Raw genomic sequence first — 57671 nt, forward strand, 5'->3', positions numbered from 1 at the left:
TTTAGGGCTTTAAAATTTAAAGGAAAAAGAATGAAAAATATAATAAAAAGCATAGGGGATTTAAGAGTTTCGGTTGTATTGTTTTTGCTTTTCGCGCTTTTTTGTGCTTTGGCAACTTTTATTGAAAGTGCTTATGGAACTCCTACGGCTTGGGCAATGGTTTATGATACTTTTTGGTTTGAATATATACAACTTTTACTTGGTATTAATTTACTATGCGGGATGTTTCGTTATAAAATGTTTGGGCTTAAAAAATTGCCTTTAATGATTTTTCATATTTCTTTTTTATTTATTTTAGTGGGTTCTGCAATGACAAGATATGCTGGTTTTGAAGGTATTTTACCTATTAGAGAGCATACTCAAAATTCACTTATAGAAAGTTCTAAGACTTCTTTGCGTATTGCTGCTATAAAAGATGGAGAACGCTATAGTGCGGTTAATGATCGTTATATAGGAAATTTGCCTTTTGCTAATTCTTTTAAACTAAAACTTAATTTAGGTGATGATCAAGCTGTATTAAAATATAAAGATTTAATTTTAAATGCTCATTATACTTATAAAGAAAATAATAATTCTGATCCTTTATTGGTTTTGATGCTTTCTCAAAAAGGATCTCAAGGTGTTGATGTTAAATTTGAAAAAGGTGAAGTTAAGAATATAGAAGGGGTTAACTTTGCTTTTATGAATGATAATGTTAAAGCACCTTTTGTAAAAATTGATGAAAATTTAACTTTAAGTTCAAGTGAAAACTTACATTTTTTAAGTATGTTAGATGGACAAAATTTAGACCTTAAAATTGGAGAAAAGGCAAATGCTAAGGAAAGAAGGCTTTATGAAATTAATGATATTAGTTTTGTAGTTAAAGCTGCTTCTTTGCATGCGCAAGAAGCTTTAGAAGGCTCCAATAGACCTCAAGATGAAAGTTTTTGGTTATGGTTTAAATCTGCTTGGTTAGAAGTGGGTAGAACTATGTTGATTTCTACTTTTGGCGAGCCTCAAAATTGGAAAAATTCTTTATTATTACATTTTAAAGATTTTGCTTTAAGCAATGAGAATAAAAACTTAGAATTAACTGGCTCTAATGCTTTAAAATTAGAATTAAGCTATAAAAATGAAAGTAAAGAATTTTATATTTTTGAATATAATAAACCTATTATGATAGAACTTGCAGGTCAAAAATTCTTTATTTCTTGGGCACTTTCTTATGAACAATTGCCTTTTGATATTTATTTAAGAGATTTTGTATTAGATCGTTATCCAGGTTCTATGTCTCCAGCTTCTTATGCAAGTGAAATTACTGTAAAAAATAATAATGAAAATTTTGATTATAGAATTTTTATGAATAATGTTTTAGATTATGATGGCTATAGATTTTATCAAAGTTCTTATGATCAAGATGAAAAAGGGACTGTTTTATCTGTAAATAAAGATCCAGGCAAAATACCAACTTATATAGGTTATTTTTTGCTTTGTCTTGGAATGTTTATGAATTTTTTAAATCCTCATTCTAGATTTAGAACTTTGGCAAGATTAATCAATAAAGACACTTTAAAACATACAAGTGTGATTATTTTTATTTTATTGCTATCTTTTGGTTCTGAAAAGACTTTTGCTCAAGATTTAAATTCAACCTTACCTGTGGTAAATACTAATCATGCTAAAGCTCTTGCTACTTTAATAGTTCAAAAATCAGCAGATGGAAGAATGGTGCCTTTTGATACGCTATCAAGAGAAATTTTAGAAAAAATTCATCAAAGCGATAGCTATAAGGGTCAAAATTCTAACGCTGTTATGCTTTCCATGCTTGTTGATGTAAATAAATGGCAAATGGAACCTTTTATTTTAATGCCACAAAATCAAGCAGTTCGTGATGCTATTGCAAATATTTTAGAAATTCCTAGCGCTAAATATATTTCTTATAAAGATTTCTTTGATGAGAATAATCGCTATAAACTTCAAAAATATGTTGAAAATGCAAATCGTAAAAACCCAAATGCAAGAGGAGTTTTTGATAAGGAAATTATAAAACTAGATGAAAGAGCTAATGTTGTAAATTTAGTTTTTAGTGGTGAATTATTTAAATTTATTCCTGTTCAAAATAATCCAAATAATGTTTGGCTTGCACCTTTTTCTGCTGTAACTACTCTTAAGGGGGATGAAGGGCATATTGTTTGGGCTTTAATACAGAATTATTTTAGTGCCGTGGAAAATGCTTTTAAAGATGGCAATTGGACTAGAGCTGATGAAGGCTTGAAATTTATCAAAGAATATCAAGAAAAAATAGGATATAAAGTCATGCCTAGTAAAACCAAGGTTGAAATGGAAATTTTTTCTAATAAGGCTGAAATTTTCGTTAAACTCGCTCCTGTATATTTAATTGCGGGTTTTTTACTTTTGATTCTTGTTTTTTCTAAAATGGTCATACCGAATTTAAAAATCTCTTTTATATTTAAAGTGGTATATGTTTTAAATGTTTTAGCTTTTGTAATTCATACATTAGGTCTTGGACTTCGTGCTTATTTATCAGGTCATGCTCCATGGAGTAATGGCTATGAAAGTATGGTGTATATAGCTTGGGCATTGTCTTTGTCGGGTATATTTTTCTCTAGAAAAAGTCCTATAGCCTTGTCATTAACTTCTATTTTATCCGGTGTTGTATTAATGGTTGCACATTTAAGCGAAATGAATCCGCAAATTACAAATCTTGTTCCTGTGCTCAATTCTTATTGGCTTAGTATTCATGTATCTGTTATTACTGCTAGTTATGGATTTTTAGGACTTTGTGCCTTACTTGGTATCTTTACACTGTTCTTAATGTGTTTTCTTAAGAAAGATGGAAAATATAATCTTAATATTTTGAGAAATATTACAGAGGCTACAAGAATTAATGAAATGGCAATGATTTTTGGACTTTGTTTGCTTACTGTAGGAAATTTTTTAGGTGCAATTTGGGCAAATGAAAGTTGGGGGAGATATTGGAGTTGGGATTCTAAGGAAACTTGGGCTTTGGTTAGCATTTTGGTTTATGCAGCAATTTTGCATCTTAGAATGATTCCAAAATATTGTAATCAATTTGTGTTTGCTTTATGGAGTATGTTTGCTTATTGGGTTATTATTATGACTTATTTTGGAGTAAATTACTTTTTAACAGGACTTCATTCTTACGCTGCAGGCGAAGCGGCTCAAATTCCTAATTATGTTTATTGGGGATTTGCGTTGATGGTGGTTTTAGCTCTTTTTGCAAGAAGGAATCGAAATTTTGTGGGCAAACTTTAAATGAGCCATATTTTTTTGGTTATTTTTTGTGCTGCTTTAGCGCTTTTATTGTTTTTAGGCATAATTGCTTATCTTATTACAAGTGATGGCAAAAAAACAGTTAAAAAGCAAAAAACTAGCCAAAAGCAGCATGTAGCTGAAAAGACTAAAAAATTTGATACAGACTTAGATAAAATGATAATTGCTGCTTCCGATGTTAAGCTAACAGATGTTGAATTAAAAGAACTTGCCAAACTTTATGTGCAGACACATAAACTTGGTTCAAAAACTTCTAAAGAATTAGATGAAGCAACAAAAAAGAAACTAGAATTTGTTTCTGCTTTGGCTGCAAATATTAATGCAAGTGCACAAACAGTCAGTTACTTAAATAAAGAACTTAAGAAAATTTCTGGATCTTACAAAAAAGAAATTGATGCTTACGAGCATATGGGATTAGCTAAAAGAAAAATTAAAGAAGATAAATAATATGGTGCGCTCAAGAGGATTCGAACCTCTGGCCTTTTGAACCGCAATCAAATGCTCTATCCAGCTGAGCTATGAGCGCAAAAATAAGTTAAAATTATATATAAATATTCTTAAAATAAGCAAAATTTTGCTTATTTTGTTTGTTTTTTGGCTTTTTTACCTTCATCTAAATCAAATTCTTTAGTCTTTTTTGAATGATAAAATATAAAACCCACAATCAAAATACAGCAAATCAAAGAAAAAATATAAAGTGTACCATAAGGGCTATCTTTAAAAAAAAGATTATTAGTATTCATTCCAAAAAATCCTACGATCAAATTTAAAGGTAAGAAAATAGAAGAAAGTATACTTAAAAGATAAATACTTTTATTCATTTTTTCATTTTTAATTGCACTTGTTAATGTATAAAGAGTATCAACTCTTGTTAGATGTTCTTTGGTGTTTTTGCTTAAGATGCTGATGGATAAATTTAAAATTTTTAAATGTTTTTTGTATTGTGCTTGTTCACTAAGCAAAAGATTGAAAGCTTCGCTTAGAAGATTAATTTGCTTTAGATTTTTGTTGATTTTTTGTCTTAACACAAAGGATTTTTTGTAAAAATTTTTAACAAAACCACCTTTTAAGATAATACCTTCTTTGTGTTCTAAAAGGTTTTGAAAATGAGTATTTTGTACTTTAAAATCTTCTAAAATGGATTTAATAAAATTTGAAAATTCTTCTATGCTAGAAAGCTTAAATTTTTCATCTTGAAGTTTATAAATTTTTCCATCATTAAAAAGCCAAGTTTCCAAATTTAATCCCACGTAAACAAAAATTTTTTGTCCATAAATTTCACTATAGAAAGTTTCTAAATTCTTTGCTTGCAGGATTTTTTTTAGATTTTCATGTAGTTCTAGCATTTTATTTGCCTCTTAAGTGATAAAAATTTCTTTTAAATTGCGTAAAAGAATTATTCAAAATTGCTTCACGCATCTTTCTTGCAAGTTCAAGATAATAATGTAGATTGTGCAAACTTGCCAAGCGAAAAAAAGTAAGTTCTTTAGCTTTAAAAAGATGGTTCAAATAACCCCTTGAAAAATTACGACAAGTATAACATGAGCAAATAGGATCTATAGCTTCATGATCGTTGATAAATTCTGCTTTTTTAATATTAAATTTTCCAAAACTTGTGAAAAATGTTCCATTTCTTGCATTTCTAGTTGGCATCACGCAGTCAAACATATCTACTCCTCGCTCAACATTTTCTACTAAATCTTCAGGCGTTCCTACACCCATTAAATATCTTGGACGATTTTCATCTAGATAAGGGTTTAAGTTTTGTACTGTTTCATACATCAAGGCGTTTTCTTCGCCCACGCTAAGCCCACCTATAGCTAAACCATCAAATGGCATTTCGTTTAAACTTAAAGCACAACGCTTTCTTTCTTCATAATCTGTACCACCTTGGATAATACCAAAAATATTTTGCCCTATGCCTATACCTTTATTTTGCATATTTTTATGATAAGCAATGGCTTCTTTTGCCCAAAGTATAGTGCGATCAACAGAAATTTTAATCCTTTCTTTGGTTGCGGGTAAGGCTACTAAATCATCTAAAATCATCATAATATCAGAGTTAAAATCATATTGAGTATCTAAAACACTTTTTGGAGTAAAAAGATGACGACTCCCATCAATGTGACTTTTAAATTCTATACCTTCGTTAAAATGTTTGGAATTTTTACTTAAAGAAAAAGCCTGAAAACCACCACTATCGGTTAAAAAACTTCTATCAAATTTCGTAAAACCATGCAAACCTCCAAAATCTTTTACCACTTTAGAAGTTGGACGCAAGTACATGTGATAGGTATTTGCTAAAATAATTTTTGCATCAAGCTCGTTTTTCATATCATTAGCATCAAGACTTTTAACCGCTCCCACTGTGCCAACAGGCATAAAAACAGGGGTTAAAAAAGTGCTGTGTGCGGTAGTGATTTCACAAACCCTTGCCATTCCATCTTTATGCTTTAATTTAAATTCCATTTGTTATAATTTCCTTTTTGGAGTTTAAAATGAATAATATTTTAATTATAATAGACGGTATTTTAGCAAAGCATTTCTTAGAAAGGCTTTGTTTTGAAAAAGGCTTAGGTTACTTTTTTACAGTAGTGTGTCAAAATAGTGAAAAAAATAACTTAAATATTTCTAGTGAGTATATTGACTTGCATTATTTTGATCCTACAAGCACAGCGCGTCTTGAAAATATTATGAGTAAAGATTTTAAACAGGCTTTTATTTATATGCAAGATGAATTTGAAACTAAAAAAAGTTATGAGGCTTTGCGTTCTTTAAATCCAAATTTAGAAATAGAAATAATGGATTTTTGGGGGTTAAGTGTTAATGATACTCATGCAAATTTAGCTGATGCTAGAATGACTTTAAGCCGTAGATTTATGGATTTTTTACCAGATATTGCTTTAACAGCTCAGTATATAGGGCTTGGGGTTGGAGAGATTATGGAAGTAAAAATTCCAGCAGGGTCTATTTTTGCTTATAGGCACATAAGTTCAATACAACAAAAAAGGTGGCGCATAGTCCTTATTTATAGAAATTCTAAGATTTATTTTGTAAAACCATCTTTTGTTTTAGAGCCAAATGATAGCATTTTGATCGTTGGAGATCCTGTTGTTTTACAAAGTATTTTTCATAATATAAGAGGCAAAGCAGGGCAATTTCCTATGCCTTTTGGAAGTAATGTTTTTGCTTTAATTGATATGAAAAATATGAATCAAAATATGCAAGAAAGAGTGCTTGATACTACTTTAAAATTAACTCAAAAAAGCAATGCAAAAAGATTTTTTATACATGTTATCAATCCTAAATTAGGGGTAATGTATGAAAAATTAAAAAAACTTTCTGAGGATAAAGAAGGTGTGTTTTTTGATTATTTCAACACGGATTTTAAACAAATTTCCACATGGTTGCAAAATAATGATATAGGATTAGTTGTAACCGATATAAAAAATTTTGAGAAAGAAAAACAAGCTTTTTTTGATTTAAAAATTCCTATTATGAAGGTGGGTGAAGCTTCTTTTGATGAGCTTAAAGAAGCGATTATTTTAAGTGCCGATGAGAGTGAACTTGAAAACAATGCAAATGTCATTACTGATTTAAGTAAACAGCTTGATTTTGGAGTTATTTTATATTATTATAATCCAAATTCTCAAAATACTACAGATATGGAGGAGTATTTTAGAAGTTTATCTAAGCTTTATGATAAAAATATACAAATTATTAATAAAAATGATGAAAACCCTCTTTTAAATTTGCAATATCGCGAAGATTTGTTACAATTTGTGAGTTTTCAAAAAGAATTACTAAATAGAGATTTTGGCAGAAATTTAAGTACAAATTTAAATAGGCATTATTATAAAATGAGACAAAATTACCAACTTTTTATACCAGTAGAATAAATAATTAATTAAATGTGATAGAATAAACGCAAAAAGAGTAGTTCAATGCAAGTAGAAGTTAAGTTAAAAGAAAATGCTTATAAGGTTTATATTGATGAACTTGAAGAATTAGAATTTGATACTAAGGTTTTTATACTTTCAAATCCTAAGATTTCAGGTCTTCATTTGAAAACATTACTTTCTAAAATTAAGGCAAAAGAAATTTTTATTGCTACTGTAAAAGATGGTGAAGAATATAAAAATTTAAGCACCATAGAAGAAATTTTAAACCAAATGTTTAATTCTAAATTGGATAGAAAAAGCGTGCTTATAAGTTTTGGTGGTGGCGTGATTAGTGATATGGGCGGATTTGCTGCTAGTATTTATCAAAGAGGTATTGATTTTATAAATATTCCTACTACACTTTTAGCTTGCGTTGATGCAGCAGTAGGTGGAAAAACAGGTGTTAATAATAATTTTGGTAAAAATCTTATTGGCACTTTTTATCAACCTAAAGCTGTATATTGTGAGAGTTCTTTTTTAAAGACTTTGAGTTCTAGGGAACTTGCTGCAGGTATGGCTGAATTTATTAAAATGGCGACAATGTTTGATGATAGTATACTTGATTTTATAGAAAAAATTGATGAAAAAAGTTTCTTAAATGCTACTTGCGAGAATGAAATTTTTACTCAAATTATAGCAAGAAGCATAGAACTTAAATCAAGGGTTGTTGAACAAGATGAAAAAGAATCAGGGCTTAGAATGCTTTTAAATTATGGACATACTTTTGCTCATGTTATAGAAAATTTTACAGATTATAAGTTTTATTTACACGGAGAAGCAGTAGCTATAGGTATGGTTATGGCAAATCAATTAGCTTTAAATTTAGGGTTTTTGGATAAAATGCAAAGTCAAAGAATAAAAGATATTTTACTTAAATTCAGTTTGCCAATATCATATAAAATCAATAATGTAGATGAATTTTATGAAGCTTTTTTCATGGATAAAAAAAGCTCTAATAAAAAAATCAATTTTGTTCTTGCTAGTCCTTTGGGTAAGGGTTTGATAAAAAGCGATATTTCTAAAGAAGATATAATTGCAACTTTAAGAGAATTTCAATGAAAAAAATTATTATTTTAACCTTTTTTGTTGTTTTTGCTTTTGGAGATGTAAATCGGACTATTATTAATAATATAAATGAGAAAATTAATACTTTAAATACTGTAATCAGTGCTAGTATTTGGAATATACGTTATGAAAATTTTATAAAATATCAAGATATAAATGATGAATTAATCATTTTAAATCTTAATTTAAAAAAGACTTCCGATATTCACCAACAAGAAGAACTTAAACGCAAGATAGCAAATTTAGAAGAGCAATTGAGCTTGCTTAAAGAATATAAAGATTTAAATTTTGCACAAAGTCTTAGTGCTCCTGATAATATAGAAACTTTATCTAAACTTACTAATCCTTTGGCTATTATAGGAGCTTTTTCTCATATTAAGAAATTAAAAGGAGAAAAGGAAGAGTATATATTTAAATTTAATGATTTTAAAAATTTAGTAGATAAAATTAGAGAAAAAAACTCAGAACTTAAGGAATTAGTTGAGCTTAAACCAAGTGTTGAGAATATAGAAGCTTTAAAAGCTTCGGATAAAAAATTAGAAGAATTTGAGCAAGCTTTAAATTTTGCTAGTGTTTCTTATTCTGTTTATGAGAAAAAAATTGATGAAGAGCTTTCTCGAGTAAGTGCTGAGATTAAAGTTCAAAGCTTAAGGGCTGTAAATATACTTGTTGCTATTGTTGTTGTTATAGCTATAGCTTTTATGTTGAAATTTATTGCTAAAAAATACATTAAAGATAGTGAAAGATATTATACCGCTACGAAGATTATTAATTTTATTAATATAAATATTATTTTTCTTATTTTGCTGTTTGCTTATATAGAAAATATTACTTATCTTGTAACTATACTTGGTTTTGCTTCTGCAGGCTTAGCTATTGCTATGAAAGATATGTTTATGTCTATGCTTGGATGGTGTGTGATTATTTTTGGTGGAAGTTTTAGAGTAGGGGATCGTGTAAAAGTTTTTCAAAATGATACTACCTATATTGGAGATATTATAGATATTTCTTTTTTACGCATTACTCTTTATGAAGAGCTTACGCTTGAAACTTATAGCAAAAATCGTCGTAGTGGGCGTATTATATTTATTCCTAATAACTATGTTTTTACAAATTTGCTTGCTAATTATACTCATCATGGTATGAAAACCGTGCTTGATGGCATTGATATAAGTGTTACTTTTGATAGTAATCTTGATAAGGCGCAAGAAATTGTGGAAAATATTGTTACACGCCATGCCAAAGGTTATACTGAGCTTGCTAGAAAAAATATAGCTCGTTTACAACATGAATATAGTATTAAAAATCCTAAAGTGGAGCCAAGGTTTTTTATGTTTTTTGAACATTGGGGAATGCGAATTTCTGCATGGTATATGACCAATGCTTATGCGGCTTTGGTATTAAGAAGTACGATTAGTAAAGAGATTATAAAAGAATTTAATAAGCATAAAGATATAAAAATCGCTTATCCATCACAAAATTTATATTTAGGAAATTTAAATCAAAATCATTTTGAACAACATCATGAAAATATGCATTTTCATGCAAGGAATAAAGATTGAAAGAAAAAGTTTTTTTTAAAACCTTTGGGTGTCGCACAAATATTTATGATACAGAGCTTTTAAAAAGTTATGTAAAAGATTATGAGATTATAAATGATGAGAATAAAGCACAAATTATCGTTGTAAATTCTTGCACGGTTACAAATGGAGCTGATAGCGGGATAAAGTCTTATGTAAATACCATGCAAAAAAAAGGCATTAAAGTTATACTTACAGGTTGTGGTGCTGTAAGCAAAGGTAAGGAGCTTTTAGATAAAAAGCAAGTTTTTGGAGTGCTTGGAGCGTCAAATAAAGATAAAATCAATGAATTTTTAGGAGCAAAGACAAGTTTTTATGAACTTGGAAATTTAAATTTTATTGATAAAGATATAGTTTGTGAGTATGAAAATCATACCAAAGCTTTTGTGAAAATTCAAGAAGGTTGTGATTTTGCTTGTTCTTATTGTATTATCCCTAGCGTGAGGGGAAAATCAAGAAGTGTGGATGAAAAAGCTCTTTTAAAACAGGTTGAAATTTTGGGAGCTAATGGTTATAATGAAATTGTTTTGACAGGGACTAATATAGGTTCATATGGGCTTAAAAATGGCACAAGTTTAGGCAAGCTTTTGCAGAAAATGGGACAAATTTCAGGTATAAAACGCATAAGATTAGGTAGTTTAGAACCCGCACAAATTGATGAGAGTTTTTTAGAAATTTTAGATGAAACTTGGCTTGAAAGGCATTTACATATTGCATTGCAGCATACAAGTGAAAAAATGCTTCGTATAATGCGAAGAAGATCGCATACGGATAATGATTTAAAGCTTTTTAATACTATAGCAAGTAAAGGATATGCTTTAGGGACGGATTTTATAGTAGCTCATCCAGGTGAGAGTGAAGAACTATGGCAAGAAGCTTTGAAAAAATTTAAAGAATTTCCACTCACTCATATTCATGCTTTTATTTTTAGTCCTAGAAACAACACGCATTCTGCTACCATGAAAGATGTGATAAATGGAACTTTAGCTAAAGAAAGGCTAAACACTTTAAAATCCATAGTAGAAAAAAATAATTATGAATTTAGGAAAAAAAATCAAGCTTCACTTGAAGTTTTGGTAGAAAATCAAAAAGATGGTTTTTTTGAGGGTTATGATCAGTTTTTTAACAAGATTAAAATTAAAAGTGATAAAGATATAGCTAAAGAATGGATCGTTATATCTCAATATGAAGTGCAAGAAAAGTCTAACTTTGCAATTTTAAAAGGCTAGATAATGAAAAATAAAAAGATAATTTTAGCATCTTTTATGGTTTTATGTATGCTTTTGGGAATTTTATATTTTAAAAATGAACCTAAATATATAGATGAAAATCTTTATCAAAGTCTATTAAGCCAAAATTTAATCCAAAAAGCTGTGATTGATAAAGACGAAATTTGGCTTAAGGCAGAAGGTGAAAATTACGTAATTATAAAAGATGGCATAGATATAAAAACACTTTTAGCAAAAGTTCCTATAGAGGTTAAAAAAGATAACACGCTTTGGGTGTTTTTTATTTTACTTGTTTTTATTATCGCACTTTTTATAAGTCTTGGTTATTTTGCCCGTAAAAAAGAATTGGCTAAATATCCTATATCAAATAAGAATCACATTCAAGCTCAAAATTCAAATATTAATTTAGAAAGTTCTCATATAAAACCTGTGATTTCAGATATTACTTTTAATGATGTAGCAGGTGTTGATGAAGTTAAAATGGAACTAAGCGAACTTGTAGATTTTTTACAAAATCCTAAAAAATATAAAGAATTTGGTGTAAAAATGCCAAAAGGTGTTTTAATGGTAGGCCCACCTGGTGTAGGAAAAACATTGATAGCAAAAGCAGTTGCAGGAGAAGCAGGGGTGCCATTTTTTTATCAAAGTGGTTCAAGTTTTGTTGAAATTTATGTAGGTATGGGTGCAAAAAGAGTTAGAGAGCTTTTTTCAAAAGCTAAAATGATGGCTCCTAGTATAGTTTTTATCGATGAAATAGATGCTGTAGGTAAAGCAAGGGGAGAAATGTCAAATGTTGAAAGAGATAGTACTTTAAATCAACTTTTAACCCAAATGGATGGTTTTGAGGACAATAGCGGGGTTATAGTTATAGCTGCAACAAATAAAATCGAACTTATGGATTCTGCTTTATTGCGTTCAGGGCGTTTTGATAGGAGAATTTTTTTATCTTTACCTGATTTTAAGGATAGACTTAAAATTTTAGAAATTTATATGAAGGATAAAAATAATAATATCAATTTAAATAAAATCGCTAAAGCAAGCGTAGGTTTTAGTGGAGCAGGACTTGAAACTTTGGTCAATGAAGCGGCAATTAATGCTTTAAGAAGAAATAGTGCTTTAGTTGAGGAAAGTGATTTTTATGCTGTATTAAATAAAGTTCTTTTAGGCAAGAAAAAGATTTTAAGTTTTAATGATGAAGAGAAAAAAATTCAAGCCACTTATCAAGCTGCAAAAGCTTTGAGTGCATATTATTTTGACATAGGATTTGATAAAATAACTCTCATTGAAGATTGTTTTAAAGAATATGAGCATAATATAAGATCAAAATCAGAGCTTATCAATCGTATAAAAGTTTATTTGGCTGGTTCTAGAGCTATGAAATTAATTTACAATGAAAGTTATACCAACTCGCAAGATGATTTTTTAAAGATTAAAGAATTGCTTGATTATATGTTGAGTTTTGATATGTTAGAAGAGTCAAATTTAAATGAACAAAAAAAAGAAATGGATGAATTTTTAAATTCTATGAAGGATAAAATTTTAAAATTATCAGAGCTTTTGCTTGAAAAAGAAAAGATAGAACATGATGATGTTAAAAATATAATGCAGATTTGATTATATTTTAATCATCAATTTCTTTGTGCAAGATAGTTCCATTAAAATCTATAAGAATTTTTACATCGTTATCAAATTTAATCTTGTAATGGTTGATTTTTCTTTCGATTTCTCTAGCTTTTGTATTTGGAAATTCGTTTTTAATGATATTAGCTAAATTTTGAGGTAAAAAATCTAGTTCAAAAGGAAAGGCTTTATTTTCAATTTCTTTCCAAGCTCCATCTATGTCAAATTCAAGTTCTGTCCCATCGCTAAGATAGACTTCATAGGAATTTTTGTCTTTTTGAACGATCCCTATAGGTGCTTTGAAATTATGTTGTAAAAATTCTTTAGAAACACTTGGCAAATTATCAGCAGAAATTATTATATCAGCGTTTAAAGATAAACTTAAAATAGTAATAATACTTAAAAATTTAATTTTCAATATTTTTCCTAATTATTTTTTTAGTAAAATTGTAAAGAATTTATGTGAATTTTATGTGAATTTTAAGACAATATTATAAAAAATAAAGGTTTAATACTTTGCTTACAATTTTTTTAATTTTTTTAAATGTTTTATGTTATTTTTTGATTTCTTATGATTATTACAATATCCTTGGTTTGAATATTTTATTTTTTAATGGAGCTTATTGGCAACTTTTAAGTTCAATGTTTTTACATGGAAATTTAACTCATCTTATATTAAATATGATAGTTTTATTTCAATTTGGGCGTATATTAGAAACTTATTTGGGTGCTTTGCGTTTTATTTTTATTTATTTTATTGGCGGGTTGTTATGTTCACTTTTAAGTGTTTTTTATGTTAAATATTTTGGAGAAAATATAAATGTCATAGGTGCTAGTGGTGCAATTTGTGTTTTAATAGGCTTTTATGCTGTTCTTGATAAAAATAGCACAAAAGGACTTATAGTGGCAATTTTACTTATGAGTTTTGTGCCATTGCTTATGGGGGTAAATGTTGCTTGGTATGGTCATATTTTCGGGTTTATATGTGGTTATATTTTAGCTAAAATAAAAGAGGTAAAATGAAAAAAATTTATATTATAAGACATGCAAAAGCAAGTAAGAGAGGAGATATCGATGATTTTGAAAGAAAGCTTACTAAGAGTGGAAAGGAAGATTTAAAAAAACTTTTTAAAAATCTTGCCTTGCATGAAATTCATCCAGATTTAGTGTTATCAAGTCCTGCTGTTAGAACCGCTAAAACAGCGAAAAAAATAGCCAAATTTTATAATTTTGATAAAAATAAAATTTGTTTTGATGAAAGATTGTATCTTTGCAATGTTGAAAATTTGCTAAAAATTTTGCAAGATATTGATGATGAGTTTAACGAAGTATTTTTAGTGGGTCATAATCCTGGTTTAATGGAGCTTGGAGAGTTATTAAGCTCGCTATGTTTAGCTTCTTTTCCAACTTCTTCTATCTTGTGTTTAGAATTTGATATTAAGGAATTTAAAAATTTAAAAAAACATAGCGGAAAATTAGTTTTTTTTGAACATGTGCGCAAGTTAAAAGAAGAAAAAGATTTGGGTTTTTAGTAAGAGATTGACTCTTACTTCCAACCTTCAATATAATTTTTTAGTTTTCTTCCTACTTTAGGGTGTTTGAGTTTTTTTATAGCTGAACTTTCTATTTGTCTCACTCTTTCTCGAGTGACATTAAGCTCTTTTCCAATTTCCTCTAAAGTTCTATCACTTTCATCATCCATTAAGCCAAAGCGCATTCGAATTACCGCTTTTTCCCTATCGTTTAATTGATCTAAAACTTCATCAATTTGTTCTTTTAAATCATCCTTTAAGATATGATCCATTGGAGAAAGTGAATTTCTATCTTCAACAAAATCTCCAAATTTACCATCATCTTCATTTCCTATTGGAGCTTCAAGAGAAATTGGTTCTTTTGTAATTTTAATAACTTGTTTAACCTTATCTACGCTTAAACCTACTTCTTTAGCTATAACGCTGACATCAGGTTCTTTTCCATCTTTTTGTAGATGTTCGCGGATAATTTTGTTAATTTGATTGATGGTTTCTATCATGTGGATTGGAATTCTTATGGTTCTTGCTTGATCAGCTATAGCCCTTGAAATAGCTTGCCTGATCCACCAGGTTGCATAAGTGGAAAATTTATAACCCCTTTTGTATTCAAACTTATCCACAGCTTTCATCAAGCCTATATTCCCTTCTTGAATAAGATCTAAGAAAGGTAGACCACGATTTGTGTAGCGTTTAGCTATGCTTACAACAAGACGCAAGTTTGATTTTGCCATTCTTCCTTTTGCTTCATCAGAGATTTTTTTACCACGTTTAATTTGCTCTAAAATTTCTTTTAAACGTGATTTTTCAAGATCAAAGCTTTTTTCACTGGCTTCTTTAGTTTGAAATAGTTTTTTAATTTCCATATAAGTGCTTACCATGGTTGTTTCTAAAGCTCGCTCTGTGATTTCTTCTTTGCTCAATTTTGTAATATCTTTTAAAATATCTGCATGGCGTTTTTTAAGTTCATCAGAAAACATAGGTAAGCGGTATTCTAAACGCTTAAGTTCTTTGTCAAATTCTTCATCACTTTTTAGTGCAGTTTCCATTGATTTTACGATTTCACTAATAAGTTTTGAAGTAGGGCCTAGATCCATTAATTTTTCTTTTAAAATATTTTTTTTGAATGCAATGCTTAATTTATCTAAAAGCTCATCTCCACTTTCCTTGTCTTTGGATGTTTTTAGCCAATCTTTTTTAGCTTTTTCTAGAGCTTTAAATTTTTCTATAACTTTTAAAGTTCTTTCATCTTCTTTTTTGCTGTTTTTTTTAGTATTTTCTTCATCTGTTTCTAATTCTGTTTCGTTTTCTTCATCTTCGTCTATATCAAGTTCATCAAGTTTATCATCATTTTTTTCTTCATCGTCAAAGCTTTTAAATAATTCTTTTACTCTTCTTTCTCTGTTTATTAAAGGTTCTTTATAATCTAAAATAAAATCTATCAAATAAGGTACAGAACAAAAAGCATCAATGATAATATCTTCACCAAGTTCTATTTTTTTAGAAATTTCAATTTCTTCATCTTTGTTTAATAAAGCAATTTGTCCCATTTCTCTTAAATACATACGAACAGGAGAGTCTGATCTGCTCCATTCTAATAAATCGTTTTCATTGGCTAAATCAAATTCGTTCTCAAGGCTTGTATCTTGGAGTTTTTGTTTTTCTTCTTGAAGTCTTTTTGCATCTTCTATGTTTTTCATTTGTGCAATTTCAGCTGCTGAAAAAAGTTGCACTTTGTGTTTTTTCACTAATGCTTGCACTTTTTTAGCGGTTGATGCACTTGGTTGTTTTGTAAGATATTTTACCAATTTTTCATATGTGATATAATCTTTTGCATTTTCTTGAAATAATTCTTCTAATTCAGCTTCTTGAGTTTTGGCGTTCATTGATTATCCTTGAAATTTATATAAGCTTTAGATTTTATCTAAAAATTGCTTAACTTTCTATATAAATCGGTTATTATGCTTATGATTTAAATATTTTTTCAAATTTTTCTAAAGCTCTGTTAAAATTATAATTTTTTCTTTTTAAGGTATAAAATTTACGCTTTAGGTTGATATTTTTTAACTTGATTTCATAAAGTGTTGAATTTTTTAATTCTTTTTCTATGCTTTTTTTGGAAAAAATAGAGATTGCTTTTTTTTGTAAAACAAGTTCTTTAATCGCAGCCATTCTATCAAGCTCAAGAAAAATATTAAGCTTTTTTGAGCTTGCACCAATTTCATTTAAAAATTTATCCCTTAAGCCTGAACCTACTTCTCTTAAAATCCACTTTTGTTCTAAAAGTTCATCGATATAAAATTCTTTTTCATTGAGTTTTTTATCACTTGTGGCTACTATAAGTTCATCATCTTGCCAAAAATTTATTTCTAAATTTTCATACTCCACTAAAGCTGGATCAAGTTCTGCTTCAATGATTGCAAATTCTATATTTCCGTTTTTTAGCAAATTTAAACATTCTTTTGAATTCTGCGTTTGAGAGTGAATTTCTATGTTTTTAAATTCTGCTTTAAAATCAAATAAAATAGGAGCTAAAAAATGTTCAGAAATGCTTTGAGTTGAGGCTATTTTTATTTCCCCTAAGAGCATGCTTTCGTCGTTTAATTTTTCTAAGCTTTGGTAGTAGGCTTGTATAATTTTTAACCAATTTTTTCCTAGTTCTAAAGCTTTTGGTGTAGGTAAGAGTTTTTTTCCAAGTCTTTCAAATAAAATGCCATCAAATTTATTTTCTAAATTTTTAATTATTATTGAAACATTAGGTTGAGTTATGGAAAAATTGTTGGCTGTATGAGTTGGACTTTGAGTGTTTAAAAGATCTAAAAATATTTCCATATCTTTGATTTTCATGAGTGATTCCTTTATTTAATAAAAAAAAATTATTATAAAAATTAAAATAATATATTTTTATAATTTTAATAAAAAAAATATAATAACACAAAATTTAGAAAAAGGAAAATAAATGAAAACAAGTTTTTTAGCACATAGCGTGGCTATAGTGCGTTCAAATTTTAAGGGTTTGCTTTTTACTGCTTGTATAGTGATTTTTGCTATGTATTTTTCTAGTGTTCAAAGTATCAAAGATACTACTCATTTGGCAGCGACTGCTTTTGCTATCATCATAGGAGTGTTGCTCTCTCCTTGGTTTTTTAAATACCAACATCATTTTCAAGCTGGAGTGCATTTTAGTGCAAAAAAGCTTTTAAGACTCGGTATTGTTTTATATGGTTTTAATATTACTTTAACTGAGCTTTTAAGTGTAGGGTTGAAAGGGTTTTTACTTTCTGCTATAGTGATATTTTTTGTTTTTATTATTGCTTTATTTGTAGGAATGAAAATTTTTAAACTCGATAAAGAAACTTCTATGCTTGTTGGAGCCGGAAGTGCGATTTGCGGTGCGGCAGCGGTTTTAGCGTTGGAGTCAAGTTTAAAAAGTGATCCTTTTAAAGGAATTTTAGCTGTAGGTACGGTGGTGATTTTTGGACTTGTGTTTATGTTTTTGTATCCTATAGCTTTTTCTTTAAATCTTTTTCCTTTTTTTGATCAAAATGCTATGGGGGTTTTTATGGGGGCTACTTTGCATGAAGTGGCAAATGTTGCAGGTGCCGCTGAAATGGCAAAAGATATGGCAGGATTTGAGCAAGGTGCTTCTAATGTTGCAGTGATTATAAAAATGATGAGAGTGATTTTACTTGTGCCTTTTTTGCTTATAGTGACTTATTTTTTTGCTAAAAATCAGCATTCAAGCAGTGGAAAAACTGCAAAAAGTATTACTATTCCTTATTTTGCATTCGCATTTTTAGGTATGATAGTTTTAAATACATATCTAGCAACTAAAGAAAGTATTTTAGGTATTGCTACGAGTGATATTATTTCTTTAGGTAAAACACTTTGTACTTTATGTATTGTTTTTGCTATGGCAGCTTTAGGTTTGCAAATTGACTTTAAAAAATTTTTAAAGAGTGGCTCTAGAGTATTTGGTTTGGCTTTTGTTTTAGGGCTTGTTTTGATTTTTGGAGGATATTTTTTAACTTTGACTTTTAAAGATATACTTTGGTAATAACAATTATTTTTTGAAAAAATTTATTTTTATTAATCAAGTGATAATATAATTGTTTTTGTTTAATAAAATCTCATTTTGAAGGAGTTAAAATGAAAAAAATTGTTTTAAGTATTTTAAGTTCTTGTTTATTAGCATCTGCTTTAAGTGCCGTATCTTTTAAAGAAGATAGTTTAAAAATATCTTTTGAAGGGTATAAAACTAAGGATATGGTAGGAGTAGAAGGTGAATTTAAGAATGTAGAATATAAATTTTCTAAAAATACAAAGGATTTTGCAAGTTATCTTAAAGGAGCTAAAGCTACTATAAAGCCAAGTAATGCTTTTATGGGTGAAGGCAATGATGTTATAACCAATAATATCACAAAAGTGTTTTTTCCTGCTTTATTGGGAAATGCAGATATTAAAGTTGTTTTCCAAGATGTGATTGTAGGTGAAAACAAAGGCGTTATTTCAGCAAAAATTACCATGGATAAAAAAAGTACTATTGTACCTTTAACTTATACTATCAAAGATAATAAATTTGAAGCTAAAGGGCAGCTTGATTTGCATACTTTTAAAAATGGTTCTAAAGCATTAAAAGCATTAAGTGATGCTGCTCCAGGACATGGTGGAATCTCTTGGCCTTTGGTTGATATCAGTTTTAATGCTGATTTAGCAGAATAAAAAGTAGCCTTAGGGCTACTTTAAAATACAGTATTTTCTTAAATTATTTTCAAAAATTTCATAATTTTTTATATTTTCAAGTTCTTGATAAATTTCACTGCCTTTCCATAAAATAAAAATTGTATTTTCATCTTTTAGATTTTTGCAAATTTCAAGCAAAGGCTTGACATCCATTAAGGCTCTTGAAGTGATGATATCGGCTTTAAAGGTATTTTTACACTCTTGAACTTTTTCTTTGTAAATATGTAAATTTGAAAGTTCGCATTCTATTTTTAGTGTCCGCAAAAAGGCAGCTTTTTTGGGATTGGGTTCGAAAAGATGAAAATTGCTTTGCAGTAAAAAGGCTAAAAATACAGCTGGAAATCCTGCACCACTTCCTATATCGGCAATATTTTTTGCTTTAGAAAAATCATAAAAATCTAAAATTTTAATACTATCAAAGATATTTTCATCTATATTTTTTAAATGAGTAAGATTGTGAATGCGGTTAAATTTAGATAATAATTCTTTATAAATTTTTACCTTTTCTTTAAAGTTTTTTAAATCGTAGCGTTGTAAAAAATCATAATCTTTAAAAATCATTTATTTAAGATGTCCCATTTGAGTTTGTTTTATGTTTAAATATTCTACATTAAAACGGTTAGGTTCTATTAAAATCGGTATGCGTGTGATGATTTTTTCCTTAATGGACTCTAGTTTCTCGGGATTATTTGTGAGTAAATTAACCTTAGAAATTTCATAGTGTTTGAGTATAAATTCTACAATTTCATAAGTTCTCTCATCGGCTTTAAAGCCAAGCTGATGATTTGCTTTAATCGTATCAAAACCTTTATCTTGTAAAGCATAAGCATTAACCTTGTTAAAAAGTCCTATACCTCTTCCTTCTTGTCTAAGATAAATCACCATTCCGCCATTTTTTTCTATATATTTTAACGAAAATTCAAGCTGTTCTCCACAATCACATTTTAAACTTCCTAAAGCATCTCCTGTTAAGCACTCTGAATGAATTCTTAGATTGAGTGTGTCTTTTGGAGTATTTTTAAATATACATAAATGTTCTTTATCATTTTCTTTAAAACTTTGTATTTGGAAATTTCCCCATTTGCTAGGTAAATTCGCAATTTCTGAAATTTTTATTTTCATTTACTACTCTCTATAATCAAATTTATGTTAAGATTTTAGCAAAAAAAGGACAAAAAAATGTTTAAAAGATTTAGAAGATTAAGGCTTAATGAAAACTTAAGATCTATGGTAAGGGAAAATTCTTTAAGCGTGAATGATTTGATTTATCCGCTTTTTGTGGTTAGTGGAACGGGGATAAAAAAAGAAATTTCTTCTATGCCCGATGTGTTTCAAATGAGTTTAGATGAAATTTTAAAAGAGTGTCAAAATGTAGTCAACTTAGGTATTAAAGCTATTATACTTTTTGGCGTTTTAGAAAATGAGAAAAAAGATAGTTGCGGAAGCGATGCTTTAGATGATGAAGGGCTTGTTGCAAGAAGCATAAGAGAGATTAAGAAAAATTTTCCAGTTCTTTTTGTAATTAGCGATCTTTGTTTTTGTGAGTATACAGATCACGGGCATTGTGGGATTATCGATCCAAAAACAAAAAGCGTAGATAATGATGCCACTTTAGAAATTTCAGCCAAACAAGCCTTAGTTCACGCAAGAGCAGGGGTAGATATGATAGCACCTAGTGGAATGATGGATGGTATTATCACTACTTTGCGTAAAGCTTTAGATAAGGAAGGTTTTGAAAATTTGCCTATAATGGCGTATTCTACTAAATTTGCATCAAGTTATTATGGGCCATTTCGAGATGTAGCAGAGTCAGCTCCAAGTTATGGAGATAGAAAAAGCTATCAAATGGATTTTGCTAATGGTAAAGAAGCTTTAGAAGAAAGCTTAGAAGATGAAGCACAAGGAGCTGATATTTTAATGGTAAAACCCGCTCTTGCTTATCTTGATGTAATTAAAGAAATATCCCTTTATTCTAACTTGCCTTTGTGTGTTTATAATGTAAGCGGAGAATATGCTATGCTAAAGGCAGCTAAAAATGCGGGAGTGATTGATTATGAAAAAATCTTATATGAAACTATGATAGCTTTTAAAAGAGCAGGGGCAAAGCTTATCATCACTTATCATGCCAAAGAATTAGCTAAAATGTTAAAAGGAGAAAAATGAAACATTTTTTAACTTTAAGAGATTTTTCTAAGGAGGAAATTTTAAGCCTTGTAAATCATGCTAGCGAGCTTAAAAAAGAGCCTAAAAAACTTTTACAAGATAAAACTTTAGCAATGATTTTTGAGAAAAATTCTACAAGAACAAGAATGGCTTTTGAATTAGCCATAACAGAGCTTGGCGGAAAGGCTTTATTTTTAAATAGCAATGATTTACAACTTAGTCGTGGCGAGCCTGTAAAGGATACAGCTAGGGTGATAGGGGCGATGGTTGATTTTGTGATGATGAGAGTCAATAAACATGAAACTTTACTCGAATTTGCAAGATATTCTAAAGCCCCTGTGATCAATGCTTTAAGCGAGCTTTATCACCCTACTCAGGTTTTAGGAGATTTGCTTACTATCAAAGAATGGAATAAGATGCAAAATGGTATAGCAAAAGTTGCTTTTATCGGAGATAGTAACAATATGTGCAATTCTTGGCTTATTGCGGCTGCGATTTTGGGCTTTGAATTTAGTATAGCTATACCAAAAAACTATAAAATTAGCCCTGAAATTTGGGAATTTGCTATGAAACAGGCTTTGATTTCAGGAGCCAAAATTTCCTTAAGTCATGATAAATTTGAAGCCTTAAAGGATAAAGATGTAGTCATCACCGATACTTGGGTTTCTATGGGTGAAGAGAATGAAAAAGAACGCAAGATTAAAGAATTTGAAGGATTTATAATCGATGAAAAGGCTATGAGCATTGCCAATAAAGACGCGATATTGCTTCATTGTTTGCCTGCTTATAGGGGTTATGAAGTGAGTGAAGAAATTTTTGAAAAACATGCAGATGTGATTTTTGAAGAAGCAAGAAATCGCCTTTATGTGGTAAAAGCCTTGCTTTGCTTTTTGGATAATCAGAGAGGAAGAGAATGAAAGAGCTAGAAAAGTATAGCATTTGCTTAAAACGCATTGATGAATTTAGTCAAAATCTAGGAATAAAGAAAAAAGATAGAACGATTTTTAAAATGAAGCAAAGCGAGAATGAAAACGAAAAATGTTTAGTTCTTGAAAATGGAAGTTTTGATTCTCCTGAGCCTTGGTTTGTGATTGATGAAAACGATGAAATTCACACTTTGCTTTCTTTGCAAAGTCTTAAGAATATACTTGAAAGTTTAAAACAAAGTCAAAAAGAGAATTTTGAATTGCGTTTAGAAAAGGCGATTTATCAACAAATTCCTGTAGATTTTAACGATGTTTGGACGGTTGCTATGGATGAGATCAAGCAAAAGGCGCAAAATGGCACCATGGAAGTTAGTATTGATCTTGAAAAATTAATTTCTAAAATCAAACAAAAGCATCCAAATTTATTTGTAGATATGCAAGCGATGATAGAAAGGGTAAACCAAAATGAGAGATTATAAAGCTTTTGTAAAATACTCTAAAGCAGGACCACGCTACACTTCTTATCCTACAGCAGTAGAGTTTAATGCAAATTTCAAATACGAAGAATATATAGAAATTTTAAAAAAGCAAGATAGATCTTTATCGCTTTATTTTCATTTACCATTTTGTAGGAGTGCCTGTTATTTTTGTGGTTGCAATGTTATTTATACAGCCAAAGAAGAGAGTAAAGAAAGGTATTTAACTTATATTTTTAAAGAGCTTGATATTTTAAGTACTATTTTAGATACTAAAAGAGAAGTGGTGCAAATGCACTTTGGGGGCGGAACTCCAACTTTTTTTAGTGCTAAACAACTTCAAAATTTGATTTTAAAAATCAGATCTATTTTTAGAAATTTTTCTAAAGATGCAGAGATTAGCTGTGAGATCGATCCGCGTTTTTTAAATGACGAACAAGCCACAGTTTTAACACAAAATGGCTTTAATCGTATCAGCTTTGGAGTGCAGGATTTTGATGAAAAAGTTCAAAAAGAAATTCATCGCATCCAGCCTTTTGAATTAACACAAAATGCTTTAAATCTTGTAAGAAGTAAAGGCATAAAGTCTGTAAATATGGATTTAATTTATGGTTTGCCTTATCAAAATTTACAAAGCTTTACACAAACTTTAGAAAAAGTTATGCTTTTAAATCCTGATCGTTTGGCGATTTTTAATTACGCTCATGTGCCTTGGCTTAAGAAAAATATGAGAAAATTTGATGAAAATACCTTGCCAAGTCCTGATGTTAAGCTTGAAATTTTAGAATTTTGTGAGAAATTTTTAAGCAAAAATGGCTATAAAATGATAGGTATGGATCATTTTGCAAAAGAAGATGATGAGCTTTTTAAAGCTTTAGAAAATGGAACTTTACATAGAAATTTCCAAGGTTATACTACTAAAGGTGGTGCTGATTTAGTCGGTGTTGGGCTTACAAGTATAGGCGAAGGACAAAGATACTATGCGCAAAATTTTAAAGATATGTCAAGTTATGAGGTTGCATTAGATAGAGGAGTTTTGCCTTTTGAAAGAGGTGTAGCTTTAAGCGATGACGATGAGCTTAGAAAAGCAGTGATTATGGAGTTAATGGCAAATTTTAAGCTTGATATCAAGTTAATAGAAAAAGAATTTTGCATTGATTTTCAGGAGTATTTTAAAGAGGATTTAAAAGCTTTAGAAGAATACAAAGATTTTATTAATTTTGATGAAAATTTTATCAAAGTCAATGAAACAGGCGTTTTGCTTATAAGAAATATTGCCATGTGTTTTGATGCTTATATGAAAAACATTAGTGAAGATAAAAAAGTATTCTCAAAAACGGTGTAAGATGAAATTTAGTCAAATAAGTGATGCTTGTGTTAAATGTGGCAAATGTATACCTGTTTGTACTATACATGAAGAAAATCGCGATGAAATTACTAGTCCAAGAGGATTTCTAGATCTTTTAGCTGCTTATAAAGAGGGAAGTCTAGAGCTTGATAAAGAAGCTAAGAAAGTTTTTGAATCTTGTTTTTTATGCACCAATTGTGTTGAAGTATGTCCAAGTAAATTAAGAGTAGATAATGCCATAGAAGAAGTTCGTTATGATATAGCTAAAAAATTTGGTATAGCTTGGTATAAAAAACTTATTTTTTTCTTTTTAAGAAGACGCACAATTTTAGATTTGGTAGCTAAGCTTGGCTATGTGTTTCAAAGTTGTGCGTTTAAAATTCAAAATGAGAATGAAAATACAGGTATGAAGGCAAGATTTTCCATGCCTTTTGTTAAAAAGGGAAGATTACTTACAAGTTTTAATAAAAAAAGTTTCTTAAATTCTAATCCAAAATTTATCAATAATGATGGAGAAAAAACAATAGGTTTTTTTGTAGGTTGTTTGGCGAATTATTTTTACATAGATACGGCTAATGCAGTGCTTAAAATCACTAGGGAATTAAAAATCAATGTGGATTTGATGAAAGAACAAGTGTGTTGTGGAGCGCCGCAATTTTTTACGGGTGATTTTAAAAGTGTTGAAGTTTTGGCTAAAAAAAATATTGAGTATTTTGAAAAAAAATTAGAAAAATTAGATGCTATTATAGTTCCTGAGGCCACTTGTTCGGCTATGTTAAAGATAGATTATGAACATTTTTTTATAATGCAAAATGATTTAGACTGGGCAAAACGCGCAAAATGTGTGTCATCTAAGATATATATGGCTAGCGAGTATTTTTATAAATTTACTTCTTTGGAAGAAATTTTAAAAACAAAAAATAAATTTAATTATAGCATTACTTATCACGATCCTTGCCATGCAAGAAAAATGCAAGGGGTTTTTAAAGAGCCAAGAGAACTTTTAAAAACAAATTATCATTTTGTGGAAATGAGTAATTCTAATACTTGTTGCGGTTTTGGCGGGGTGAGTATGCAAACGGATTATTATGATAAAGCCTTAAGTGTAGGGCTTAAAAAAGCACAAATGATCGATGAAAGTAAGGCTAGTGTGGTAAGTGCCGAGTGTTCAGCTTGTAGAATGCAAATTTCAAATGCATTAGAACAAAATTCAAGTAAGGTTGTTTTTGCTAGTCCTTTAGAGCTTATAGCAAAAGCTTTGTGATGATGAAGATAGTATTTAAAGGCAAAAGTTCTGAATATGAAATTCAAAGATCGTGCTTTTGTGTTGATGCTTTTGTGATTAAAGATAAGATTGAAGAACGAGATGGTGTTGATTTTATCACTTCAAATATAGAGCTTTTGGAATTTAGTGATGACAGTTTTACTTTTGAAGAAATTGTAAAACATTTTAATATTTGTAATAGTGAAGATATGATTATCGTTGAAGATTTTGACATGAAATCAAACAAAGATAATCAAAACCAAGAAGATAATATAAAACACAACATCTTAAAATCCGAAAAAATAATACATGAAAACACAAAACAAATAAGTATGCAATTTAAAAATTTAAAATTTTTTTCAAGAATTTTTAAAAATGAAAATTTTCTTTCTGATTTTAAAGAAAGCAAGCAAGAAGTTGTTGCTATCAAAAAACATGAAAAACTTGAAATTTTTAAAAATTTATCTCAAGAAGATCAAGAAATTAGCTTTGTTAAAATTGAAATTTTAAATTATGATAGTAATGAAGATAGTTTAAGTTTTAATCTTGATATATTTCCAAGCGGTATGAGCTATAAGTATGGAATTTTAAAAGGTTCTATGCATATTATTTTACAAGGTAAAACTTCTAGTACGATGCTTTTTCCGTTTTTAAAAAGCATGATTTATAAAAATAAAAGCGAAAATTCAAGTGAAAAAATTTTTACTTTAATGATAAATCAGAAAAAGCACTATAAACTTATCGCAAATCTTTCTTAGTTTTATTTTATTATATTTTCTATATTAGAGCGATTTTTTTCAATTAAAGAGCGATTTTTTTGAGTTGTTTCTTTAAGATCGGCTATATCTTCTTTCATATTTTGTATGTTTTGGTTGAGTAATTTTATCTTTTTTTCATAGCGAGTAACGATGATAAAGACTACAAATAAAGATATAATAATCAAAAAAATAAATGCTAAAAATTCCATATTTTTCCTTTTTAAAACTAGATTTTGAAATATATCATTTAAATACTTCAAAAAACTTTTATGGGTTTTTATTTTGTATTTTAGTTTTTTTATCTTTAAACTTATATATAAATTTTCAAAAAGTAACAAAAAAATATATAAAAAAATAATTAAATTAAAAAAATAATCAAAGATAATAAATATCTCATTTTTTTATGTTATATTTTAATAAATATCTAAAAAGGATTTTAATATGGAAAAATCACTTTTATTTCATTTTAGACGCATTGGGGTTGAATTTATTATTTTTAGTGTTTATGCTGTTTTTAGTATCTCTTGGGCAGCAACAGGGTCTTTAATGCCCTTGATTTCAAATGATCTTGCTCTAAATACTCAGCAAGCTACTTTAATCACTAGTATGATAGTAGTTGCGAAAATTTTTGGTGCTTCATTTACTGCTTTTTTGGTTTATAAATTCGGATTAAAAAAGGGATATTTTTTAGGCTGTATTTTAATGAGTTCGGGTATCTTTTTAAGTTTTGTAGATAGTTATAGTGGTATTTTGATTATAAGATTTTTAACAGGGCTTGGTTCAGCTTGTGCTTTAGTTTGTTTAGTGCCTATTGCACAACAATGGTTTGAAAAAAAAGCTTTACATTTTGCAATTAGTTTTAATATGACTTCAAATTTGGTAGGCATTACCCTAGGACTTGTTTTAGCTGAAAGTATCTCAAATTATTTTGGAAATTGGAGAGATTCTTTATCATTTTATGCTTGGATTAATTTGATTTTATTGATTTTGTGGCTTTTTGTAGGTAAAGATGAGAATAAAAAAGAAGAAAAAAAGAATAATGCAAAAGATCTTATTTATGCTCTAAAATCTCGTGTTACTTGGGGTATGATTATTTTTTACATAGGGCCTATTTTATTTTTAAATTCTCTTTTTACTTTTTTACCAACTTTTTATGCGCAATATGCGGGTTTTAGTAAAGAATTAGCTGATTTTGCTAAAAAAGAAATTCCAGCCTTGGCTAATTTTGCTATTATTTTTGGTCCTTATCTTGGATTATTTTTTAAAAGAAAAAATATTTCTTTTAAAATAATGCTATTGTCTGGAGGAGCGTGTATTTTTATATGCGGATTTTGTATGTTGTTTTTACAAAATTTAGTATTGATACAGATTTTTGCTGTGTTATCAGGCATTTTTTATTCTATGTGGTTTCCATTTTTCTTTAATCTACCTTCAGAATTAAAAAATTCCAATCCAAACAAACTGCTTATATTATGAGTGCTTTTTGGAGTATTACCTTTGTTATACTATCATTTAACCTATGGGTAGTATCTTGGAGTGTTGATAAAACCCATAGTTTTACTTTGGGTTTTGTTTATATTTTTGCTTTGATTTTTATTTCAGCGATCTTAGCACAATTTGTTTTACCTAGAAGAGAAAATTTTATACAAGGAGAAAAATAGAATGAATTTAATTCCAGAAATACTAGACTTACAAGGCGAATTTGAAAAAATTCGTCATCAAATTCATGAAAATCCTGAGCTTGGTTTTGATGAATTATGTACTGCAAAATTAGTGGCGCAAAAATTAAAAGAATTTGGTTATGAGGTTTATGAAGAAATAGGAAAAACAGGTGTTGTGGGGGTTTTAAAAAAGGGAAATAGCGATAAAAAAATAGGACTTCGTGCAGACATGGATGCTTTGCCTTTGCAAGAATGCACAAATTTGCCTTATAAAAGCAAAAAAGAAAATGTAATGCATGCTTGTGGTCATGATGGACATACTACTTCTTTATTGTTTGCTGTAAAGTATTTAGCAAGTCAGACTTTTAATGGCACTCTAAATCTTTATTTTCAACCTGCTGAAGAGGGTTTGGGTGGTGCTAAGGCAATGATAGAAGATGGATTGTTTGAAAAATTTGATAGTGATTATGTTTTTGGATGGCACAATATGCCTTTTGGTAGCGATAAGAAATTTTATCTTAAAAAAGGTGCGATGATGGCTTCTTCGGATAGTTATAGCATTGAAGTTATTGGAAGAGGTGGTCATGGAAGTGCTCCAGAAAAAGCAAAAGATCCTATTTATGCTGCTTCTTTGCTTGTTGTGGCTTTACAAAGCATAGTATCTCGCAATGTTGATCCCCAAAATTCAGCAGTTGTAAGCATAGGAGCTTTTAATGCAGGACATGCTTTTAATATCATTCCAGATATTGCAACGATTAAAATGAGTGTTAGAGCATTAGATAATGAAACTAGAAAGCTAACTGAAGAAAAAATTTATAAAATTTGTAAAGGTATTGCACAGGCTAATGATATAGAAATTAAAATCAATAAAAATGTTGTTGCGCCAGTGACTATGAACAACGATGAAGCTGTGGATTTTGCTAGTGAGGTTGCAAAAGAATTATTTGGCGAAAAAAATTGTGAATTTAATCATCGTCCTTTAATGGCAAGTGAGGATTTTGGATTTTTTTGCGAAATGAAAAAATGTGCCTATGCTTTTTTAGAAAATGAAAACGACATTTATTTACATAATTCTAGTTATGTTTTTAATGATAAGCTTTTAGCTAGGGCTGCAAGTTATTATGCGAAGCTAGCTTTAAAATACTTAAAATAAAAACTAATCTAGAATTTCAAGCACAATTTCTTCCTTTAAACCTTTGATTTGAATTTCTTTGAGTTTTAGGTTTGAGGGAAGTTTTGCTAAAAGCTCTTTATTATTTTTTACTTGGTTTTTTGCGCTTATGGAGAGTAAAATTCCCCTGTAAGCTTTAGCAAAATGGCTGATGACTTTACCATTTTTTACAAATTTATAGGTATAAAATTTCTTTTTTGGGGTATAGAATTTATCATAAAATCCTGCTCTAAGATCAAGTATTTCTTCATTTTCCAAGTATTCATCTAAGGCTTTACTAAAATGTTCTTTATAAAATTTCTCTATGGCAAAATTTCCTATTTTAGCCCCTTGCTTGAATTTATAAAAGGGTAGAGTATCATTAGCTCTTACAACACCAAAAAGATTAGAAAATATAAGTGTGTTTTCTAAAATATAAGCTTGGCTTTTTTTATCTAAGGCTTTAAAATGAAGATATTCATAACTTACCCCAGTATAAAGCAATATAGCTTCTTGAGTGGGAGCTTGTTTTAAGTTGTGTTTAAATTTATCAATTTCATTTTCATTTTTAATGCCAAAAAGTTCTTGTAAATTCTGTAAACTTGCGTTTTTGATAAATTCTTCATAATGCTTTAAAGCTTCCATTCTATATGGAAATAATTCTTTAAATATAAATGAGTTTTCATTGATGGGATTTTTTACGCAATTTGCATTTTTGCTTTCACTAGGGGAGAAAAGTATTTTCAAGATTTTTCCTTAAATATTTATTTTTTAATAAAGGTAGCTAAAAGCTTGTAAATTTTGGCTTAATTAAAATTTATTATTATTTAGTTATAATCTAAATTTTTGAACTTTTTAATGAAAGGAATATATGAAAATCTTTTTTAGAAGTTATCTTTTTTTAGCAGCTATAACTTTTATAGCTTTTATTTTACCTGGATTTTTATTTTCACTCTATAATGACTATATATTTCGTTTTGAGTTGAATAGTGTTTTAGCTTTAGGTGCGGCAGCTTTAATTTTTCCTTTGGTACGTCCTAGGATTTTTATAGTTTGCGTCTTTGGACTTTTTGCCCTGATGGAGTGTATCCAATTTTCGCATTTATATTATTTTAATAAACCCTTAAATATCTTTTCTTTGCATTTAATGTTTATTGAATTTGGAGAAGTGGCTAAAACGGCTTTAGCGGGGGGGGGGTATTATTTAAAGGCTTAATTCATATAGTTATAATAGTTCTTACTTATGTTATTTTAAGTATTTTTTATTTTAAAATTTCAAGAAGAACTAATTTTATTGCCACAGTTTTGGCGATTTTTGCTTTAAGCATCTTGCCTTATAAGGCAGTTTATAAAACCGATAGGCTTGCTAATTTTTCTCCCAAAAATGATAGTATTTCTTTATATAACACTTTAAGAATTTTTAGCGGTTATTTTTTCTTATATTTACGCATGCCTCAAGCGCCTATACCAGATTATCCTGAATACACTTATGATTATAAAAACGTAGCAGATCGTAATGTTGTTTTAATTTTAGGTGAAAGCACTAATGCAAATCGCATAGGACTTTTAGGCTATGAAAGAAATACAAATCCTTTGCTTAGCGAATGGGCAAAAAATGATAAAAATTTTGTGGCAAAAAGAGCAATTTCAAGTGCTGTTTTGACTCGCGTGGCTGTACCAAGCTTATTAAATATTGCTTATAAACCAGACAATATTAAGCATATTTTAAATGAGAAAACACATCTTGTATATTTAGCTAAGAAAGCAGGATTTAAAACTTTTTATTATAGTGCGCAAACCATTAGTGAACTTAGTGATATAAGTTCTGAAAATTTAGATAAATTTTTTACAAGAGAAAATTATTATTTTGAACACAAACAGTTGGGTGATTTGTTGGTTTTAGAAAAATTAAAAGAAAATCAAGATAAATTTTTAAATGGGAAAAATTTTGTTATACTGCATCAAAGAAATGCACACTCTCCTTATCAAAGAGGCTATAGAGCGTATCAAAAAGCAGATGTTTTTAAACCAATGACTCGTGAAAATGCTTATGATAATGCTATGATTTTTAACGATTATTTTATTTCTAGTGTATTTGAAGTTTTTAAAGAATTAAGTCAAAAAAGTGGCATTCCAACCTATGTAATTTTTATACCTGATCATGCAGAAGCTATGGGAGAATTAGGAAGAGATGGACATGCTGAATATGGACATTCTTTTTTAAGTGCAAATGTGGCTAATATTCCTATTTTTGCCACCACTTTTAATGTTAAAAATGATGATTTTATAACTTATCTAAAACAAAACAAATTGCCAACTCATTATGAGCTTGCTAAATTATTAGCTAAGGAAATGGGGTATGATATTCATAATTCTTTAGAAGAGCCTAATGTGTTTTACATTAATGGTGTCGATATTTCTGGAAATGCTGGTTATATTAAAGTTTTAAGAGATAAAGATAAGGCAAAATTTGAATATTTTGATAAAGAATAATTAGCTTTAAGGGGAATATTTCCTCTTAAAGATTAAAATGACGCTCCGCCCATTAACATGGAAAACATGATAAATGGAAGTATAATTTTTAACGCTTCTGTGGCGTCTTGATTGTTGATGCTTAGTTTTTCTATGCTGTCGATTCCTTGTGTGCTATAGTCACTAACAGGGATGTTTTTAAATTTTAAATCAAGGTTGAGTTTATAATCATCATTTTGAGTGATATTGTTTAAAATAGCTAAAGCTTTATCAAAGATTAATGCTTGTTCTTCATTTTGACTTTGAGCTTTTAAGGTTTGTAAATTTTCCTTAGCAGTTGCTATATAGCTACTAAATACGCCTTCGGTTTTAAGAGTTGAATCAATTTTAAAATTATTTAAGATGATGTATTTTTGGACTGTATTGCTAAAATCTGAAGCTTGTTCGTAGTTTGCTATATTAAGAAGTTCATTGATAGCTTGTTCATCCATAGCTAAAGTTTGAGTGTTAAATTTTATACCCTTAGAATCAAGATAATTAAGTAGATCTTCTTTTAGATTTATATTTAGATTTGTATTGAAATTTAATTTCGCGTTATAAAATTTTATATTAAGATTATCTAGATAATTGTTTTCTTGTTTGTTTATGGAGTTATCAAATGATAAAGTATAAGAATCCGAGCTTAATTTATTGATAAAAGAGCTGATTTTTGGATCTTGTTGAAATAAGCTTGCATTGATGTCACTAACAACTTTTTCTCCAAGTTTAAAATCTTCAAAAACCAAATTTGATTGTATGCTTTTTTGGTTTTTAAAAAGATCGTTGTAATATTCTTTAATGTTAATTGATGTATTTGCTTCGCCTTTGTAAATTTCATTTGAGCGAATTTTGATATTTTTTGCTTGAAATAGTTCTTGATACTCATCGTTGTTATCTTTTGCAAGAGTTTTGAAATTTGAACTTAAACACGCTATAAAATCACCATCTGCATTGCATTTAAAATCAGAAAATTCAATCTTTATTCCAGAATCCTGAGAAAGGTTTGCAATTTCTTGTTTAACTGTTTGATTTAGTTGATTTTCATATTTTTTAACTGTTTTTTCATCTATGGAATTTCCGCAAGCTGAAAACAAAACAGCTATTCCAATAGAGAGAAAAATACCTTTTTTCATAGTTTTCTCCTTAAAAATTTTAAAACAAATATTATATCTTTTTTTACTTAAAATTTAAACAATGCTAAAAGAGAGTGTGAGATTAATTACATTTTTACACATAGGAAAATCTTTTTAGTTTGTTTCAAATGCATTATTTATAATTTTAAGTATAATTAACTTTGCAATTATTATATATTTTGCAATAGCTTTAAGCTTATTTTAAAGAAAGGAAATGTATGAAAAAAATACTTCTAAGTGTTTTAACGGCCTTTGTTGTAGTAGTATTGGCTGCTTGTGGAGGAAATTCTGACTCTAAAACTTTAAATTCTCTTGATAAGATCAAGCAAAATGGAGTTATTAGGATTGGGGTATTTGGCGATAAACCACCTTTTGGTTATGTGGATGAAAAAGGAAACAATCAAGGCTATGATATAGCTTTAGCTAAACGCATAGCAAAAGAACTTTTTGGCGATGAAAATAAGGTGCAATTTGTTCTTGTTGAAGCTGCAAATAGGGTTGAGTTTTTAAAATCAAATAAAGTAGATATTATTTTGGCTAATTTTACTCAAACTCCAGAAAGAGCCGAGCAGGTTGATTTTTGCTTGCCTTATATGAAGGTAGCTCTAGGCGTAGCTGTACCAAAGGATAGTAATATAACTAGCGTAGAAGATTTAAAAGATAAAACCTTGCTTTTAAACAAAGGCACAACAGCAGATGCGTATTTTACGCAAAATTATCCTGATATTAAAACTTTAAAATACGATCAAAATACCGAAACTTTTGCCGCTTTGATGGATAAAAGAGGCGATGCTTTAAGTCATGATAATACCTTGCTTTTTGCTTGGGTGAAAGATCATCCTGATTTTAAAATGGGTATCAAAGAGTTAGGGAACAAAGATGTTATCGCACCAGCAGTTAAAAAAGGCAATAAAGAACTTAAAGAATTTATCGATAATTTGATCATTAAACTAGGCCAAGAGCAGTTTTTTCACAAGGCTTATGATGAAACTTTAAAAGCTCATTTTGGAGATGATGTTAAGGCTGATGATGTAGTGATTGAAGGTGGAAAAATTTAATAAAGGGCTTTTTGCCCTTTATATTGATTTAGGATAAAATATGCAAAAAAAATACAAAAATATTATTTATGCTTCTTTGGGTGGAATTTTGGAATTTTATGATTTTGTGCTTTTTGCCTTTTTTTTGGATATTTTTGCTAAGGTATTCTTTCCGCAAAATGATGCTTTTTGGATGCAGATAAATGCTTATATAGCCTTTGGTGCTGCTTATTTAGCGCGTCCTTTTGGTTCTATTGTGATGGCACATTTTGCTGATAGATATGGAAGAAAGAATATTTTTTATATTTCTATGCTTTTGATGGTTTTGCCTAGTTTTGCTTTAGCTTTTTTGCCAAGTTATGAAAGTATGGGTATATTTGCTACTTTGATTTTATTTACTATTCGTATTTTGCAAGGTTTAGCCGTTGGAACTGAGGTGAGCGGAGCTTGGATTTATGTGAGCGAATTTGTCAAAGGGCGTCAAATTCCTTTAGCTCTTGGTTTTATCTCAGCGACTTTAACCATAGGTTTATTGCTAGGAAATATTGCCACTTTAGGCATAAGATCTTATTTTACCCCAGAAGAAGTTCAAAGCTATGCTTGGAGAATTCCTTTTATCATAGGAGGATTTTTTGGAATTTTAGCTTTGTTTTTAAGAAATAAACTCAGCGAAACTCCAGAATTTGTAAAAGTTCAAAATGAAAAGAAAATTTTAAGTTTTCCATTGTTTGAAGCTTTAAAAACTCATAAAATGAGCATGCTTGTTTGTTTTTTAATGACCATGGTTTTAACAAGCGGCGTGGCAACTTTGATGATTTTGCCTAAGTATTTTGAAAGTCTTTTAGCTATGAGTAAAACTTCTGCTTTATGGGTACAAAATTTTGCTATTTTAGCGGTGATTTTTGGAGCTTTATTTCAAGGCTTTTTAGCAAGCAAATGGGGAAGCTATAGGATTTGTTCTATTTTTAGTATAGCTTTTATTATCTTTGGTATGCTTTTTAGTTTTTATGATGAGAAATTTTTATTTTATTTTTTACTGGCTTGTTTTACACAAGGTATTATCACTTTCGCACCTGTTTTTATGACACAAATTTTTAAAAGCGAACTTAAATTTAGTGGGCTTAGTTTTGCTTATAATATTTCTTATGCGATTTTAGGTTTTTTAACCCCTTTTGTAGTTAATGCTTTTTATAAAGAGTATTTAGGTATTTATCTTGCTATAGTCGGATCTTGCTCCTTATTTTGCGTGTTTTTGTTAAAACGCGTTTTTGCAAGAAGCAAGATTAAAGAATTAAGCATTGTCTTTTAAAACTTCAAAAACAACCTTAGATATTTTTTCAACTGAAGCGATTTCGCAATGCTCATCAGTTGAATGAGGATTATGGATATTTGGACCTATAGAAGCGCATAAAAGCTCTTGTTTTTTCTCTATAATGCCACACTCAAGCCCTGCATGGATAGCTGAAACTTTGGCATTAGGCGATACTTTTTTAAGCGCTTTAAAAACCATGTCACTAAGTGCATTTGGTTTGCCTTCCCAAGGTGGATAGAAATTAAAACTTCTTACTTTAAAATCAAAAGCCTTGAAAAATTCTAAAGTTTCAAATTCTACTTGCTTAAGTCCATCAAGTATATTAGATCTTGCAAAAAGTGCGAATTTGATTTGTTTATCTTGCATTCTTAAAGTAGCTAGGTTAATGCTTGTTTGAACTATACCTAGATTTTCATCATAAGCTCTAACTCCATGAGTAAAAGAATTTATAAGGCTTAAAAGTTTGTTACTTTGATCGCAAATTTCAAATTCGCCTTCTTCTTTAAAATCGCATTTTATCCAGTTATTGCTCTTTACTTCATTTTTAAAATGCACTAAAGCTTTGGCGTGTTTAGGTATAGAATTGATTCTTTCTCCACCTTTAAAAGAAATGATTTCTCCTTTATTTTCTTGTATGAATTTAGCCATTTCTTTGATGGAGCTTTTTTCGTTGCGTACGATATTTATGCCTGAGTGTCCACCTTTAAAATTTTGCGCGCAAAGCTCATAAATTTTACCCTTTTTTCTAAGGGTATTAAAAGGCAAGCTAGCTTCTATATCTACTCCACCTGCACAGCCTATCATGATCTCATCATCGCTTTCATGATCTAAATTTAAAAGCATTTTAGATTCTAAAGTGTGCTCGAGTGAATTCACTCCCATGAGTCCTACTTCTTCATCGTTTGTAAAAAGACACTCTAAATTTTCAAATTCAGCCATAGCACTCATCATGATGGCTATACCTATACCATTATCCGCGCCAAGACTTGAATTTTTGGCTCTTAAAAAGCCATTTTCTTCATAAACTTCTAAGTTTGGTGCATCGCCCATACAGACCATATCATAATGGCTTTGTAAGCAAATTTTTGGTTTGCCTTTTATGGCGCGGATATTTCCTGCTTTATCTACACTCACTTTAAAGCCTTTATCTTTAGCATAAGAGCTTAAAAATTCTTTCATTTGTTCTGTTTCATAACTGCAATGAGGAATTTTACATAATTGTTTAAAATTTTCTATAACATTTTGCATTTTATCTCCTTTGTTTTGATAAAATTATGGCATATTTTTTAAAATTTAAAGGCAAAATGATTAAAAAATGAGAATAAATTATAAAAAATTATTTAATTTAAGAAAATTACTAAGTAATCCAAAAAAACTTTTTTCTGTATTAATTTTTACTCTTGTAGTTGTTTTTATCCAGAATTATATTGCCCAAAATTCTAGTTTTGAAGGAAAAGTAGTTAGAATTATTGATGGAGATACTATAGAAGTTAATCATGAAAACAAACTCGCTAGAATAAGATTTTTTGGTATAGATGCACCAGAACTTAAACAAAGTTTTGGAAAGCAATCAAAAGAAGCTTTAAGTAGAATTTTAAGCGGTAAACAAGTTGAAATTATTTATAAAAATAAAGATACTTATGGTAGAATTGTTGCTATTGTAAAGCTTAATAATGTTGATATTAATCGATTTTTAGTAAGCAAAGGCTATGCTTGGGCTGATACTTACTATAATAACGCTTATATTAAAGAACAAGAAAATGCTAAGAAAAATCATTTAGGTCTTTGGAAAGAGGGTAATCCTATAGAGCCTTATAAATGGAGAAAACACAATAAATTCTAAGGAAAAACATGAAAAAATATACTTTAATGATACTATTAGTTTTAGGAATTTCTGGATGTTTTGTAAATGAAAGAGGAATTTCAAATCGTTTTTATGATGATTGCAAAGAATATTATGATGGAAGTGGAACTTATCATAAGGATTGCCCAAAGAATTGGGTGGATATTAAAATGACTCCTTGATTATTTTCCACCCACAGAGGCCATTAATGCAGCTGCTACGGCTTCTGGATTGTTGATTTTGGCACCTTGTTCTTGATTTTCTGTAGGTTTAACAGTATTAAGTGGCGGACGCTTGAGTTTAAATATATGCTCATCAGTGCTAACAACTTGTATCGTTCCTTCAAATATTTTAATTTCTTTAACATGCCCGACCACTTTTACATCTCTTTTTTTGGAGGTTTCGTCAAAAAGTGCATGAGCTTCAAGTTCTAAAACATCGCCTAATTTAAGCGGAGCATAAAAAAAACATTTTGATCCAATAATCACTGAAAATTCTTTATTGATAGAGGCTTGTGCTACATAGTTTGCCGCAGCGAAAATAAAGGCATCAAAAATCAATCCTTGATCATCTACTACCATTTCGCTTGTGGTTATTAAAATTGATTTGGCATAGTTTTTATCAATTTCTATAATGGTTCCAGCAAGCGAGGTGTTTAATTCAGGACAAGTGAGTAATTCTGCTCTAACACGAGATATATCTTCTGCAGATGCGTATTCTTCAAGTTGTGCATATTCTTCAAAATTATCTTTTTTTGCCATATCTAACCTTTAAATTCTACTTATCTACTTCAAAATATCTAAAGCCTAGATCGACAAAAAGCAAAAAGAATTTATATCCCAATACGCACATAAACTCTTTTGGGTGCTTCATAGCCTTCAATGGTAAGATTTTTATCCTTTGGATCTAAGAAATTTTCCAGCGAAAAAGAGTCTATCCATTCTGTTTTTCTTTGTTCGTTTTCATCGGTTTTTTTTGTAGCCAAAACTTCAAATTCTTTAAATCCTGCTCTTTCACACCAGTTTTTTAATGCACTAATGCTTGGTACAAAATAAATATTTGAAATTTTAGAATAAGTTTTATTAGGCACAAGAGCGATTTCTCTCTCATCTTCTATATACATGGTATCTAAAAAAACAACTCCATTTTTATTAAGTCCTGCTTTTAAATCTTTTAGCATTTTTATAGGATCACTTCTATGATAAATCACCCCAAGACAGAAAATCACATCAAATTTCAAGCCATAGCTTGGAAGATCTTCTACGCCTAAAAGTTCGTATTCTATAGGAGTTTTAGCTAAAGCGTTAATGAGTTCAAATTGCAAACGGTATTTGATAGAAGGATCAAAACCTATGAGTTTTGCAGGATTAAATTCAAGCATTTTAAACATATAATAACCATTATTACAGCCTATATCAGCAACGCATTTTTGAGAAATTTCGTTCATAAAAGGCTTTAAAATATTAAATTTAATAAAACTTTGCCATTCTGTATCGATGAAAAGATCGTCTATTTTAAAAGGACCTTTTCTCCATGGTTTAAGTTCTTTTGTTATAGCTAGGATTTCATCTTTGGCTTGAGAATTTGTAGATAAATTTACACTATCATCTAAAGAAAAATTACAAGCAAGATTGAGAGCTTTAAGTTCTTGAATTTTAGCGTATAAAGGGTGATTTAGAAATTGTTTTTTGAGTAAATTTTCTTGCATTTTTATCCTTGACATTTGCTTTTAATGCTAAATTATAACATTAAAAGCTTTTATGGCAATATAAATCTCATATGTATTAAATATTTGATCAAAAATAAATTTTTAAAAACTCAAAATACTTCCCAAAACTCACATAAGCTTTAGAACTATAATCATCATTTTTATAAAGCTTTAGCTAAATCAAGCTTAACATAAAAATTTCCTGTTTTATTATAAAGCAGTTGCAAATCATAGGCATCCATATAGTTTGTTTCACTTACTCTATATAGTTTAGAAACATTCTCACACCAAGAATAACCTATATCATAAAAAGGAGTGATATAAAAATCTTTCAAAGGAGTAGCCATTCTAAGTCCAAAGCTAGCTACTACAGCATTATCTCTATCTTCATTATTATAAACCCTTACTCCATAAGGACCTACTAAAGATATAGTTTTACTATTATCTAGTATAAATAGATTCATTAATAACTTGTTGATAATTTAAGCTAAAAAGATGAGTAAAGGTATCATTAAAGAAATAAGTATTATTAAGATTGACATTAAGTTTAGCAAATTTTCAAATTCTACTCCATCTACTTTGCTTGTTTCTATACCTCATTAAGAAATTCATGCGTTGATTGCTTTTAGAACTGCTAAGATTTTTATATGAGTATCTTTAGGTTTAAGATAAAAAACTGAACTAAGTTCTCCTTGTTCTAATATAAGTTTATTATAACTTGCATTAGCATAATCGGTTTTTGCTATGATTAAAAAAGGAAGTGCTCTAACTGTTTTTATTACTATGATTAGCTGTATTGACACTATTAAAAGAAAGAACTTTATCTTCTCTCATATCAGAAGCAAGTAAATAATGTTTAAAATTTAAATCGTTTATATTTATAATATTTACTTTAGTATTGTTATAAATTAAAGTAATATTGTTAATATCATGTTTAGAACTCTTAGAATAATAATTTATACCTTGGGGTTTTTATAAGTAGAATTGGTTTTATCATAAAGTTTGTTATCATTAAAATAATACTCTGGAATATTGAAATTTCGATTGTCTGTAGTATTTGCTTGAGTGACTAAAAGCATTGATGCTTAAGAAGGTAACAATAGAAAGTTTAAAACAAAATTTCTCTACACCCCTCCCCGTGAAGTTAAAAAGCTTAATGGCTGGCATAGATATCCTTAAATATTGATTATTATATTTTAACTATTTAACAATATCTGTAAATATTATCAAAAGAAAGCGTAATTATAATATTCTTAAGTATATTAATTATAAATAAAATATTTAAATAATATTAATAATAAAAAAGTTATTTTTTAATTTTATTTTTTATAATATATATTTAATATTATTAAAAAGCTTTATTAAATTAATATTGGACGGAATTTTTAATATAAGCTAAAAAGCGATATCAAAGAATTTCCGTTGTATAATCTAATGTTTTTTAAATGTAAAATATTTTTTAAGGTAAAGCGATGAAAATGCGTGTGTATTATGAAGATACTGATGCGGGTGGAGTGGTGTATCATAGTAATTATTTAAAATTTTGTGAGAGAGCAAGAAGTGAAATTTTTTTCAATAAAAAAGTAGATATTTTTGATGCGTCTAAGGGACATTTTTTGCTTGCAAAAGCAAATTGCAATTTCTTAAAACCTGCAAAACTTGGAGATATAATAGAGATTAAAACAAAAATTTTAGAAGTCAAAAATGCTTCTGTGGAAATTTCACAAGAAATTTATAAAGATGAAATTTTGCTTTTTAAAATGGAATTAACTTTAGCTTTTATTAAAAACGAAAAACCAGCTAGAATGGATATGCAGTTAAAAAAGCTCTTTGAAGAATTATTTTAATTCTTCAAAGCTTGCTTGTTTGCCTTGCATAAGACGCACTTTGTAATCAACTTGAGAATTTTTGATTTTCTCATCAAATAAACTTTCACTTTTTTTATTTAAGAATTCGGTATAAAAGTAATCAACTCCTATACTAGTGGCATAAGCAATCCAGTTATAATCTATACTTTGATTAAAAATTTCATTAAGATAGACTAAGTTATCATCGTGGTTATTGATAGAATTAGCAATGATGAAATTTTCTCTATCTCCTTGTTGCGTTAAACTTAAAAATGTTGGATTATAGTTGATTTGAGTGGATAAAAGCACATAAGGATGAATGTTATAAATTCTTAGTTGAGAACTTGCTAGAGCTGTTTTGATCAATGGAGTGTTAAAAAATATTGAGGCATTATTAACTCCGCCTTGTGATCTTAAAAGTCTGCTAAAATCAAGCTTCTCGCCTTCTATGGTATATATTCTAGCATTATTATTTTGAGCAAGAATTCTTGAATTTAGATTGCTTGATAAGGCAGAGCCATCGCTAAATATTGCGATATTAGCATTTGATTTGCTTAAAAGTGTGGTAATTTGAGCATCATAGTCAATACTTCCAAAAATAATATTTTGATTTGAAAATTGTATGTTGTTTTTATGGATGGTCGGTATAAAAATTTTCATATTTCCTGAGTAATTTTTCAACTCATTGGCACCTTTTAGAGTAAATCCAGCTATGGCATACTGATATCCTTGAGCTTGTGCTGCATCAAGCGCGGCTCGAATTTTATCACTATCTTCTGTGCCAGTTAAAAAAACTTTTACTTTGATTTCAGCTCTTTGTCTTAAAAGATAGGCTATGCTTGAATTTATTATAGTATTTGAGTAGCTTTTTATGGTTTTTTCTGGGATAATTATCGCAAGTTTAACAGAAGTAATTTTTTGAACATTTTTTTCAAAATCAGTAATGGAATTTAATAATTTTGCATAAACATTAGATAAAAATTGATCGTTTTGATCTGCAAATTCACTTAAAAAACTAAGATACAATCTTGATTCTAAAAGATCAAAAAGACAATTTGTGTTGCATTCTTGAACGCTTAATTTAGGATAAAAATTTTCAACAGGTTTTACATCGACTAATTTTTGCTCTTTTGCACTAAGCAAAAAGCAAGATAAGAAAAATATTAAAAATATTTTTTTCATAAAAATCCTTTAATTTTTTTTAAATCTTGTATGAAATTTTTTTCATAACTTGGATTTTTTTCTATAAAATCTAAATCATAACTTGGCATTATGAAAAAATTTTTATAAGCAAAAACTTCACCTTTTAAAATGTGATAATCTTTAAATCCCAAGCTTTTAAATGTGTATTCTCCTAGACAAAGTAAAAAAGCAGGTTGAATCAGTTTTAGTTCGTTCCAGAAAAATGGTAAGCAAGATTGTAGCGAAAAATCATCAAATTTTCCATTACAAAAACATTTAAATAAATAAGAAAAATAAAAATCTTCATCGCAAAGCCCTAAAATTTGATAAATATAGTGTTTTAATTTTTCACCTTTTTTTGAATTAAGTAAAATTCCACTTTCATTTTCACTCTTTTGCCCAAAAACATCAAGAATTAGCAATTTGACATTTTTTATTTTAGGTTCCATAAGACTAAATTTTCTTGTTTTGGAAAATTGACATAAGGCGCAAGATGAAACAAGTTGTTTTAATTCTTGAAAATTTTGTGCTTGTTCAAAGCGGTTTATATGTGTATCAACAAAGTTAAATCCCATAGCTTTTAAATAATAAAGACTTCTTATCATAAATCACACAATTTTTCTAAATTTTCTCCACTTAGACGATAATTTCTCCATTGTTTAAGATGTTTAGCGTTTAAACTTTCATAAAAATTAATACCTAAAATATTATCATTTAAGCAAACCCAGTCGAGTCTTTTTAAATTTTCTTTTTTGCAAATTTCTCCTAAAAATTTAAAAACAGCTTTTCCATAACCTTTTTTACGAAAATTTTCTCGTATATAAATATCTTCAAGATAAATTCCACCGCTACCCCAAAAAGATGAAAAAGTATAAAAATAAATCATGTAGCCTATAGTTTTTTCATTTTCTTTTAACAAAAAAGCACGAGCAAATTTATTTTTTAGTAAAGAATGTTCCAGTTTTTCTTTCGTGCATTGAAGAAAATCTAACATATCTTCGTATTTTGCAAATTCTATGATCATTTCTTGTAAAATATCTAAATCTTCTTGTCTTAAATCAATAATTTTAAATTCTGACATTTTTAACCTTTTAAAAATAATTTCAAAATTTATCAAAAGAATTTAAAAATTACTCTTAATTAAAAGCAATTTATAAGTAAGATTAAGATAAAATACAAGTTTATTTTATAATTTTTTAAGGAAAAATCAAATGAAAAGAACTTATCAGCCGCATGGCACTCCAAGAAAACGCACTCATGGTTTCCGTGTTCGTATGAAAACTAAAAATGGTCGCAAGGTGATCAATGCAAGACGCGCTAAAGGTAGAAAAAGACTTGCTGTGTGAAAAATTTTGATAAATTTAGCACAAACGAGGAATTTTCATCTGTATATAAAGTAGGTAAAAAATGGCATTGCGAAGGTGTGATCATTTTTTATCTGAATAGTTATGAAAAAAAAATAGCAGTTGTTGCTAGTAAAAAAGTTGGAAAAGCAGTGGTTAGAAATCGTTCAAAACGAATTTTAAGGGCTTTGTTTGCTAAGTTTGAAAGATATCTTCAAGATGGCAAATATATTTTTGTAGCTAAAAATGAAATCACTGAACTTTCTTTTTCTAGGTTAGAAAAAAATCTAAAATGGGGATTGAAAAAACTAGAATGTTTCAAATGATATGCCTAAAAATACTCCGTTTTTATCAGAAATTCTTAAGCCCTTTAAAACCCGCTGCTTGTAGGTATTATCCTAGTTGTTCTGAGTATGCACTTTGGCAGTTTCAAAAAAAGAATTTTTTTCTAGCTTTTTTTTCTACTTTTTTTAGAATTTTAAGATGTAACCCTTTTTTTAAAGGGGGATTTGATTATCCTAGAGTTTCTAAAAATTTTTATCCTATGAATTTATGTTTTAAGCCTATATTTTTAGCAAAAAAACAACTTTGTTTTTTATACATACCTTATAAAAATAAAAGTTTTTATCTTATAAAAATCATCTTTAAAAGGACAAATCAGTGAATAATTCAAATAATATTTTTCAGCAAAAGCGTATACTTTTGGCTGTTGTGATTTCTTTTTTATTTTTTGTTGTTTATGATTATTTTTTCATTCCAAAGCAACCTTTAAAAATAGAACAAAACATTACACAACAAAATCAACAAAACACAAGCATAAATAACACTCCTAATATACAAAATACCACCACAAATACTCCAAGTGCGGCTTTAGTTTCGCAAGATAGTGTGATATCTAAGGTTCAAAGCAAACATTTTGAAGCACAAATTGACTCTTTTGGTAGAATTTCTGCTTTTTATTTAAAAGATAAAAAATACCAAAATGAGAAAGGGGAATTTATAAATCTTGTTAGCAAGGAAAATAGTCCTTATCCTTTAGAAATGCGTTTTAGTGATCCAAGTATTAACTCAGAGGCTTTTAAATTTCCTTATATTGCTAACTCTAGCAATCTTTTTGTTGATGAAAATGGAAGTCAAGTTTTAAAACTCACTCAAAATCTTTCCGGATTGAAAATCAAAAAAGATATTACTTTTTATCCAAAAGGAAATTATGAGATAGAAGTTAAACTCAGCAAAAATGCAAATTATTTTATAAGTCCAGGATATCGTCCAAATATTGCCGTAGATAGTTATACAGTTCATGGTGCTTTGGTAATGGATAATAAAGAAACCATCGAAACTTATAAAGATGGAGATGTAGAGAAGGATGAAAGTGCTAATAATGTCGTAATGACTTCGGCTTTTGATAGATACTATGCAACTTTCTTTTATAATTTTGATAAACCTTTAAATGTGGCAATCAGCAAGGATGCTAATAAAAACCCTATAGTTTTTGCTTATAGTGATAATGAATTTAAAGCAGGGGGTTATATAGGTTCTAAAGAACATGTGATTTTAAGAAGTATAGATCCACGCCTTGAAGCAGTTGTTGAATATGGTTGGTTTACTTTTATTGCTAAGCCTATGTTTGAGTTTTTGAATTTCTTACATCAGTATATAGGAAATTGGGGTTGGGCTATCGTTGTGATGACTTTAATTGTGCGTATTATTTTATTCCCACTAACTTATAAATCTATGATTTCTATGAATAAACTTAAAGATCTTGCTCCTAAAATGAAAGATATTAGAGAGCGTTATAAAGGCGATCCACAAAAAATGAATATGCACATGATGGAGCTTTATAAAAAACATGGTGCAAATCCTATGAGTGGTTGTTTGCCTATACTTTTACAAATTCCTATTTTCTTTGCTATTTATCGCGTTTTGCTTAATGCTATTGAGCTAAAAGCAGCTCCTTGGGCGTTTTGGATACATGATTTATCGGTAATGGATCCTTATTTTATTTTGCCTATTTTAATGGGTGCAACGATGTTTTTACAACAACTTATCACACCTATGACTATACAAGATCCTATGCAAGCTAAGATTATGAAATTTTTACCAGTGATTTTTACTTTTTTCTTTATCACTTTCCCAGCAGGACTTACGCTTTATTGGTTTGCAAATAATCTTTGTTCTTTGGTTCAACAATGGGTTATCAATAAAATATTTGCTAAAGAACATCACAAAAAAACAAGTGGAGCATGAAAAATGAAAATCGAAGCCATTGATCTTCAAAGTGCCTTAACAGAAGCTTCAAGAAGTTTAGAATGTTCTGTGATGGACTTAGAATATGAGATTATTCAGCATCCAAGAAAAGGTTTTTTTGGATTTGGAAGAAAAAAGGCAATTATAGAGGCTAAAGCAAAAAAAAGGATTTTGAAAAAAAATCCTAAAAAAGAATTTACAAGTTCAAAAAATCACAAACCAGAAACACATGAGCCAAAACAAGAAAACAAGATTGAAATAAAAAATGAAAAAAATAAAAGTCAAAAAGAAAAATACATAGTAAAAAGTGATGAAATTTTTGATAGTTTTCATCGAGAAAGCAAAGGAGTGCGTAATACTCAGGATATTTTAGATGAGATTCGTATTCAGCTTGTAAAACTTTTAGAAAGCTCCCAGTTTAAAATAGAGCTTAGTGAACTTAGAATGTATGATGAAGATTGTGTTTTGATTCGATTGGATGGGGAAGATGCTGCTTTGATGATAGGCAAAGAAGCACATCGTTACAAGGCTATTTCTTATCTTTTGCATAATTGGATCAATTTAAAATATAATCTTTTAGTGCGCCTTGAGATCGCTCAATTTTTAGAAAATCAAATTCAAGGTATGCAGCTTTATTTACAAAGCGTGATTGAAAAAATTAAAATTCATGGACGCGGACAAACCAAACCTTTAGATGGGGTTTTGATAAAAATCGCTTTAGAGCAGTTAAGAGCTGAATTTCCAGATAAGTATGTAGGAATTAAGCAAAATAATGATCAAAGATTTGTTGTAATAAACGACTTTTTCAAAAAAGATGAGTGATACTATAGCGGCTATTTCCACAGCTCATGGCGTGGGTTCGATTTCTATTGTAAGATTAAGCGGTGAAAGGGCTTTAGAATTTGCCTTAAAGCTTAGCCACAAAACCAAACTCACCCCCCGTCATGCTACTTTTACAAAACTTTTTAATCAAAATAATGAAATTATCGATGAAGCTATAATGATATATTTTAAAGCCCCTTATAGTTTTACAGGAGAAGATATAGTAGAGTTTCAAACTCATGGAGGATTTAGTGTGAGTGAAGTTTTACTCGAAGAACTTGTGAGTTTAGGGGCAAGACTTGCTTTAGCAGGGGAATTTAGCAAAAGAGCGTGTTTAAATGGCAAAATGACTCCTTTAAAAGCTTTAAATATACAAGATCTCATACTTTCAAAATCTGCACTTGCAGCTAAAATTATAGCACGCAACATGCAAGGAAACTTAGGAGAACTTTTAGAAAAAATTCGCACAGATTTGGTTAAAACCTTGGCTTTTGTAGAAACTAGCATTGATTATGCTGATGATGATTTACCTTCTGATTTATTAGAACAAATTTCTACTATGTGTGAAGAAAATTCTAAAATTTTAAAAGAAATTTATACACTTTCTCAAAGCAGAAAAGGACTTATAGAAGGTTTTAAAATCGCTATTGTAGGTAAGCCAAATGTAGGCAAATCCTCGCTTTTAAATGCCTTGCTTTCTTATGAAAGAGCTATTGTTTCAGATATAGCAGGCACCACTCGTGATACTATAGAAGAGAGCTTTAAATTAGGAACGCATTTATTGCGCATTATAGATACAGCGGGTATTAGGGAAAGTAAAGATGTTATAGAACAAATCGGCGTAGCTTTAAGTAAAAAAAGTTTAGAAGATGCAGATATTATTTTGGCAGTCTTTGATGCTTCAAGAGTGCAAGATAAAGAAGATGAGAAAATTTTTGACTTATTAGCAAATACTGATAAAAAAATCTTTTGGATTTTAAATAAAAGTGATTTAGAAAATGTTTTCAAAAATACTCAAAATAAAAATTTTATCAAGCTTAGTGCTCAAAAAGATATCACTTTGTTAAAAGAAGAATTGCAAAATTATCTTAATTCTTTTGATAGCGAAGGTATTATGGTAAGTTCTTTAGATCTTATTAATGCTTGTAAAATTTCAAGTGAAGCGATTTTTAGAGCTAAAGGACTTTTAGAGGAAAGTTCTTTAGAACTTTTTGCTTTTGAACTTAATTTAGCTATTAATGAACTTGCAAGATTTACTAAAGATTTTCAAAGAGATGAAATTTTAGACGAAATGTTTGGTAATTTTTGTTTAGGAAAATGAAAGGATAAAAATGGATAAAGAAACCATAAAAGCACATAAAATCAGCGATGAAGAATATGCACAAATTTTAGAAATTTTAGGACGAGAACCAAATTTATTAGAACTTGGGGTTATTTCTGCGATGTGGAGTGAGCATTGCTCTTATAAATCCAGTAAAAAATATCTTAATGGTTTTCCAACTAAAGCACCTTGGGTGATTCAAGGTCCAGGAGAAAACGCAGGGGTTATTGATATCGGGCAAGGTATGGCAGCAGTTTTTAAGGTAGAAAGTCACAATCACCCTAGCTTTATCGAACCTTTTGCAGGTGCGGCTACAGGAGTAGGGGGAATTTTGCGTGATGTTTTTACTATGGGTGCAAGAGTGGTTGCAGGGCTAAATTCTTTAAAATTTGGCAATATTCATGATGAAAAATGCGGGAAACATCAAAAATACCTTGTTAAAGGTGTGGTAAATGGAATTTCTCATTATGGAAATTGCATGGGTGTGCCAACTATAGGTGGAGAATGTGCTTTTGATGAGTGTTTTAATGGAAATATCTTAGTAAATGCCTTTGCTTTAGGGGTTTGTAAAAGTGAAGATATCTTTTATGCTAAGGCTGAAGGTGTAGGAAATCCTGTGATTTATGTGGGTTCAAAAACAGGGCGTGATGGACTTGGTGGAGCGGTTATGGCAAGTGATAGCTTTAACGAAGAAAGCAAATCTTTGCGTCCTACAGTGCAAATTGGCGATCCTTTTAGTGAAAAACTTCTTATGGAGGCTTGTTTAGAGCTTTTTAAAACCGATTATATTGTGGGTATTCAAGATATGGGTGCTGCAGGGCTTACTTCAAGTTCTTTTGAAATGGCAGGAAGAAGTGGCAGTGGCATGAAACTTTACTTAGATAAAACTCCTATGCGTGAAAGCGGTATGACTCCTTATGAGTTAATGCTTAGCGAATCTCAAGAAAGAATGCTTATTTGTGCGAAAAAAGGCTATGAAGATAAGGTTATAGAAATTTTCAAAAAATGGGATTTAGATGCTGTGGTTATGGGTGAGGTTACCAATACAGGAAAAATGGAACTTTTTTGGCATGATGAGCTTGTAGGGCTTATTCCTATCGAGCCTTTAAGTGAAAAAGCGCCGATTTTAAGTCGCCCTACAAGTGAGCCAAAATATTTAAGTGAAATTAAAGACTATAAATTTGAGCTAAAATCAAGTATTCAAGAGCTTTTTATACAAATGCTTCAAAATGAAAATATAAATAACAAAGCTTTTATTTATGATCAATTTGATTCAAGCGTGCAAACCAATACCATAAAAGCCGATGGAAAATTAGGTGCTAGTGTTATTCGTATTAAAGAAAATGGCGCAAGTGTGGCTATGGCTATAGAATGTAACTCACGCTTAAATTATGTAAATCCTAAAATAGGAGCAGCTTTAGCAGTAGCTTCTGCAGGAAGAAAGGTTGCTTGCACAGGAGCTAAGCCTTTGGCAATAAGCGATTGTTTAAATTATGGAAATCCGCAAAATCCTGAAGTGATGTGGCAATTCGCACAAGGTTGCGAAGGTATTAAGGAAGCTTGTAAAGAGTTAAATACCCCAGTAGTAAGCGGCAATGTTTCACTTTATAATGAAACCGAAGGCGTAAGTATTTATCCAAGTCCTACTATAGTAAGCGTAGGGGTTTTAGAGGATGCAAATAAAACCTTAAAAGCTAGTTTTGAAAAAGAAAATTTAAGCGTTTATCTTTTGGGTGAAAGTTTAGGAGAATTTGGTGGATCTATGGTAATGAAAATCCAAGATAAAAAAGTATCAGGAAGCCTTAAAGAGCTTGATTATAAAGCTGAACTTGCACTTTGGAATTTGCTTTATAAAGCCAATCAAAATTCTTTACTTGAGTGTGCTAATAGCGTAGGAATAGGGGGTATTGCCATGACTTTGGCAAAAATGTTTGCTATTTCTAGTGTGGGTGCAAATTTAACAAGTGGTTTTGATGATGAAAAAATGATTTTTGATGAGAGTGCAAGTCGTGCTATAGTAGGGCTTAGTAAAGAAAATGAAGAAGCTTTTTTAAATTTAGCTAAAGAATTTGGAGTAAAAGCTTATAAATTAGGTGTGAGTACAAGCCAAAAACATTTTAAACTTGATAGTATTGAGTTAAGCAAGGCTGAACTTGATAAGTTTTATTTTGAAAGTTTTAAAGAGCAAATCCAATGACTTTAGTTTTAATTATACTCGTTGTTTTGGTGTTTTACTGGTATTATAAAACTTGGGGAAAACAGGATTTTTTAAACTCAGCCACAAGAGGAGCTAAAGGCTTTGCTAAGGGTTTTGCTCGTGGAGTTATGGAAGAAAGAATGGATGAGTTTAAAAGGCGTATGAATTACTATGTTATCGCACTTTTGGCAAAAATTGCAAAAAGCGATGGCAGAGTAAGTGAAAATGAAGCTGAAATGATCAAAGATCTTTTAGATGCAAATGCTAAAGATGAAAAAGAAAGAGCTTTTTTAAAAGCAAGTTTTAATGAACATAAAGAAAATTTAAGCGATGCTTTTTATGTGGCAAAAGATTTTTTAAAAGAAGTACCTTTACCTAAAAATGAGCGTTTTAATGTCTTGCGTGTGCTTGTTTTTATGGCTTTAATCGATGCAGATTTTAATGCTAAAAAGCGTGAAATTTTAGAGCAAATCGCTAAAGCCTTTGATATAGCAAAAAGCGAACTAGACGCTTTTATAGCAAGTCTTTCAAATTTAAAAAGTGCTAAAAAAGAATTAAGTCTTGATGAAGCTTTTGCTATTTTAGAACTTCCAAATAATGTAGATTTAAATGCAGTAAAAAAACAATACCGCAATTTAGCAAAAAAATATCATCCTGACATTTTAAACGCAAACAATGTCAGCGAAGAAGAACTTAAAATCGGTGTAGAGAAATTTCAAAAAATCAATGAAGCTTACGAAAAAGTTAAAAAACATTTAGAAAGGTAAAAATGAGAGCATTACTTAGTGTGAGTGATAAAGAAGGCATAGTAGAATTTGGCAAAGAGCTTGGAAATTTAGGCTTTGAGATTCTTTCAACAGGCGGGACTTTTAAGCTTTTAAAAGAAAATGGAATAAAAGTTATAGAAGTGAGTGATTTTACAAAAAGTCCTGAGCTTTTTGAAGGGCGTGTGAAGACTTTGCATCCTAAGATTCACGGTGGGATTTTGCATAAAAGAAGCGATGAAAATCATATCAAACAAGCAAAAGAAAATGAAATTTTAGGCATTGATCTAGTTTGTGTAAATTTATATCCTTTTAAAAAAACTACCATTATGAGCGATGATTTTGATGAAATTATAGAAAATATCGACATAGGCGGACCTGCGATGATAAGAAGTGCAGCAAAGAACTATAAAGATGTGATAGTGCTTTGCGATCCACTTGATTATGAAAAAGTGATTGAGACTTTAAAAAAAGGTCAAAATGATGAGAATTTTCGTTTAAATTTGATGATAAAAGCTTATGAGCATACAGCAAATTACGATGCTTATATTGCAAATTATATGAATGAACGCTTTAACGGAGGTTTTGGAGCGAGCAAATTTATAGTAGGACAAAAAGTATTTGATGCAAAATATGGAGAAAATCCACATCAAAAAGGGGCTTTATACGAGTTTGATGTCTTTTTTAGCGCAAATTTCAAAGCCCTTAAAGGCGAAGCAAGTTTTAACAATCTAACCGATATTAACGCAGCTTTAAATTTGGCTAGTAGTTTCGATAAAGCTCCAGCTATTGCTATAGTAAAACATGGAAATCCTTGCGGTTTTGCTATAAAAGAAAATTTAGTACAAAGCTATATATATGCTTTAAAATGCGATAGCGTCAGTGCTTATGGAGGAGTGGTTGCAATCAATGGAACTCTTGATGAGGCTTTAGCAAATAAAATCAATGAAATTTATGTAGAAGTAATCATTGCAGCCAATGTAGATGAAAAAGCTTTAACTGTGTTTGAAGGTAAAAAACGCATTAAAATTTTCACTCAAGAAAGTCCGTTTTTAATCCGCAGTTTTGATAAATATGATTTTAAACATATTGATGGGGGTTTTGTATATCAAAACAGCGATGAAGTAGGCGAAGATGAGCTTAAAAATGCAAAGCTTATGAGTCAAAGAGAGGCAAGTAAGGAAGAATTAAAAGATCTTGAAATCGCTATGAAAATAGCAGCATTTACCAAATCAAACAATGTTGTTTATGTAAAAAATGGCGCTATGGTGGCTATAGGTATGGGTATGACAAGTAGAATCGATGCAGCAAAGGCAGCAATCGCTAAAGCTAAAGAAATGGGACTTGATTTGCAAGGTTGCGTTTTAGCAAGTGAAGCCTTTTTTCCTTTTAGAGATAGCATAGATGAAGCAAGTAAAGTAGGGGTTAAAGCTATAGTAGAACCAGGCGGAAGCATAAGAGATGATGAAGTGGTAAAGGCGGCTGATGAGTATGGTATGGCGCTTTATTTCACAGGCGTAAGACATTTTTTACATTAAGTTTAATGGAATGTTATGTTTTTTACACATAATTCAATAAAAATTAAATAAATTATGTGTAAAATATTTCCGAAAAATTTTATTTTTAGGAAACTATGATGTTTAAAACTATAGGATTTAAGGTTTCTGCTGCAATTTTTGTGGTGTTGCTTATAAGTTTTATTGTAATGCAAGTGATTTTAAATTTGGACTTTAAAAATACTGCCAATAAAATGAGCAGGGCAAATTTAGATACCGTAAGTACTTCTGTTTTTCAAACAATGAGAATGGCTATGAATTTAGGAGATCCTGAAAAAATTAAAGAAGCCATTGAAGATGCAAAAAGTATAGAGGGTATTAGTGATATTAAAATTTATCCTTCAAAAGATACTATAGATCTTTTTGAGATGAAAGCCCCTCAAATTTCAAATGATAAGCGTATTATAGAACAATTTTCAAATCCTAAAATTCAAGCTTTAGAAGAAAATGTACATGGTGTTGTGCATTTAAGATTGATACGCCCTTTGATTGCAGATGAAAGTTGTGTTGCTTGTCATGCAAATGCTAATGTAGGGAGCGTGATAGGGGTTATGGATATATCGCATTCTTTAGAAGGTGTTCAAAAAGATATAAGTAAAACCAGTCAATCTTATATTATAATATTTACTATTGCTTTGATTTTTACCCTTTGTGTGGTTCTTTTAATGCTTAAAGTTGTTGTTGGAAAGCCTGTTTTAGAGCTTTTAAATCATGCTAAAGAATTAGCTCAAGGAAGTGGCAATTTAAAAGCTCGTATTTCAGTTAAAGGTCAAGATGAAATTGCTTTAGCTTGTGGATATATCAATCAATTTATCGAAAAAACTCACAAGGCAGTTAGCGGTGCAAGTCATAATTCAAAAAATGTAGAAAAACAAAGCAATCTTTTAAATTCAAATGCTATTTCTTTAAGTGATATCAGTTCACAAAGTCATAAACAAATAGATCAAAGTTTTAAACTTGGTGCAAATGTTGGCAATGAACTTGGAGAACTTGCTAGTTTGTCAAATAAGGCAAATAGTGCCAATGAAAAATCCTTTTTATTATTAGAGCAAATGCTTAAATCTTTGTTTAATGTTGCTAATAAAGTATCAACAGTATCTCAAAATGAAAATGAATTGGCTAAAAAAGTTGAAAACATGGTTAATCAAGCAGGTAATATACAAAAAGCAACTCAAATGATGGATGAGATTGCAGATAAAACCAATTTACTATCCCTAAATGCTGGCATAGAAGCAGCTAGGGCTGGTGCATTTGGACGAGGTTTTTCTGTAATTGCTGAGGATGTTAGGCAGTTGGCTCAGAACAGTGAAGAATTTTTGGGAAATGTAGCTCAAATTACAAAAGAGCTTTTGCAAAGTATTAATGAGGTTAGCGCAGAATTAAAGAAAAATGCTCAAAGTATACAAGCTTTAAATGATGACACCACTTTATTGGTTGATGATGCTAATGAGGTTAAATTATGCAACGAAGATGCTAGGGCTTTGGTAACTCAATGTACTGAAAAAATAAAAATTTCCCAAGAGAATATACAAAATTTACTTTCTCGTATGCAAAAAAATGTCGAAGTAAGTGAAAAGAATGAAGAAATTTCTAAAATTCTGCTTCAAGTTGCAGATGAGTTAAAAATAGTGTGTCATAATCTCGAAAGCGAACTTAACCAATTTCAAATTTAAAGGAATAAAATGAAAAAAACGCTTCAAATTGCTTTAGCTGCAACTTTTTTTGCGGGTTGTGCTAGTACTTCTGTTACTTCATCTGCTTCTAAAGGTAATAATGAACTTGTGCAGAACCAGCTTTTCAAAATAGAAAAAATTATAGTTAATGGTAAAACTTTTGATCCAAAAAACGCAGAGGAAAGTCCAAATATTAGTTTTGAAAATAATAAATTTTATGGTTATTCAGGATGTAATCGTTTTTTTGGTTCTTACCAAACTAAGGCAGATACTTTGCAAATCGAAGGTGATCGCGTAGCTTCAACTCAAATGCTTTGTCACCCAATGGATGTAATGGATTTTGAAAATTCTTTCCTTTCAAATTTCAAAGGAACTTTTAAAATTTCAAATGAAAATGGAAAACTTGTTTTAAGTAATGATGAAATGAAAATCTTTTTTAAATAATACACTAAAGCCTCGAAATATCGAGGCAATCTTCTTAAATTTGACAAAATTCCAAAAAATGATACAATTATAATTTTATTATCAAAAAAGGTAGTTAAATGATAAAATCAATTCCTGAATGGAGCGAGCAAGAATACCTCATGCTTTCTTTACCTCATGAAAAAAGCGATTGGAGTCCATATTTAGAGAAAATTTTGCAAAGTTATAAAGAATTTGTAAAAGTGGTAAGTGAATTTCAAAAAGTTTTACTTATAGCTCCTAAACAGAGTGATTTTGAAAATTTTAAAGATATAAAAAATGTAGAGTTTTTTAAATGTGATACCAATGATACTTGGATACGCGATTTTGGAGCTATAGATATAGTAGAAAATGGTCGTTTAAAGGCTCTTGATTTTACCTTTAATGCTTGGGGAAATAAATTTCAAAGTGAGCTTGATAATGCTGTAAATTCTAAGCTTTTTAAAGAAAAATTTAAAGAGGGGCTTAAAAAGGTGGATTTTGTTTTAGAAGGAGGAAGCATTGACTTTAATGGAGAGGGTGTGATGCTTACAAGCTCTCATTGTCTTTTAAATGAAAATAGAAATTCTCATCTAAACAAAACTCAAATTGATACAAAATTAAAAGAAATTTTTGGTTTAAAGCAAATTATTTGGTTAGAAAATGGTTTCATAAAAGGTGATGATACAGATCATCATATCGATACCTTAGCAAGATTTATAGATAAAAATACCATAGCACATTGTGTTTGTGAAGATGAAGAGGATGAGCATTATTTGCCTTTGCAAAAAATGAAAGAAGAGCTTAAAAAAACAGGCTTTGATTTAGTAGAACTTCCTATACCTAAGCCTTTATACTATAAAGGAAGAAGATTGGGGGCGACTTATGCGAATTTTGTTTTTGTAAATAATGCTTTAATTGTGCCTTTTTACAAGGATAAAAATGATGAAATCATAGCTAAAAGACTTTCTAAAGCTTTACCCAATTATAAAATTATAGGAGTAGATGCAAGAGTGTTTTTACGACAAAACGGTTCTTTGCATTGTTCTTGTCAAAATCGTTTCAAAGGTTTAAGATGAGTTTGCAAAAAAAAGCAACTCTTGTAGCAAGTTTATGTGCTATTGTTTTAGCCTTGGTTAAATTTATAGTAGGCTTAACAAGTGGTTCTGTTGCAGTGCTTTCAAGTGCGATTGATTCTTTAATGGATTTTGCTATTTCTGCTTTTAATTTTTTAGCTCTTAAAAAAAGCTCACAAAAGGCGAATGAAAATTATAATTTTGGTTTTTCTAAAATTGAAGCTTTAATGGGTTTGTTAGAAGGTGTTTTTATAGTTGGCGTGGGGATTTTTATTTTTTATGAGAGTATTTTAAAGATTTATTATAAAGAAGAAATTAAAGATTTAAATTCAAGCATCTATGTGATGATTTTTGCTTTAATTATGACTTTTTTTCTTGTACTTTTTTTAAATTATGTAGCTAAAAAAACCAAAAGTTTGATTATAGAAAGTGATGCTTTGCATTACAAAACAGATTGCTTAACCAATGCTTGTACTTTAGGAGCTTTGGTTTTGATTTATTTTACAAATTTACATATTATTGATGCTATTTTTGGGATAGTGATCAGTCTTTATACGGCATTTTCTGCTTTTAAAATCATTAAAAAAGCTTTAGCTTTTTTAATGGATGAGGCTTTACCTAAGAAACAAGTGGATAAAATTTGTACTTTGATTTCTAATAATCCTGAAATAATTTCCTATCATGAATTAAAGACGCGTAAAACTCCAAGTTGTAATTATTTAAGCGTGCATTTGGTTTTTTGCCCTATAATTTCGCTTTTAAATGCGCATAAAATTTCAGATGAAATAGAAGAAGGTGTGCGTAAGATGTTTGAAAATGAAAAATGGGATATACAAATTCATTTAGATCCTTATGATGATGCAGAACAAGAAAGGCAAAGACAATGAAAATCGCTTTAATACAACAAAAATTTTATTCGAATAAAGAACAAACTATAAAAAAAACTTGCGAATTTATAGAAGAAGCCTCTAAACAAGGAGCTGAGCTTGTTTGTTTAGGAGAACTTCATCAAAGTGAGTATTTTTGTCAAAGTGAAAATGTGGATTTTTTTGACTATGCTAATGATTATGAAAAAGATGTGAAATTTTGGGCAAATATAGCTAGAAAAAATCAAATAGTGCTTATTACTTCACTATTCGAAAAACGAAGTGCTGGACTTTATCATAATACTGCAGTGGTTTTTGAAAAAGATGGTTCTATAGCAGGCAAATATCGCAAAATGCACATACCTGATGATCCTTGTTTTTATGAAAAATTTTATTTTACTCCTGGAGATTTGGGTTTTGAACCTATAAATACAAGTTTAGGCAAGCTTGGAGTGCTTATTTGTTGGGATCAGTGGTATCCTGAAGCAGCAAGAATTATGGCTTTAAAAGGAGCTGAGATTCTTATTTATCCCACGGCAATTGGTTGGTTTGATAAGGATAAAGATGAAGAAAAACAAAGACAGCTCAATGCTTGGCTTGGTGTTCAAAAAGGACATGCTATAGCTAATGGTTTATATGTAGTAGCTATTAATAGAGTAGGTTTTGAAAAAGATGCAAGTGGGGTAGAAGAGGGCATTAGATTTTGGGGAAATTCTTTTGTTTTTGGCCCTCAAGGTGAAGAGCTTTGTCTTTTAGATTCTCAAAACGAATGTGTAAAAATCATAGAAATAGATAAAAAAAGAAGTGAAAATGTGCGTCGTTGGTGGCCTTTTTTGCGAGATAGACGCATAGAATATTTTGCAGAATTAACTAAAAGATTTATTGATTAAATCGATAAATCTTATTTGTTTTGTATATTTTCAAGATAGCTTTTTATTTGCTCTTTTTCTTGTTTGTTTAAATTTATAAAACTTATTTCTTTAAGTCTTGATAAAAGCAAATTATCTTCTAAAATTTCATTTTTTCCTATTTCTAAAGAAGTGATGACACTAGAACTTATGAGAAGTCTTTGGGTTGTATCTTTTCTTAAGCCCCATATATTATGTATAGCAATATTATTATCTGTAATTTGTCCTGCATAAAGCATAATATGTCCAGGTAAATAAAGTAAGCTAAGATAAGCCTTCCCAAAGCGGTTTAAAAAATCTTTTTTTTGAGAATTGCTAAGAGTGCTTATATCAAAATGATTAAAAGAATTTTTTTGTGCAGCTGAATTTCTTGGTAGATAAAGTCCAAAAGCTGAAAAGATATCACGAGTTAGTAAAGAACAATCTCTTTCAAAATTATAACCGCCCCAGCCATAAGGTAAATTTAAAACTTGTGAAAGTTGATTTTTTAAATTTTTATCATTGAATTGTAAAGGAAATTTAGATACATCTTTTTTAGAAATTTTATATTTTTTAGAGCCTATTTTTCCATAAAAATAGTTTTTATCTTCTTTGTAGTAAGGATAGATAGCGCCAATTCTACTTTCAAAGAAAAATTTACCATCTTCGCTATAGATAGGAAATTTTTCTTTTAGTGGTGTGATAAAGTTAAGATTTTCATAGATTTTCGCTCTATCATTTGAGAAAAATTCCAAATTTTTACTTTCAATAAATCCAAACCCAGCTTCACCTAAAACAAAAGCATAACGCTTATCTTTGCTGAAATGTGAAATTAAGACAGGAGTTCCAGCATTTAAAATGCCATCACTTGCATAGTCGAAAGGAATTCCTTCATTTTCAAAAAAAGGATTTTTTAAGATAGCTCTTTGGGTTGGAAGATTTTTAATGATTGTATTTTGGATAATCAAAGCTTTTTGATTAAGTTTGCCAAATTCTTGGATATTTGCGTTATTTATAGTATTTTTAAACCATGAAAGTGGAATAATTTGTTTATTGAAAAAATAATAAGTATTTTTTGAATTTAAATATAAAGGAAAGGACCAAAAAATATTTTGTCCTTTGTAATTTTTAAATGAATCATGCCAAGGGTTAAAGAAA

General features: G+C 29.5%; 59 protein-coding genes, 1 tRNA gene and 2 pseudogenes (2 of these 62 cut by a window edge). 42 read left to right on the top strand and 20 right to left on the bottom strand.

Annotated elements, in window-relative coordinates:
• The 3 genes in view from AJ932_RS05300 to AJ932_RS05310 are tightly spaced (at most 17 nt apart) and all read left to right on the top strand, a layout consistent with a single transcriptional unit that may run on beyond the window.
• On the top strand, positions 1–13 hold the final stretch of the coding sequence (locus tag AJ932_RS05300; RefSeq protein ID WP_002852965.1) for an ABC transporter ATP-binding protein. It extends 683 nt beyond the left edge of the window; only the last 13 of its 696 coding nucleotides appear in the window; its start codon lies beyond the left edge, outside the window; its stop codon occupies positions 11–13.
• Between the two features lie 17 nt (positions 14–30).
• Positions 31–3276 (top strand): cytochrome c biogenesis protein, encoded by a 3246-nt coding sequence (gene ccsA / locus AJ932_RS05305; protein ID WP_070278090.1) that lies wholly within the window; start codon positions 31–33, stop codon positions 3274–3276.
• Between the two features lie 15 nt (positions 3277–3291).
• Positions 3292–3741, top strand: coding sequence for a hypothetical protein (locus tag AJ932_RS05310; RefSeq protein ID WP_074470042.1), 450 nt, complete (start codon positions 3292–3294; stop codon positions 3739–3741).
• Between the two features lie 2 nt (positions 3742–3743).
• Here the strand turns inward: AJ932_RS05310 and AJ932_RS05315 are convergent.
• The 3 genes from AJ932_RS05315 to tgt form a co-directional block, all read right to left on the bottom strand.
• Positions 3744–3820 (bottom strand) — tRNA-Arg (locus AJ932_RS05315).
• 52 nt (positions 3821–3872) lie between these two features.
• On the bottom strand, positions 3873–4640 hold the full coding sequence (locus AJ932_RS05320) for a magnesium transporter CorA family protein (protein ID WP_070278088.1): 768 nt from the start codon (positions 4638–4640) through the stop codon (positions 3873–3875).
• 1 nt (position 4641) lies between these two features.
• Complete coding sequence (gene tgt, locus AJ932_RS05325) at positions 4642–5763, bottom strand: tRNA guanosine(34) transglycosylase Tgt (RefSeq protein ID WP_014516779.1); 1122 nt, start codon at positions 5761–5763, stop codon at positions 4642–4644.
• 29 nt (positions 5764–5792) lie between these two features.
• On the opposite strand from tgt, the gene AJ932_RS05330 reads away from it, so the two are divergent.
• From AJ932_RS05330 to AJ932_RS05350, 5 genes are read left to right on the top strand one after another with little or no spacing between them, the layout of a single operon-like run.
• On the top strand, positions 5793–7193 hold the full coding sequence (locus AJ932_RS05330) for a COG3400 family protein (RefSeq protein WP_002856550.1): 1401 nt from the start codon (positions 5793–5795) through the stop codon (positions 7191–7193).
• Positions 7194–7238: 45 nt separating this feature from the next.
• Positions 7239–8294: a 3-dehydroquinate synthase gene (gene aroB, locus AJ932_RS05335; RefSeq protein ID WP_070278086.1), complete on the top strand. Its 1056-nt coding sequence runs from the start codon at positions 7239–7241 to the stop codon at positions 8292–8294.
• The gene (locus AJ932_RS05340; RefSeq protein WP_002880605.1) at positions 8291–9862 is read left to right on the top strand and encodes a mechanosensitive ion channel family protein; all 1572 of its coding nucleotides are present in this window, start codon (positions 8291–8293) and stop codon (positions 9860–9862) included. Before aroB ends, AJ932_RS05340 begins: the two co-directional genes overlap by 4 nt.
• Positions 9859–11109: a tRNA (N(6)-L-threonylcarbamoyladenosine(37)-C(2))-methylthiotransferase MtaB gene (gene mtaB, locus AJ932_RS05345; protein ID WP_070278084.1), complete on the top strand. Its 1251-nt coding sequence runs from the start codon at positions 9859–9861 to the stop codon at positions 11107–11109. Before AJ932_RS05340 ends, mtaB begins: the two co-directional genes overlap by 4 nt.
• A 3-nt stretch (positions 11110–11112) precedes the next feature.
• Positions 11113–12723, top strand: a complete 1611-nt coding sequence (locus tag AJ932_RS05350) for an AAA family ATPase (protein WP_004305690.1) — start codon at positions 11113–11115, stop codon at positions 12721–12723.
• Between the two features lie 7 nt (positions 12724–12730).
• On the opposite strand, the gene AJ932_RS05355 is transcribed toward AJ932_RS05350, so the two are convergent.
• Complete coding sequence (locus AJ932_RS05355; RefSeq protein ID WP_004305692.1) at positions 12731–13147, bottom strand: PepSY-like domain-containing protein; 417 nt, start codon at positions 13145–13147, stop codon at positions 12731–12733.
• Between the two features lie 98 nt (positions 13148–13245).
• Here AJ932_RS05355 and AJ932_RS05360 point away from each other — a divergent pair, with 98 nt between their 5' ends.
• Together AJ932_RS05360 and AJ932_RS05365 are read left to right on the top strand one after the other, a co-directional pair.
• Complete coding sequence (locus AJ932_RS05360) at positions 13246–13752, top strand: rhomboid family intramembrane serine protease (protein WP_070278082.1); 507 nt, start codon at positions 13246–13248, stop codon at positions 13750–13752.
• On the top strand, positions 13749–14261 hold the full coding sequence (locus tag AJ932_RS05365; RefSeq protein ID WP_002861738.1) for a SixA phosphatase family protein: 513 nt from the start codon (positions 13749–13751) through the stop codon (positions 14259–14261). Before AJ932_RS05360 ends, AJ932_RS05365 begins: the two co-directional genes overlap by 4 nt.
• A 14-nt stretch (positions 14262–14275) precedes the next feature.
• On the opposite strand, the gene rpoD is transcribed toward AJ932_RS05365, so the two are convergent.
• On the bottom strand, positions 14276–16144 hold the full coding sequence (rpoD, locus tag AJ932_RS05370) for an RNA polymerase sigma factor RpoD (RefSeq protein WP_004305698.1): 1869 nt from the start codon (positions 16142–16144) through the stop codon (positions 14276–14278).
• Between the two features lie 79 nt (positions 16145–16223).
• Positions 16224–17105, bottom strand: a complete 882-nt coding sequence (locus tag AJ932_RS05375) for a LysR family transcriptional regulator (protein ID WP_070278080.1) — start codon at positions 17103–17105, stop codon at positions 16224–16226.
• Between the two features lie 112 nt (positions 17106–17217).
• On the opposite strand from AJ932_RS05375, the gene AJ932_RS05380 reads away from it, so the two are divergent.
• Positions 17218–18315: a YeiH family protein gene (locus tag AJ932_RS05380; RefSeq protein ID WP_070278078.1), complete on the top strand. Its 1098-nt coding sequence runs from the start codon at positions 17218–17220 to the stop codon at positions 18313–18315.
• Between the two features lie 92 nt (positions 18316–18407).
• Positions 18408–18980, top strand: coding sequence for a hypothetical protein (locus tag AJ932_RS05385; protein ID WP_002861734.1), 573 nt, complete (start codon positions 18408–18410; stop codon positions 18978–18980).
• A gap of 15 nt (positions 18981–18995) precedes the next feature.
• On the opposite strand, the gene rsmG is transcribed toward AJ932_RS05385, so the two are convergent.
• Together rsmG and ribA are read right to left on the bottom strand one after the other, a co-directional pair.
• A complete protein-coding gene (gene rsmG / locus AJ932_RS05390; RefSeq protein WP_070278076.1) occupies positions 18996–19562 on the bottom strand; it encodes a 16S rRNA (guanine(527)-N(7))-methyltransferase RsmG in 567 nt (188 codons plus the stop codon).
• Positions 19563–20123, bottom strand: a complete 561-nt coding sequence (ribA, locus tag AJ932_RS05395; RefSeq protein WP_002854114.1) for a GTP cyclohydrolase II — start codon at positions 20121–20123, stop codon at positions 19563–19565.
• Positions 20124–20180: 57 nt separating this feature from the next.
• Here ribA and hemB point away from each other — a divergent pair, with 57 nt between their 5' ends.
• Genes hemB through AJ932_RS05425 form a run of 6 tightly spaced genes read left to right on the top strand, consistent with a single transcriptional unit; the run spans position 20181 to position 25936 of the window.
• Complete coding sequence (gene hemB, locus AJ932_RS05400) at positions 20181–21164, top strand: porphobilinogen synthase (RefSeq protein ID WP_070278074.1); 984 nt, start codon at positions 20181–20183, stop codon at positions 21162–21164.
• Positions 21161–22081, top strand: a complete 921-nt coding sequence (gene argF / locus AJ932_RS05405; RefSeq protein WP_070278072.1) for an ornithine carbamoyltransferase — start codon at positions 21161–21163, stop codon at positions 22079–22081. The genes hemB and argF overlap by 4 nt, the downstream gene beginning before the upstream one ends.
• Positions 22078–22569, top strand: coding sequence for a DUF2603 domain-containing protein (locus AJ932_RS05410; RefSeq protein ID WP_044779214.1), 492 nt, complete (start codon positions 22078–22080; stop codon positions 22567–22569). The genes argF and AJ932_RS05410 overlap by 4 nt, the downstream gene beginning before the upstream one ends.
• The gene (hemN, locus tag AJ932_RS05415) at positions 22556–23911 is read left to right on the top strand and encodes an oxygen-independent coproporphyrinogen III oxidase (RefSeq protein ID WP_070278070.1); all 1356 of its coding nucleotides are present in this window, start codon (positions 22556–22558) and stop codon (positions 23909–23911) included. The genes AJ932_RS05410 and hemN overlap by 14 nt, the downstream gene beginning before the upstream one ends.
• Before the next feature lies 1 nt (position 23912).
• The gene (locus tag AJ932_RS05420; protein ID WP_070278068.1) at positions 23913–25178 is read left to right on the top strand and encodes a (Fe-S)-binding protein; all 1266 of its coding nucleotides are present in this window, start codon (positions 23913–23915) and stop codon (positions 25176–25178) included.
• Entirely contained in the window at positions 25175–25936 is a 762-nt protein-coding gene (locus AJ932_RS05425; RefSeq protein ID WP_079264397.1) for a DUF5416 family protein, read from the top strand. Before AJ932_RS05420 ends, AJ932_RS05425 begins: the two co-directional genes overlap by 4 nt.
• Positions 25937–25938: 2 nt before the next feature.
• Here the strand turns inward: AJ932_RS05425 and AJ932_RS05430 are convergent, their stop codons facing one another.
• Positions 25939–26145, bottom strand: coding sequence for a hypothetical protein (locus AJ932_RS05430; protein ID WP_070278066.1), 207 nt, complete (start codon positions 26143–26145; stop codon positions 25939–25941).
• Between the two features lie 232 nt (positions 26146–26377).
• Between AJ932_RS05430 and AJ932_RS05440 the strand changes: the two genes are divergently transcribed.
• From AJ932_RS05440 to AJ932_RS05450, 3 genes are read left to right on the top strand one after another with little or no spacing between them, the layout of a single operon-like run.
• Complete coding sequence (locus AJ932_RS05440) at positions 26378–27412, top strand: MFS transporter (protein WP_070278064.1); 1035 nt, start codon at positions 26378–26380, stop codon at positions 27410–27412.
• Entirely contained in the window at positions 27409–27597 is a 189-nt protein-coding gene (locus AJ932_RS10345) for a hypothetical protein (protein ID WP_002867412.1), read from the top strand. The genes AJ932_RS05440 and AJ932_RS10345 overlap by 4 nt, the downstream gene beginning before the upstream one ends.
• Position 27598: 1 nt before the next feature.
• On the top strand, positions 27599–28750 hold the full coding sequence (locus AJ932_RS05450) for a M20 aminoacylase family protein (RefSeq protein ID WP_070278062.1): 1152 nt from the start codon (positions 27599–27601) through the stop codon (positions 28748–28750).
• Positions 28751–28753: 3 nt separating this feature from the next.
• Here AJ932_RS05450 and AJ932_RS05455 read toward each other — a convergent pair whose 3' ends face one another.
• Positions 28754–29494 carry a YaaA family protein gene (locus tag AJ932_RS05455; protein WP_070278061.1) on the bottom strand — a complete coding sequence of 247 codons (741 nt, stop codon included), beginning with the start codon at positions 29492–29494 and terminating at the stop codon, positions 28754–28756.
• Between the two features lie 124 nt (positions 29495–29618).
• Here AJ932_RS05455 and AJ932_RS05460 point away from each other — a divergent pair, with 124 nt between their 5' ends.
• Together AJ932_RS05460 and AJ932_RS05465 are read left to right on the top strand one after the other, a co-directional pair.
• Positions 29619–29963 carry a hypothetical protein gene (locus AJ932_RS05460; RefSeq protein ID WP_002861723.1) on the top strand — a complete coding sequence of 115 codons (345 nt, stop codon included), beginning with the start codon at positions 29619–29621 and terminating at the stop codon, positions 29961–29963.
• An 89-nt stretch (positions 29964–30052) separates the two neighbouring features.
• Positions 30053–31240, top strand: coding sequence for a phosphoethanolamine transferase (locus tag AJ932_RS05465; protein WP_070278059.1), 1188 nt, complete (start codon positions 30053–30055; stop codon positions 31238–31240).
• Between the two features lie 32 nt (positions 31241–31272).
• On the opposite strand, the gene jlpA is transcribed toward AJ932_RS05465, so the two are convergent.
• Positions 31273–32391, bottom strand: a complete 1119-nt coding sequence (gene jlpA / locus AJ932_RS05470; RefSeq protein ID WP_070278056.1) for a lipoprotein adhesin JlpA — start codon at positions 32389–32391, stop codon at positions 31273–31275.
• A gap of 218 nt (positions 32392–32609) precedes the next feature.
• On the opposite strand from jlpA, the gene AJ932_RS05475 reads away from it, so the two are divergent.
• A complete protein-coding gene (locus AJ932_RS05475) occupies positions 32610–33449 on the top strand; it encodes a cysteine ABC transporter substrate-binding protein (RefSeq protein WP_070278055.1) in 840 nt (279 codons plus the stop codon).
• 40 nt (positions 33450–33489) lie between these two features.
• Positions 33490–34737 carry an MFS transporter gene (locus tag AJ932_RS05480; RefSeq protein ID WP_070278053.1) on the top strand — a complete coding sequence of 416 codons (1248 nt, stop codon included), beginning with the start codon at positions 33490–33492 and terminating at the stop codon, positions 34735–34737.
• Here AJ932_RS05480 and AJ932_RS05485 read toward each other — a convergent pair.
• Positions 34720–35988, bottom strand: coding sequence for a M20/M25/M40 family metallo-hydrolase (locus AJ932_RS05485; RefSeq protein WP_004305728.1), 1269 nt, complete (start codon positions 35986–35988; stop codon positions 34720–34722). The two genes, AJ932_RS05480 and AJ932_RS05485, sit on opposite strands and share 18 nt — an antisense overlap.
• Positions 35989–36055: 67 nt before the next feature.
• Here AJ932_RS05485 and AJ932_RS05490 point away from each other — a divergent pair, with 67 nt between their 5' ends.
• Both AJ932_RS05490 and AJ932_RS05495 read left to right on the top strand, forming a co-directional pair.
• Positions 36056–36583, top strand: coding sequence for a thermonuclease family protein (locus AJ932_RS05490; protein WP_070278051.1), 528 nt, complete (start codon positions 36056–36058; stop codon positions 36581–36583).
• An 8-nt stretch (positions 36584–36591) separates the two neighbouring features.
• On the top strand, positions 36592–36765 hold the full coding sequence (locus AJ932_RS05495) for a hypothetical protein (RefSeq protein ID WP_044779503.1): 174 nt from the start codon (positions 36592–36594) through the stop codon (positions 36763–36765).
• On the opposite strand, the gene AJ932_RS05500 is transcribed toward AJ932_RS05495, so the two are convergent.
• From AJ932_RS05500 to AJ932_RS10790, 4 genes and pseudogenes are all read right to left on the bottom strand, one after another.
• Positions 36766–37344 carry a hypothetical protein gene (locus tag AJ932_RS05500; protein WP_070278049.1) on the bottom strand — a complete coding sequence of 193 codons (579 nt, stop codon included), beginning with the start codon at positions 37342–37344 and terminating at the stop codon, positions 36766–36768.
• Positions 37345–37415: 71 nt separating this feature from the next.
• Complete coding sequence (cmoB, locus tag AJ932_RS05505; protein ID WP_079860344.1) at positions 37416–38306, bottom strand: tRNA 5-methoxyuridine(34)/uridine 5-oxyacetic acid(34) synthase CmoB; 891 nt, start codon at positions 38304–38306, stop codon at positions 37416–37418.
• Positions 38307–38379: 73 nt separating this feature from the next.
• Positions 38380–38849, bottom strand: a pseudogene (locus AJ932_RS05510) (ShlB/FhaC/HecB family hemolysin secretion/activation protein); the annotation flags it as partial.
• 39 nt (positions 38850–38888) lie between these two features.
• A pseudogene (locus AJ932_RS10790) lies at positions 38889–39458 on the bottom strand (hypothetical protein); the annotation flags it as partial.
• Positions 39459–39763: 305 nt separating this feature from the next.
• Here AJ932_RS10790 and AJ932_RS05520 point away from each other — a divergent pair.
• A complete protein-coding gene (locus tag AJ932_RS05520; protein WP_002871461.1) occupies positions 39764–40138 on the top strand; it encodes a YbgC/FadM family acyl-CoA thioesterase in 375 nt (124 codons plus the stop codon).
• Here the strand turns inward: AJ932_RS05520 and AJ932_RS05525 are convergent.
• Genes AJ932_RS05525 through AJ932_RS05535 form a run of 3 tightly spaced genes read right to left on the bottom strand, consistent with a single transcriptional unit; the run spans position 40130 to position 42401 of the window.
• Entirely contained in the window at positions 40130–41320 is a 1191-nt protein-coding gene (locus tag AJ932_RS05525; protein WP_070210214.1) for a hypothetical protein, read from the bottom strand. The two genes, AJ932_RS05520 and AJ932_RS05525, sit on opposite strands and share 9 nt — an antisense overlap.
• Positions 41317–41925, bottom strand: coding sequence for a uracil-DNA glycosylase family protein (locus AJ932_RS10530; protein WP_070210213.1), 609 nt, complete (start codon positions 41923–41925; stop codon positions 41317–41319). The genes AJ932_RS05525 and AJ932_RS10530 overlap by 4 nt, the downstream gene beginning before the upstream one ends.
• The gene (locus tag AJ932_RS05535; RefSeq protein WP_002867426.1) at positions 41922–42401 is read right to left on the bottom strand and encodes a GNAT family N-acetyltransferase; all 480 of its coding nucleotides are present in this window, start codon (positions 42399–42401) and stop codon (positions 41922–41924) included. The genes AJ932_RS10530 and AJ932_RS05535 overlap by 4 nt, the downstream gene beginning before the upstream one ends.
• A gap of 130 nt (positions 42402–42531) precedes the next feature.
• On the opposite strand from AJ932_RS05535, the gene rpmH reads away from it, so the two are divergent.
• The 14 genes from rpmH (at position 42532) to AJ932_RS05605 (ending at position 56516) form a co-directional block, all read left to right on the top strand.
• A complete protein-coding gene (gene rpmH, locus AJ932_RS05540) occupies positions 42532–42666 on the top strand; it encodes a 50S ribosomal protein L34 (protein WP_002776864.1) in 135 nt (44 codons plus the stop codon).
• Positions 42663–42989, top strand: coding sequence for a ribonuclease P protein component (gene rnpA, locus AJ932_RS05545; protein ID WP_002853349.1), 327 nt, complete (start codon positions 42663–42665; stop codon positions 42987–42989). The genes rpmH and rnpA overlap by 4 nt, the downstream gene beginning before the upstream one ends.
• Positions 42986–43327 (top strand): membrane protein insertion efficiency factor YidD, encoded by a 342-nt coding sequence (gene yidD, locus AJ932_RS05550; protein ID WP_002865962.1) that lies wholly within the window; start codon positions 42986–42988, stop codon positions 43325–43327. Before rnpA ends, yidD begins: the two co-directional genes overlap by 4 nt.
• Positions 43324–44910, top strand: a complete 1587-nt coding sequence (yidC, locus tag AJ932_RS05555; protein ID WP_070278045.1) for a membrane protein insertase YidC — start codon at positions 43324–43326, stop codon at positions 44908–44910. Before yidD ends, yidC begins: the two co-directional genes overlap by 4 nt.
• Positions 44911–44913: 3 nt before the next feature.
• Positions 44914–45732 carry a Jag N-terminal domain-containing protein gene (locus tag AJ932_RS05560; RefSeq protein ID WP_070210211.1) on the top strand — a complete coding sequence of 273 codons (819 nt, stop codon included), beginning with the start codon at positions 44914–44916 and terminating at the stop codon, positions 45730–45732.
• Entirely contained in the window at positions 45725–47053 is a 1329-nt protein-coding gene (gene mnmE / locus AJ932_RS05565; RefSeq protein WP_070278043.1) for a tRNA uridine-5-carboxymethylaminomethyl(34) synthesis GTPase MnmE, read from the top strand. Before AJ932_RS05560 ends, mnmE begins: the two co-directional genes overlap by 8 nt.
• Positions 47054–47063: 10 nt before the next feature.
• The gene (purL, locus tag AJ932_RS05570) at positions 47064–49250 is read left to right on the top strand and encodes a phosphoribosylformylglycinamidine synthase subunit PurL (protein WP_070278041.1); all 2187 of its coding nucleotides are present in this window, start codon (positions 47064–47066) and stop codon (positions 49248–49250) included.
• Positions 49247–50017: a J domain-containing protein gene (locus AJ932_RS05575; RefSeq protein ID WP_002861704.1), complete on the top strand. Its 771-nt coding sequence runs from the start codon at positions 49247–49249 to the stop codon at positions 50015–50017. The genes purL and AJ932_RS05575 overlap by 4 nt, the downstream gene beginning before the upstream one ends.
• 2 nt (positions 50018–50019) lie before the next feature.
• Entirely contained in the window at positions 50020–51552 is a 1533-nt protein-coding gene (purH, locus tag AJ932_RS05580) for a bifunctional phosphoribosylaminoimidazolecarboxamide formyltransferase/IMP cyclohydrolase (protein WP_070278039.1), read from the top strand.
• A 98-nt stretch (positions 51553–51650) separates the two neighbouring features.
• The gene (locus tag AJ932_RS05585; RefSeq protein WP_070278037.1) at positions 51651–53243 is read left to right on the top strand and encodes a methyl-accepting chemotaxis protein; all 1593 of its coding nucleotides are present in this window, start codon (positions 51651–51653) and stop codon (positions 53241–53243) included.
• Between the two features lie 9 nt (positions 53244–53252).
• Positions 53253–53687: an META domain-containing protein gene (locus AJ932_RS05590; protein WP_002861701.1), complete on the top strand. Its 435-nt coding sequence runs from the start codon at positions 53253–53255 to the stop codon at positions 53685–53687.
• 98 nt (positions 53688–53785) lie between these two features.
• Positions 53786–54763 carry an agmatine deiminase family protein gene (locus tag AJ932_RS05595; RefSeq protein ID WP_070278036.1) on the top strand — a complete coding sequence of 326 codons (978 nt, stop codon included), beginning with the start codon at positions 53786–53788 and terminating at the stop codon, positions 54761–54763.
• On the top strand, positions 54760–55647 hold the full coding sequence (locus AJ932_RS05600; protein ID WP_002877955.1) for a cation diffusion facilitator family transporter: 888 nt from the start codon (positions 54760–54762) through the stop codon (positions 55645–55647). Before AJ932_RS05595 ends, AJ932_RS05600 begins: the two co-directional genes overlap by 4 nt.
• Positions 55644–56516 carry an N-carbamoylputrescine amidohydrolase gene (locus tag AJ932_RS05605; protein ID WP_070278034.1) on the top strand — a complete coding sequence of 291 codons (873 nt, stop codon included), beginning with the start codon at positions 55644–55646 and terminating at the stop codon, positions 56514–56516. Before AJ932_RS05600 ends, AJ932_RS05605 begins: the two co-directional genes overlap by 4 nt.
• A gap of 11 nt (positions 56517–56527) precedes the next feature.
• On the opposite strand, the gene AJ932_RS05610 is transcribed toward AJ932_RS05605, so the two are convergent.
• A protein-coding gene (locus AJ932_RS05610; RefSeq protein ID WP_044779486.1) for an SH3 domain-containing C40 family peptidase crosses the window boundary here: on the bottom strand, positions 56528–57671 show its 3' portion. 203 nt of this gene lie beyond the right edge of the window; 1144 of the gene's 1347 nt are visible here — the last part of the coding sequence; the start codon falls outside the window, past its right edge — the gene reads right to left on this strand; the stop codon is at positions 56528–56530.

Origin of the sequence: Campylobacter sp. BCW_6873, assembly GCF_001762365.1 — a bacterium.
Taxonomy (GTDB): Bacteria; Campylobacterota; Campylobacteria; order Campylobacterales; family Campylobacteraceae; genus Campylobacter_D; species Campylobacter_D jejuni.

Coding starts and splice junctions, on each gene's coding strand:
- AJ932_RS05350 (WP_004305690.1), top strand. CDS start 11,113: ATGAAAAATAAAAAGATAATTTTAGCATCTTTTATGGTTTTATGTATG.
- cmoB (WP_079860344.1), bottom strand. CDS start 38,306: ATGTCAAGGATAAAAATGCAAGAAAATTTACTCAAAAAACAATTTCTA.
- AJ932_RS05535 (WP_002867426.1), bottom strand. CDS start 42,401: ATGTCAGAATTTAAAATTATTGATTTAAGACAAGAAGATTTAGATATT.
- AJ932_RS10530 (WP_070210213.1), bottom strand. CDS start 41,925: ATGATAAGAAGTCTTTATTATTTAAAAGCTATGGGATTTAACTTTGTT.
- AJ932_RS05560 (WP_070210211.1), top strand. CDS start 44,914: ATGAAAATCGAAGCCATTGATCTTCAAAGTGCCTTAACAGAAGCTTCA.
- purH (WP_070278039.1), top strand. CDS start 50,020: ATGAGAGCATTACTTAGTGTGAGTGATAAAGAAGGCATAGTAGAATTT.
- AJ932_RS05330 (WP_002856550.1), top strand. CDS start 5,793: ATGAATAATATTTTAATTATAATAGACGGTATTTTAGCAAAGCATTTC.
- ribA (WP_002854114.1), bottom strand. CDS start 20,123: ATGAAAATAAAAATTTCAGAAATTGCGAATTTACCTAGCAAATGGGGA.
- AJ932_RS05460 (WP_002861723.1), top strand. CDS start 29,619: ATGAAAATCTTTTTTAGAAGTTATCTTTTTTTAGCAGCTATAACTTTT.
- tgt (WP_014516779.1), bottom strand. CDS start 5,763: ATGGAATTTAAATTAAAGCATAAAGATGGAATGGCAAGGGTTTGTGAA.
- AJ932_RS05595 (WP_070278036.1), top strand. CDS start 53,786: ATGATAAAATCAATTCCTGAATGGAGCGAGCAAGAATACCTCATGCTT.
- AJ932_RS05480 (WP_070278053.1), top strand. CDS start 33,490: ATGCAAAAAAAATACAAAAATATTATTTATGCTTCTTTGGGTGGAATT.
- AJ932_RS05365 (WP_002861738.1), top strand. CDS start 13,749: ATGAAAAAAATTTATATTATAAGACATGCAAAAGCAAGTAAGAGAGGA.
- rpoD (WP_004305698.1), bottom strand. CDS start 16,144: ATGAACGCCAAAACTCAAGAAGCTGAATTAGAAGAATTATTTCAAGAA.
- yidD (WP_002865962.1), top strand. CDS start 42,986: ATGATATGCCTAAAAATACTCCGTTTTTATCAGAAATTCTTAAGCCCT.
- AJ932_RS05375 (WP_070278080.1), bottom strand. CDS start 17,105: ATGAAAATCAAAGATATGGAAATATTTTTAGATCTTTTAAACACTCAA.
- AJ932_RS05385 (WP_002861734.1), top strand. CDS start 18,408: ATGAAAAAAATTGTTTTAAGTATTTTAAGTTCTTGTTTATTAGCATCT.
- AJ932_RS05440 (WP_070278064.1), top strand. CDS start 26,378: ATGGAAAAATCACTTTTATTTCATTTTAGACGCATTGGGGTTGAATTT.
- AJ932_RS05380 (WP_070278078.1), top strand. CDS start 17,218: ATGAAAACAAGTTTTTTAGCACATAGCGTGGCTATAGTGCGTTCAAAT.
- AJ932_RS05340 (WP_002880605.1), top strand. CDS start 8,291: ATGAAAAAAATTATTATTTTAACCTTTTTTGTTGTTTTTGCTTTTGGA.
- AJ932_RS05585 (WP_070278037.1), top strand. CDS start 51,651: ATGTTTAAAACTATAGGATTTAAGGTTTCTGCTGCAATTTTTGTGGTG.
- AJ932_RS05420 (WP_070278068.1), top strand. CDS start 23,913: ATGAAATTTAGTCAAATAAGTGATGCTTGTGTTAAATGTGGCAAATGT.
- AJ932_RS05575 (WP_002861704.1), top strand. CDS start 49,247: ATGACTTTAGTTTTAATTATACTCGTTGTTTTGGTGTTTTACTGGTAT.
- AJ932_RS05520 (WP_002871461.1), top strand. CDS start 39,764: ATGAAAATGCGTGTGTATTATGAAGATACTGATGCGGGTGGAGTGGTG.
- AJ932_RS05490 (WP_070278051.1), top strand. CDS start 36,056: ATGAGAATAAATTATAAAAAATTATTTAATTTAAGAAAATTACTAAGT.
- AJ932_RS05525 (WP_070210214.1), bottom strand. CDS start 41,320: ATGAAAAAAATATTTTTAATATTTTTCTTATCTTGCTTTTTGCTTAGT.
- jlpA (WP_070278056.1), bottom strand. CDS start 32,391: ATGAAAAAAGGTATTTTTCTCTCTATTGGAATAGCTGTTTTGTTTTCA.
- hemB (WP_070278074.1), top strand. CDS start 20,181: ATGTTTAAAAGATTTAGAAGATTAAGGCTTAATGAAAACTTAAGATCT.
- AJ932_RS05495 (WP_044779503.1), top strand. CDS start 36,592: ATGAAAAAATATACTTTAATGATACTATTAGTTTTAGGAATTTCTGGA.
- AJ932_RS05485 (WP_004305728.1), bottom strand. CDS start 35,988: ATGCAAAATGTTATAGAAAATTTTAAACAATTATGTAAAATTCCTCAT.
- AJ932_RS05475 (WP_070278055.1), top strand. CDS start 32,610: ATGAAAAAAATACTTCTAAGTGTTTTAACGGCCTTTGTTGTAGTAGTA.
- ccsA (WP_070278090.1), top strand. CDS start 31: ATGAAAAATATAATAAAAAGCATAGGGGATTTAAGAGTTTCGGTTGTA.
- AJ932_RS05410 (WP_044779214.1), top strand. CDS start 22,078: ATGAAAGAGCTAGAAAAGTATAGCATTTGCTTAAAACGCATTGATGAA.
- AJ932_RS05590 (WP_002861701.1), top strand. CDS start 53,253: ATGAAAAAAACGCTTCAAATTGCTTTAGCTGCAACTTTTTTTGCGGGT.
- AJ932_RS05450 (WP_070278062.1), top strand. CDS start 27,599: ATGAATTTAATTCCAGAAATACTAGACTTACAAGGCGAATTTGAAAAA.
- aroB (WP_070278086.1), top strand. CDS start 7,239: ATGCAAGTAGAAGTTAAGTTAAAAGAAAATGCTTATAAGGTTTATATT.
- rsmG (WP_070278076.1), bottom strand. CDS start 19,562: ATGATTTTTAAAGATTATGATTTTTTACAACGCTACGATTTAAAAAAC.
- AJ932_RS05320 (WP_070278088.1), bottom strand. CDS start 4,640: ATGCTAGAACTACATGAAAATCTAAAAAAAATCCTGCAAGCAAAGAAT.
- purL (WP_070278041.1), top strand. CDS start 47,064: ATGGATAAAGAAACCATAAAAGCACATAAAATCAGCGATGAAGAATAT.
- mnmE (WP_070278043.1), top strand. CDS start 45,725: ATGAGTGATACTATAGCGGCTATTTCCACAGCTCATGGCGTGGGTTCG.
- rpmH (WP_002776864.1), top strand. CDS start 42,532: ATGAAAAGAACTTATCAGCCGCATGGCACTCCAAGAAAACGCACTCAT.
- AJ932_RS05605 (WP_070278034.1), top strand. CDS start 55,644: ATGAAAATCGCTTTAATACAACAAAAATTTTATTCGAATAAAGAACAA.
- hemN (WP_070278070.1), top strand. CDS start 22,556: ATGAGAGATTATAAAGCTTTTGTAAAATACTCTAAAGCAGGACCACGC.
- AJ932_RS10345 (WP_002867412.1), top strand. CDS start 27,409: ATGAGTGCTTTTTGGAGTATTACCTTTGTTATACTATCATTTAACCTA.
- AJ932_RS05430 (WP_070278066.1), bottom strand. CDS start 26,145: ATGGAATTTTTAGCATTTATTTTTTTGATTATTATATCTTTATTTGTA.
- AJ932_RS05500 (WP_070278049.1), bottom strand. CDS start 37,344: ATGGCAAAAAAAGATAATTTTGAAGAATATGCACAACTTGAAGAATAC.
- argF (WP_070278072.1), top strand. CDS start 21,161: ATGAAACATTTTTTAACTTTAAGAGATTTTTCTAAGGAGGAAATTTTA.
- AJ932_RS05600 (WP_002877955.1), top strand. CDS start 54,760: ATGAGTTTGCAAAAAAAAGCAACTCTTGTAGCAAGTTTATGTGCTATT.